The following is a 57,671-nucleotide window of genomic DNA, read 5'->3' as shown; positions in this document are numbered from 1 at the left end:
AAAATTACGGATAGCAAAATTTAAATCTAACTACAATGTGAAGGTGCGCAATGGCAGACTGGAATGGCGAATACATAAGTCCATACGCTGAACATGGAAAGAAAAGCGAACAAGTAAAAAAAATTACCGTTTCAATTCCATTAAAAGTATTGAAGGTCTTAACTGATGAGCGTACTCGCCGTCAGATCAATAACCTACGCCATGCTACAAACAGTGAGCTACTTTGCGAGGCATTTTTGCATGCTTACACAGGTCAGCCGCTACCAACGGATGAAGATTTAAGAAAAGATCGTCCAGATGATATTCCAACGGAAGCCAAGCAATTGATGACCGCGATGGGCATCGAGTTTGAAGCTTTTGATGACTAATCTTGTTCTTGTTGGAGCGAGCACCATTCCAACCAGAAAGAAAAAAACCGCAGTTTAACTGCGGTTTTTTGTTTTTAGTGAAAAAGATTTGAGAATCGAGATCATCACCTTTAGCCTTTCTCGCTTCTCGCTTCTCGCTTCTCGCTTCTCGCTTCTCGCTTCTCGCTTCTCGCTTCTCGCTTCTCGCTTCTCGCTTCTCGCTTCTCGCTTCTCGCTTCTCGCTTCTCGCTTCTCGCTTCTCGCTTCTCGCTTCTCGCTTCTCTAGCCCATATACCCTTCAGGCATCTCAATACGCGCGACACCCGAATCAACCGCCGCTTGAGCAACCGCTTTAGCCACGCGAGGCAGTAGGCGAGGGTCCATTGGTTTTGGAATGATGTAGCTTGAACTAAATTCCAAAGATTCGACACCCGCCGCTTTAAGTACTTCAACCGGTACAGGTTCTTTCGCGAGTTGGCGAATTGCCTCTACCGCGGCCAATTTCATTTCATCATTAATTTCACTGGCGCGTACATCTAAGGCACCGCGGAAAATAAATGGGAAACACAGTACGTTATTGACTTGGTTCGGGTAGTCACTACGGCCCGTACCCATGATTAAATCATCACGCACTTGATGCGCCAGTTCCGGTTTAATTTCCGGGTCAGGGTTAGAGCAGGCAAAGACGATTGGCTTATCCGCCATCAGTTTTAGCGCTTCAGGCGGGAGCAGGTTGGGGCCTGATACGCCAAGGAACAGATCGGCGCCTTCAATCACATCTTCTAACGTACGTTTATCAGTGTTATTGGCAAACAGCTTTTTATATTCGTTCAAATCATCACGACGAGTGTGGATCACGCCTTTACGATCCAACATGTAGATTTTTTCGCGCATCGCACCACATTTGATCAGTAGCTCCATACACGCAACCGCAGCCGCGCCAGCGCCCAAACAAACGATGGTCGCATCTTCGAGCTTTTTGCCTTGCAGTTCAACAGCGTTCAACATGCCTGCTGCGGTAACAATTGCCGTACCGTGCTGGTCATCATGGAAGACGGGTACATCACAACGTTCAATCAACTGCTTTTCAATTTCAAAACAGTCTGGCGCTTTAATGTCTTCTAGGTTGATGCCACCAAAGGTATCGGCGATGTTTGCTACCGTATCAACAAACTCTTCAATCGTGCGGTGTTTGACTTCAATATCAATCGAATCTAAGCCAGCAAAGCGTTTGAAGAGCAGCGCTTTACCTTCCATAACAGGCTTTGATGCCAAAGGACCAAGATTACCTAAACCAAGAATCGCCGTGCCGTTTGAGATCACCGCGACCATGTTGCCTTTTGCTGTGTACTTATAAACGTTATCTGGATTTTGCGCGATTTCACGCACAGGTTCTGCCACACCAGGGCTATAGGCTAGGGCAAGATCTAAAGCCGTTTCCGCCGGTTTGGTGAGTTCAACTGCAATTTTACCCGCCGTAGGTAGGGCGTGATAATCCAAAGCTTGTTGGCGGAACTGTTCTTCAGCGGTTAACTCTTGGGAATGGTCATCTGACATAAGGCTAGGCTCTCTTTTTTGTATTGATATCAATCAACATAAGTCTTTGCTCATTCTTGCTGATTAAAATCGCTGATAACGTCGTTACAGATTTTGTAATTAGAATAACTAGTTAACTGCAATCCGTGCCTAGTTCTAAGCGATTTTTCTTGCGCAAATTTCTGACTACTTACTTATCCTGATTGATATGATTCTTTCGCACTAATTGTTAAGCAAAAGTTATTCTAGAGGAAGCAAGTCAAGCTGCATAGCGAGGATTGCGATTGATATTGCTATTGTAGGCCGATTGTTAGCTGATAAGACCAGATCGATCACAAAATGCTAAAGAGAGAGTGTGATAAGAGGCAAATGAGAGGCAATAAAAAAGGACGCCTAAGCGTCCTTTTTTCAATTTAGTATCAAAGCAGAAATTACTTCTTGCTTGATAGTGCACCGAAGCGCTTGTTGAAGCGATCAACACGGCCGCCTGTATCTACGATACGTTGCTTACCAGTGTAGAATGGGTGACATTTGTCACATACGTCTAGGTGGATAGACTCTTTAGCTAGAGTTGAGTTGAACTCAAAAGAGTTACCGCAAGAACAAGTAGCGCTTACTGCTTTGTATTCTGGGTGGATACCAGCTTTCATGGGAGAACCTCAAATAGGCCGTGTCGCTATCCGAATCTAAGCCGGACACCACACGTGGTTAATAAAAAAATTTCGCTCTACCGCTTAATGAATAAATCACCGAGCCATAGTGCTAAGGCGCAGTATAGTAATGAATCCTCGATTGAGGATCAACTGATTTACCCAAATAAACGCTACTTTTTTCACCAATGACGAGCAGTTTAACATCCATACTCTTATTTGCCCTGAACGGGTGTGCCTTGGGCTTAAAATAGAATCGCTGCGGGTTTTGCTTTAGACTGTTGAGCGTGTACTTCTAACTCATGCTGCTAAATCTATATGCGCCCAACTATTGCTCGAGTGGCCTTGCCCGTTCCACTGGATAAGCAATTCGATTACTTAATCCCTAGCCACCTATTTCCGATTATTGGTGGGCGTGTTGCTGTGCCATTTGGCCGCCAATCCTTAATTGGTATTGTCACTGAGTTAATCAATCAATCTCAGTTTACTCAAAGCCAACTCAAACCGATTAAACAAGTGCTTGATCAGCAGCCCGTTTGGCCTGAATCGCTTTATCAGCTACTTAAATGGTGCAGTCTGTTTTATCAGCATCCACTGGGCGAAACCTTGGCTAACGCGATGCCGTCTGCACTGCGCAAAGGCAAAGCGGCAGATTTCTCGACGCTGGTGGAATGGCAGTTAACGGAGCAGGGCAAGAATCAGTTGATGCAAGGTCTTGGCCGAGCGGTAAAGCAAGAGCAAGCTATGCGCGCTTTACAATATGGCGCGGTCTCTCATCAGCAACTGCTTGATCAAGACATCAACAGTACAGTCCTGAAAAACCTGCTGGAAAAAGGTTGGGTTGAGTCGATTGAGAAAAAGCCGACCATTCACGCTTGGCCGCGCGAGATTGAAGCACAAGTTGATAAACCAAAATTAAACCAAGAGCAGGCGGTCGCGATCGCCACCGTAAATAGCTCGGATGGTTTTGCTTGTTACCTATTAGAAGGGGTGACGGGATCGGGGAAAACCGAGGTTTATCTCAACCTGATCAAGCCAGTACTCGAAGCGGGTAAACAAGCCTTGGTTTTAGTGCCTGAAATAGGCTTAACACCACAAACTATCAACCGTTTTCGTAAGCGTTTTAATGTGCCTGTTGAAGTTATCCATTCTGGCTTGAATGAAACTGAGCGCCTGAATGCGTGGTTGTCGGCACGTGATAAAGCGGCGGGGATTGTGATTGGTACGCGCTCGGCGCTGCTAACACCGTTTGCCGATCTCGGCATTATTATTGTCGATGAAGAGCATGACTCTTCTTATAAACAGCAAGACAGCCTGCGCTACCATGCGCGCGATGTGGCGGTAATGCGTGCCAACAAAGCGCAGATTCCGATTGTCTTGGGTTCAGCAACGCCGGCATTAGAGACCTTACATAATGCCTTGACGGGTAAGTACCATTATTTGCAATTAACCCAACGTGCTGGCAGTGCGAAACCGACCACCAATAAAGTGCTGGATGTGAAAGGACTGTATTTGGAAAGTGGCTTATCGGCCCCGTTGATTGCAGAGATGCGTAAGCACCTTTCAGCCGGGAATCAGGTGATGTTGTTTCTTAATCGTCGCGGTTTTTCTCCTGCCTTGATGTGTCATGAATGTGGCTGGATTGCAGAGTGTAAACGTTGTGATGCCTACTATACCTATCACCAATACAGCAACGAAATTCGCTGCCATCACTGTGGCTCGCAACAACCGATTATTCATCAGTGTCAGGGTTGTGGCTCGACCAATTTGGTGACGGTTGGGGTAGGGACTGAGCAGCTAGAAGGGCAGCTCAGCCAGCTGTTTCCAGAGTACAAGGCGATTCGCATTGATCGTGATAGCACTCGGCGGAAAGGCAGCTTAGAAAGTGCCTTGAGCGCGATTCGTAAAGGTGAATATCAAATTTTGATTGGTACGCAGATGCTTGCCAAAGGTCACCATTTTCCTGATGTCACTTTGGTCGCATTGCTTGATGTGGATGGTTCACTGTACAGTAGTGACTTTCGTGCATCAGAGCGTTTGGCACAATTGTTTATTCAGGTGGCGGGTCGAGCTGGGCGAGCCAGTAAGCCGGGTGAGGTGATTTTACAAACCCATCATCCTGAGCACACTTTGCTTCAAGCGCTGTTGAATCAAAGCTATGGGCATTTTGCTCAAACCGCATTGCAAGAGCGAAAGATGGCAATGTTACCGCCTTATACCTATTTAACCTTGCTGCGTGCTGAGGCCAATAATAGTCAGGTGGTGGAGTCATTTTTACGCCAGGTCCGCTATACCTTGGAAGCGCATCCATTATTCGATGACACTTGCCAAGTGCTTGGCCCAACCCCTGCGCCTTTGGCCAAGAAAGCGGGTAAATATCGTTGGCAACTGTTATTGCAGACACAAACGCGGCCATTAATGCAGCGACTATTGATGAGTGCCAAACCGGCTATTGAGTTGTTACCTGATAGCAAAAAAGTACGTTGGTCGCTAGATATAGAACCGCAAGATTTAAGCTAGCGTTCAGTTTACAATGTCACGTACGTTGAATGAGAACGTAATTTTGTGACGTAAATCTCTATCTCGGGTTGGGTTTTGTTAAATCTCCCGTAACTTTATAGCGTGAAATAAATAAACTAGTAGCTGACGCTTTACGCACCTTAGTGAATAACAAGGTAATCGATTGCGCATCGTCAGTGAGAAATGATAGATAAGTCAAAGAATGAGTTTAAACTCATCGAGATTTTCATACGGTTTAGGTGGCCAAGGCGCTACCGCCAAAGGAACTAACTAAGAGGGTTACATTTATGGCGACAATGAAGGATGTTGCCCAGCTCGCGGGAGTTTCAACAGCGACGGTATCGAGGGCGCTGATGAATCCTGAAAAAGTCTCTTCTGCCACGCGTAAGCGCGTTGAAGACGCTGTGTTAGAAGCTGGCTATTCCCCAAATTCTTTAGCGCGTAATTTACGCCGCAACGAATCGAAAACGATCATCGCGATCATTCCTGATATCTGCGATCCTTATTACACGGAGATCATTCGTGGTATTGAAGATGCAGCTATGGAGCATGGTTATATTGTTCTGTTAGGTGATAGCGGTCAGCAGAAAAGACGTGAAAATTCCTTTGTGAATTTGGTCTTTACTAAGCAAGCTGACGGCATGCTGCTGCTTGGTACTGACTTACCGTTTGATGTCAGCAAACCTGAGCAGAAAAACCTACCGCCAATGGTCATGGCGTGTGAGTTTGCCCCTGAGCTTGAACTACCAACAGTTCACATCGATAACCTGACCTCTGCGTTTGAAGTGGTCAACTATCTTACTCAGCTTGGTCATAAGCGCATCGCACAAATTTCCGGGCCAGAAACGGCGACTCTGTGTCAATTCCGTCAGCAAGGCTATCAACAAGCATTGCGCCGCGCGGGCATTACCATGAACCCGACTTACAGCACATTTGGTGAGTTCACTTTTGAGGCGGGTGCCAAAGCGGTCAGACAATTACTAGCGCTGCCTGAGCCACCGACGGCGATTTTCTGTCACAACGATGCGATGGCGATTGGTGCAATCCAAGAAGCAAAACGTCTTGGTTTACGGGTACCACAAGATTTATCGGTAGTGGGTTTTGATGACATTCAGTTCGCTCAATATTGCGATCCACCGTTGACCACCATCTCACAGCTTCGTTATGAGATTGGCCGTCAAGCTATGCTGATGATGCTAGAGTTGCTGCGTGGCCATGATGTCCGTGCGGGTTCGCGTCTATTAGAAACGCAATTAGTGGTACGTAAGAGTGCGGCGCCACCAAGAGCTCTCTAATACTGATAATCTCTTTCTTGATTCATTATTTGCTTGAGCTAGAAACGACGCCAATGTGAGCGTCGTTTTTTATTGCTTGTGTTGCTTCTTTCGGGCTTGAGTCAGGCCAATGTTATCTTGTGTCAGAATTTTATTGTTTACTCCACACTAACCAAGGCAATGCATTGTTATCCCAAAGCAATCTATATAACATATCAACAGAGATAATTGATTTGATGTACTACTGTGGCAAATAGAGATTATGTGAAGCGCGGGGCGAGTAAAAAGCCTGCGAAAAAGAAAGCAGCACCCAAGCGCAAACCATGGCGCAGTGGGCTTTTGGCATTGCTCGTAGTGGGTGTTTTTGGCTTTGGTTTGTACTCTTTAAGCCAAGATCCAGAGCCGCCAGCACCGGTAGTACAAGCGCCGGTGAAACCGAAACCGAAGCCAGAAAAAGCCTTGCCGCCGCCACCTGAAGAGCAGTGGGATTACGTTGATAGCTTGCCAAGCCGTGAAGTTGAAGTGAAAGCCAAAGAGCAGGTGATTTCTGATATCCCTTACATCATGCAATGTGGCGCTTACAAAACTGCAGCGCAAGCGGATGCTCGTAAATTGGATATCGCTTTCCAAGGCATTAAAAGTAAGATTCGCAAGAAAGAAGGCAGCTCTTGGTACCGTGTAGTACTCGGTCCATACAAGCTTAAGCGTGATGCCGAGCGAGATAAGCACAAATTGCAACGCGCCAAAATTGAGCCATGCGCAATTTGGAAAGATACCGAGTAGTTAACTCTAGTTATGCTCAAATACTTTGTGTGTTAAACCAGTCGTATCGTGCGGCTGGTTTTTTTATGGCAGGCCATTTAGAAATGCATGCTGTGAAAAATCAGGTCGCTATTTTTATGATAAAATTATTGAATGGTAGTTAAGAGGTTGGTGGTTATTAAATGAAAAACACCAGCTCAGTAGGTCTGAATTAATGTCGAATGTTGAGAAAGTTACATCATCGGTAAAGAGTGATGAGAAAAGTTGGTACCTTGTAAGGTGTAAATCAAAGGAAGAGTTACGTGCCAAGCTAAATTTGACTAATCAATCCATTACAGCATATTACCCGACAGTCGATGTGTTAAAAGAGATTCGTGGAAAAAGACAGCTAAAAGAAGAAGCGTTGTTCCCTGGGTATATTTTTGTACATTTAGATATCACTTCTATCCTAGCCTCAAAAGTCAATAACACGTTTGGCGTGTATGGTTTTGTTAAATTCTCTGGTAGGCCTCAAATAGTACCTGATGAGCTAATTAAGGCATTTGAAACGATAGAAAAACAAACTATCGATTTAACGCTGAAAAGTGGTGATGAGGTGATGATTACAGGTGGTAATTATGAACATATGACAGCAATCTTTTTAGCCGAAGAAAGTGAGCAACGCAGTATATTGTTGATTGAGCTACTCAATCAGAAAGTTCAATTGAGTGTTGATAACATTTACATTGCTCCTACAGTAAAGCCAATAAAAAAATAGTGTTCATACATGCTAGTTCCCTCATAGTTCTAAAGCTTTAATACTCTTGAATTCCCATGTTCTTGTCCGCATATATTGAAAATAACCAATTTTAAATACAAGAGGCCCTACACGTGACTACCATCGTTTCAGTACGTCGAAATAACAAAGTTGTCATCGCGGGTGACGGACAAGTATCGCTAGGCAATACCGTAATGAAAGGCAACGCGCGTAAAGTTCGCCGCTTATATAACGGTAAAGTATTGGCGGGTTTTGCTGGTGGCACGGCAGATGCGTTTACGCTGTTTGAGCGCTTTGAAAGCAAGCTGCAAATGCACCAAGGCCACCTAACCAAAGCGGCGGTAGAGCTGGCGAAAGATTGGCGCAGCGATCGCGCGCTACGTAAGCTTGAAGCGCTGCTAGTGGTTGCCGATGAAACCGCATCCTTGATCATCACCGGTAATGGTGATGTGGTTCAGCCTGAGCACGATCTGATTGCGATTGGTTCTGGCGGTAACTTTGCTCAAGCGGCGGCGATTGCTTTATTAGAAAACACCGATTTAAGTGCGCGTGAAATCGCTGAAAAAGCACTAACGATTGCGGGCGACATCTGTGTCTTCACCAACCATTATCACACTATCGACGAACTAGAAATCCCAGCAGAAAAAATTGCTGAATAATAAAAAGATAGTGAATAAAGAATTTAAGGAATCTGATTATGTCTGAGATGACCCCTCGTGAGATTGTTCATGAACTGAACCGCCATATCATTGGCCAAGATAACGCTAAACGCTCAGTGGCGATTGCACTGCGTAACCGCTGGCGTCGTATGCAGCTTGAAGAGAGCTTGCGCGTAGAAGTATCACCAAAGAATATTTTGATGATTGGCCCAACCGGTGTTGGTAAAACCGAAATCGCCCGTCGTTTAGCAAAGCTTGCCAATGCACCCTTTATCAAAGTGGAAGCGACGAAATTCACCGAAGTGGGTTATGTCGGTAAAGAAGTCGAAACCATTATTCGTGATCTGACCGATGCGGCGATCAAAATGACGCATCAACAAGAGATGGAAAAAGTAAAATTCCGCGCTGAAGAGCAAGCGGAAGAACGCATTCTTGATGCTCTGCTGCCGCCAGCGCGTGACGCTTGGGGTCAAAACGAGCAGCCACAACAAGATGAAGAGCGTCAGTCGAATACTCGTCAAATCTTCCGCAAGAAACTACGTGAAGGTCAGTTAGACGATAAAGAAATTGAGATTGATGTTGCTGCGCCGCAAATGGGCGTTGAGATCATGGCGCCTCCGGGCATGGAAGAGATGACTAACCAGCTGCAAAGCATGTTCTCGAATCTTGCTGGCGACACCAAGAAAAAGCGCAAGATGAAAATCAAAGAAGCAATGAAAGCTTTGGTTGAAGAAGAAGCTGCGAAACTGGTTAACGCAGAAGATCTGAAAGAGCAGGCGATCTTCAACGTTGAAAACAACGGTATCGTCTTCATTGATGAGATCGATAAGATCTGTAAGCGTGGTGAAAGCTCAGGCCCTGATGTGTCTCGTGAAGGTGTTCAGCGCGATCTATTGCCATTGATTGAAGGCAGCACGGTTTCTACTAAGCACGGCATGGTCAAAACCGATCATATCCTATTTATTGCATCGGGCGCATTCCAAGTGGCGAAACCATCGGATTTGATCCCTGAATTGCAAGGTCGTCTACCAATCCGTGTTGAGCTTGAAGCGCTTTCAAGTAATGACTTCAAACGCATTCTTACCGAGCCAAAAGCGTCGCTGACAGAGCAATACATCGCTTTGCTTAAAACCGAAGATGTGAATATTAACTTCACTGAAGATGGCATCACGCAAATCGCAGAAGCGGCATGGACGGTGAATGAAACCACCGAGAACATTGGTGCGCGTCGCCTGCATACGGTGATGGAGCGTCTAATGGATGAAATTTCATTTGAAGCAACAGAGAAGCCAGGCAGCAGCATGACGATTGATGCCGAGTACGTACAAAAACGCCTTGGTGAATTTGTTGAAGATGAAGATCTAAGCCGTTTTATTCTTTAATCGAAAATTGCGGAATAGAAAAAGTCGGCTTCGGTCGGCTTTTTTATTGTCTGCCGTTTGAGGTGAGGGATTTTCAACGGATAAAAAAAGAGGCAGATGCTTGGCATCTACCTCTTGGCTTATGTTTCTAATCGGCACTGTCGCATGACAGTGTTATGGAGAAGAGATTAGATCATAAATACAAAAATTACTGCCAACGCAGAGATTAAACCTGCGAATGCGTAACAGGCGATCTTACCTGCCACACCGGTGTGGAATTTAAGATCGTGCATACCGTGGTGAACACGGTGCATCGCATGCCACATTGGTAGTGCAAGGCTGCCGATAATAAATAGCGCGCCGATGATGCTAGTTGCAAACTCAGAGACACGCTCGTAGCTCAACGCTTCCGCATCAATAATACCAAGTGGAGCAAGAATACCGAGTACCAACACCGTGATAGGCGTAATCATGGCAAACCATGTACCGCCAGCGCCAAATAGGCTCCACCAGATAGGCTCATCAGAGCGGCGTGGTGAATGATCAACTTTGAAATTTGGGGTCATAACATCGCTCCTTAAACAACGATCAGAACAACAAGAGAAATAAACGCAACCGCTGCCCATTGAGCAAGGACGATCAATTTCTTGTCGACTGGTTTGCCTTTGATGCGAATTGGCATCACTTGCGGCATCATGCTGAAGAAGGTTTGCGCGTGCAATAGGCTACCCGCTAGTGCCACGATGTTGATCGCCACTACCAATGGGTTTGCCATGAAGTCTAACCAAGTTTGCCAAGCTTCTGGCCCTTTCACTAGTGAGCCTAAACCAATGGTTAGGAACACAGTAAATAGAATCAAAGGTAGTACCGTTGCTTCACGCATCATGTAGAAGCGGTAGAACGGGCTGCTTTGCCACCACGTACGTTTCATTTCACGAACGTAAGGTTTACGATTACTCATCCTAAGCCTCCTCTTTCACTGGTTTACCATCAGGCTTTAGCATCGCAATCACAAAGTCCATTGATGATTCAATTTTACCTTGGTTTACTGCCGCTGCTGGATCCACGTTTTTCGGACACACTTCAGAGCAGTAACCGACAAAAGTACAACCCCAAGCGCCGTTCTTACCATTGATAAGCGCCATACGCTCAGATTTACCGTTATCACGGCTATCCAAGTTGTAACGGTGTGCCATAGTCAGTGCTGCAGGACCAATAAACTCAGGGTTTAGACCAAACTGAGGACATGCTGCGTAACACAAACCACAGTTGATACAGCCAGCAAATTGCTTGTATTTTGCCATTTGCTCTGGCGTTTGCAGGTTAGTGCCGTCTTCAGGTTTACGGTCGTTACCGATGATGTAAGGTTTGATGGCTTCAAGGCGCTCGATGAACGGCGTCATATCAACGATCAAATCTTTTTCGATAGGGAAGTTTGCTAGTGGTTCGATCTTCACGCCATCTGGGTAATCACGTAGGAAGCATTTACATGCCAGTTTTGGCACGCCATTAACCATGATGCCGCAAGAGCCACAGATTGCCATACGACAAGACCAACGGTAAGAGAGGTCTTTGTCTAGGTGGTCTTTGATGTAGCCTAGTGCATCAAGCACCGACATGGTGTCATCAAAGGGTACTTCAAACGTTTGTAAGCGAGGCTCTTCATCATGCGCTGGGTCATAACGTAGAACGTCTACTTTTTGAATACGATGTGCTGACATTATGCTTGCTCCTCTGCTTTCTTCTCTTCAGCTTGGGCTGCTTCTTCCGCTGCCGCTTTTTCTGCTGCTTCACCGTATAGACGTGCTTTTGGCTGAGACTTAGTAATGGTTACATTGCTGTACTCAATGCTCGGCGCTGCGTCTGGTTGGTAGAAAGCTAAGGTATGCTTAAGGAAGTTAACATCGTCACGCTCTGTGCAGTTGTCATCAAGACGTTGGTGCGCACCGCGAGATTCTTTACGTAGGATCGCTGAGTGAACCATCGCTTCTGCCACTTCAAGGCCGTAACCGATCTCGATGGCGTATAGCAGGTCAGTGTTGAATACCTTGCCTTTGTCTTTAATGCTGATGTTTTTGTAGCGTGCTTTAAGCTCAGTGATCTTTTCAATCGTCGCTTGCATCAAATCTTCTTGGCGGTAGATACCACAACCCGCTTCCATGGAGTGACCCATTTCAGTGCGGATATCGGCCCAGTTTTCGTCGCCGTCTTGCTCAAGCAGTGCTGCAATACGCGCTTCAACCGCTTTTACTTGCTCGGCAATAGACTCGTCATTCCAGCCTTTAAATTCTGCCGCGCGAGCAACCGCTTGTTCACCCGCTACGCGGCCAAAGACCACAAACTCAGCCAGTGAGTTAGAACCTAGACGGTTTGCACCGTGTAGGCCAACAGAAGCACATTCGCCCACAGCGAAGAGACCTTTAATACGCGTTTCACATTGACCGTTAGTCTCAATACCACCCATGGTGTAGTGCACGGTAGGACGAATTGGGATCGGCTCTTTGGCTGGATCAACGTTAACGTAAGCTTTTGCTAGCTCACAGATAAACGGTAGACGCTCTTGTAGGTACTCTTCACCTAGGTGGCGAAGATCAAGGTGTACCACATCACCCAGTGGGTGTTTGATGGTGTTGCCTTTTTGATGTTCGTGCCAGAAGGCTTGAGAAACTTTGTCACGTGGACCCAGTTCCATGTATTTGTTTTTCGGTTGGCCAACCGGAGTTTCTGGGCCCATCCCGTAATCTTGTAGGTAACGGTAGCCGTTTTTATTGACGATGATACCGCCTTCACCACGACAACCTTCAGTCATCAAGATACCAGTACCAGGCAGACCAGTTGGGTGGTATTGAACGAATTCCATATCACGTAGAGGTACGCCGTGACGGTAAGCCATTGCCATGCCGTCGCCAGTTACGATACCGCCATTGGTGTTGCAGTGGTAAACACGACCCGCACCACCGGTAGCAAGTACTACCGATTTCGCTTTAATCGTAACAAGCTCGCCTTCCGCCATGTGGATAGCGATCAGACCTTGCACTTCACCTTCGTCAACCAATAGGTCAACCACAAAGTACTCATCAAAACGTTTGATGTTTTGGTACTTCATTGAAGTCTGGAAAAGGGTGTGAAGCATGTGGAAGCCAGTTTTGTCGGCAGCGAACCAAGTACGCTCAACCTTCATACCACCGAAACGACGAACGTTTACTTCGCCATTTTCTTTACGGCTCCATGGGCAGCCCCACTGTTCCATTTGAATCATTTCGCGAGTTGAATTCGCCACGAAGTATTCAACGACATCCTGTTCACATAGCCAGTCACCACCACCAACGGTATCGTTGAAGTGATTGTCTAGGCTATCTTCTTCCTTGATAACTGCTGCTGAGCCACCTTCAGCGGCAACCGTGTGGGAGCGCATTGGGTAAACTTTAGAAATTAGAGCAACTTCTAAGTCAGGGTTAGCTTCAGCCGCTGCAATAGCAGTACGAAGACCAGCGCCGCCAGCGCCGATGACTGCGATATCTGTGATGATAGTTTGCACAGTTATCCTCCAGTGTGTAAGTGCGGTCAATCCCGCTTGTTATAGTAAGAGAGTGTGTGCAGATGCTTGTTTCAGATAGTGTTATCCATGCCGAAATAGACGTGCTACACATAACTCAAAAGTGTTATAGCCAGTGTAAGAGAGGGCATAGTTGTAAAAATTGATGTATTCCGGATTTTGTTTCGGTAATGCAAAAGAGAGCATAGAAAATGCCGGATATGTGAGAGTAGTCACGACATGGCATTTTTACCGACAAGCCTTGATGTAAATGGTGTTACGGCGGTGTTGAAATTTATTTGTGGCACGTTAGTTGAGGTGTTATTTAACGGCCAAATCTACACCAATTGATTAGGGTTGTTTTTATCGCCAAGTTATCGACAGGCTGAATGAATCGTACTGCAAGCCGTAAGAAGGCTTGCACCCTTGATGAAAAGTGCTATGTTCGCCTCTTCGCGAGATGAGCAGAAAAGAGAAGGCAGAAAAATGAATTGGCAACCAACCGCATCCATCGAGTTACTCAAACAGCGTGCTGAGCTACTCAGCCAGATCCGTCATTTTTTTGCGAAGCGTAATGTGCTGGAAGTAGATACACCGGCAATGAGTCACGCCACGGTGACCGACGTACATCTACAAACCTTTCAAACCCAATTTGTTGGTCCGGGCTATGCCGATGGCAGCAAGCTTTATTTGATGACCAGTCCTGAATTTCACATGAAGCGCCTTTTAGCGGCGGGCAGTGGTTGCATTTATCAAATTAATAAAGCGTTTCGTAACGAAGAGAATGGTCGTTATCACAATCCCGAGTTCACCATGTTGGAATGGTATCGCGTTGGGTTTGAGCACCACCAATTGATGGATGAGATGGATGACTTGCTGCAGTTAGTTATTCGATGCGGCGCCGCACAACGTATGACTTATCAACAAGCCTTCATTAACGTATTGGGTGTGTGTCCTTTGGAAGGTTCGATGACCGAGCTGAAAGTCGCTGCTGATAAGCTAGGTCTGAGTGATATTGCCGAGCCAGAACAAGATCGCGACACGCTGTTGCAGTTGCTGTTCAGTATCGGTGTGGAGGCGAAGATTGGCCAAGACGCGCCTGCCTTTGTCTATGATTTTCCAGCCTCCCAAGCGGCCCTTGCTAAGATCAACCAAAACGATGAGCGTGTTGCCGATCGTTTTGAGGTCTATTTCAAAGGGATTGAGTTGGCGAATGGCTTCCATGAACTTGATAATCCAGCTGAGCAGTTAGCTCGCTTTGAGCAAGACAATGCTAAGCGTCTGGAGATGGGATTAACCGCACAACCGATTGATTATCATTTGATTGAGGCGCTAAAAGCCGGCTTACCAGAGTGCGCTGGCGTAGCGCTGGGCATTGATCGTTTGATTATGTTAGCGCTCGGCCAAGATCATATTGATCAAGTCACGGCGTTTCCATTTCCGATTGCGTAAGTACTCAGGTAAAGAATTGTCACAAGTAATCCCGCAAAGCGTGGTCACGATCGCTGATTCTTTCTGTTCTGGACTCGCCTAGAACAACCAAGCCCGTTATACTCCCAATCTGATTTAAAACTAGGGCTGATAGTCGGCCCTACTATCTATACAAGAGCACAGGATATGCAAGAGTACATCGCGTTTTTCCAAGAAAATATGATCATGTCTGTGGTTTGGGTTGGCCTACTTGTTGCCCTAATCATGAATATCGTTAAAACCTCAACGGCAGCTTACAAAGAGATCAGTGTTGCTGAGACCACTCAGCTGATCAACCGTGAGAATGGTGTGGTGATTGATATTCGTGCGAAAGACGAATTCAAAAAAGGTCATATTACCGAAGCACTTCACATTTTACCTTCGGATATCAAAGCAGGTAACTTCGGTAGCCTTGAAAACAGCAAATCAGACCCAATTATCGTGGTATGTAAAACCGGTCAAACTGCACAAGAGAGTGCAAATCTTCTAGCAAAAGCGGGCTTTGAAAAAGTATACGTGCTGAAGAGTGGTTTGATTGCTTGGAGTGAAGCTAACCTACCGCTAGTACGCGGCAAGAAGTAATCACGGCGAGCGGCGCTGGTGAATTAATCAGCGTTTGGCGAACAGAGATGTGAAGATTGCCACGAATTTGATGGCAAGGTTAGTGTTAGTCGCATCTCTCGGTTAGTCTCAAGCAAACTTTGATATTTAAGGCATAAAGGATTCAATAATGGCTGAAGCAGCACCAACACAAGAAGCACAGAACTTCGCAATTCAACGTATTTTCCTAAAAGACGTTTCTTTTGAAGCGCCTAACTCACCAGATATGTTCCAAAAAGAATGGAACCCGGAAGTGAAGTTAGATCTAGACACGCAAAGCCGTGAGCTAGGTGCTGGTGTTTACGAAGTGATTCTACGTCTTACCGTAACGGTGAAAAACGCAGAAGAGACAGCGTTCCTATGTGAAGTTCAGCAAGGCGGTATTTTCTCTGCTGAAAACATGGAAGCAGGTCAATTGGCACACTGCCTAGGCGCATTCTGTCCAAACGTGCTATTCCCATACGCACGTGAAACGATTTCAAGCCTAGTAGTTAAAGGTACATTCCCTCAACTAAACCTTGCACCAGTGAACTTTGATGCATTGTTTATGAATTACCTACAGCAGCAAGCTCAGCAAGGCGAAGCTCAAGCTGATGCTTAATTAGCGTCTTCTTATCGCGTTAAGATTATCTAAAATGCACAAGGCATCGTATATGCGTTGTGCATTTTTCGTTTATAGCCGAGTGGTTGATACCAAAGTGGTTTAACACGCGTTAAACTATTTGGGTATAGCAACTTGTTTATCAGTCAACAGGCGGAACAATGACAAATTCAAACATCAACAATGCCTATGGCAAAGAGATCGCAATGACCGTTTTGGGCGCAGGCTCTTACGGCACTTCTCTGGCGATTTCTCTGGCTCGTAATGGTGCCAACGTGGTGATTTGGGGGCATGAGCCTGAGCATATGGCTAAGTTGCAAGCAGAGCGTGCAAACCATGAATTTTTACCAGGGGTTGATTTCCCTGAGTCACTGATCGTTGAGTCAGATTTAGAGAAAGCCGTTTCTGCCACGCGTGATTTGCTGGTGGTAGTACCAAGCCATGTATTTGGTATCGTACTCAATAGTGTGAAACCTTTCTTACGTAGTGATTCACGTATTTGCTGGGCAACCAAAGGGCTTGAGCCTGAAACCGGTCGTCTGCTGAAAGATGTCGCTCATGATGCGTTGGGTGAGGGGTACTCTCTGGCAGTCTTATCAGGGCCTACGTTTGCTAAAGAACTGGCAATGGGTCTACCGACGGCAATTTCAGTGGCGTCTCCTGACGCGCAATTTGTGGCTGATTTGCAAGAGAAGATCCACTGTAGCAAGACATTCCGTGTTTATGCCAATAGTGACTTTACCGGTATGCAATTGGGCGGTGCGGTGAAAAACGTGATTGCGATTGGCGCGGGCATGTCGGATGGTATCGGTTTTGGTGCCAATGCTCGTACTGCACTGATCACTCGTGGTCTGGCGGAAATGTGCCGTCTTGGCGCAGCGCTAGGCGCGCAAAAAGAAACCTTTATGGGTATGGCAGGTTTGGGCGATCTTGTCTTAACTTGTACTGATAACCAATCACGTAACCGTCGCTTTGGCCTTGCGCTTGGTGAAGGCAAAGATGTCGATACTGCTCAGGCTGAAATTGGCCAAGTGGTGGAAGGTTATCGCAATACCAAAGAAGTATGGATGTTGGCGCAACGGATGGGCGTAGAAATGCCAATCGTTGACCAAATCTATCAAGTATTGTATCAAGACAAAGATGCACGAGAAGCAGCAAAGGATTTGTTAGCGCGTGACAAAAAAGCAGAAGCATAATTCAGCGGCAGCGAGATGCTGCCCAGAAGGTTACAACATGAAGCATTGCGAAAAAAAGCAGGTATGGCAAACCATCGTTCAAGAAGCAAGGCAGCAATCTGAACAAGAGCCAATGCTGGCCAGTTTCTACCATGCTACGATTATTAAGCATGATAGCCTGTGCGCCGCACTGAGCTATATTTTAGCTAATAAGCTCAATACCGCATCGATGCCGGCAATGGCAGTGCGTGAAGTGGTGGAAGAAGCCTTTGCTTCTGATCCGAGTATTATTGAAGCCGCCGCGTGTGATATTTGCGCCACGGTCAACCGTGACCCGGCGGTCGCAATGTATTCCATCCCATTACTCTACCTTAAAGGCTACCATGCGCTACAAGGTTACCGAGTGGCAAACTGGTTGTGGAAACAAGGGCGCATAGCTTTAGCGACGTACCTACAAAACCAAATTTCAGTCGCTTGCCAAGTGGATATCCACCCAGCAGCCACGATTGGTCGTGGCATCATGCTCGATCACGCAACAGGGATTGTGATTGGTGAAACGGCGGTGGTTGAGAATGACGTTTCCATTCTTCAAGATGTGACTCTCGGTGGTACCGGTAAAGAGTGTGGCGATCGTCACCCTAAGATCCGTCAAGGCGTGATGATTGGCGCGGGTGCGAAAGTATTGGGTAATATCGAAGTGGGCGTAGGGGCGAAGATCGCTTCTTGTTCGGTGGTATTGCAACCCGTGCCTCCCCATACTACGGCAGCAGGTGTTCCGGCTAAGATTGTCGGTCGACCAAAGTCAGATATGCCATCTTTGGATATGGATCAGCAGTTTAACGGTAAGTCGCAAAATTTTGTCGATGGAGACGGTATCTAATATCTGTTTTCATTCAGACAAACCACTAAACGAAAAAGGGTTGGCCAATGCCAACCCTTTTTTATTGAATACCATTAATTGGTAAGCAAATTACGCGATAGTCTCTAATTCAGCGAGTACTTCATCGGCCCAAACGATCCATGCTTGGCGAAGCAATAGGTTGCGACGCAAGGTTAATCGTTCAAGACGTTGTGATTTATCCAGAGCAGCAATGTTTGAGTAGTACGCGTTTTCAATTTCTTGATAGTGCGTGACCAGCTTACGAGATTCATCAACTAACTCAGCTAACTGTGCTTTGAACGGCGCAGAAGGTTGCACTGAACAAGCCATTAATTTTGCTGAGAACTCATCACGCACGGTTGGGTGTGCGGTTGGTTGGTCAAACCATTCGCCTAGCGCAACACGGCCAGCGTCGGTAATCGAGTAAACCTTACGGTCTGGTTTTCCCTCTTGTGGTTCCAATACGCACGTCACAAGTTGGTGTTGGGCCATTTTGTTCAGTTCGCGGTAAACCTGCTGGTGGCTTGCTTTCCAGAAGTAGCCGATCGTCGCAGAAAATTCTTTAGTGATGTCGTATCCAGTAGCATCGCGAGTGCTAAGAACGGTGAGGATTACGTGTGGTAATGACATGTCTTTAATCCAAATGGTCAATAAACTTTAAATCAACTGCCAACATCTTGGTGTGCTTCTTGAGGCACGTGTATTATGTTGATGAGAGCAGCGCCAACATTTCGTTGGCCATGTCACCTTAAAAGCCGTTTTTCACCTAGTTCGATAATTGCTTATCGAGACTGCGATATGTGATTTTTTTGTGCATCGCAGAAGAGCGATATTATATCTAAATAATAAGCATAAAGTGGAATAGATGAGTGAGAACATCTAAAAAACTAACAAAACGCTCAATAAAATACCGAATCAGGGCATTGTTCTGAGTTGGTGGTTTCTTTTGTCTCTATTTTGATATTTTGTTTCACTAGCTTTGGTCTGAGTGTGATGTGTGTCGAGTGGTTGTTTAATTGGCTTCTTGAATGAAATAGAGCCACTCATTGAGTGGCTCTATTGGTTTGGTCGTTTTAACCAGTATTACGCATACCAGCGGCAATGCCGGCAATGGTCACCATCAAGGCTTCTTCTAGCTCTGGTGATGGTTGATCGCTCTGACGCGTTCGGTACAGCAACTCGGCTTGCAGCATGTTGAGTGGCTCTACATAGATATTACGTAAGCGGATCGATTCTTGACCCCATGGATCACTCTGCATCAAGTTCTCGTTGTTCTCTACATTCAGCACCGTTTTGATGTCTTGCTGTAATTGAGAGCGCAGACGATCACCAAGTGGCAGTAATGCCTCGTCAGCCAAGCGTTCATCATAGTAACGTGAAATGCCAATATTACATTTCGAGTAAACCATCTCTAGCATACCTAAGCGAGTAGAGAAGAATGGCCATTCGCGACACATCTCTTCCAATAGCGCTTGGTGGCCTTTATCAATGGAGTATTGAATCGCTTCACCTGCGCCTAACCATGCAGGCAATACCAGACGGTTTTGGCTCCATGAGAAGATCCATGGAATGGCACGTAAACTCTCAACTCCGCCATTCGGATTACGTTTTGCAGGGCGCGAACCTAGTGGCAGTTTACCGAGTTCCAATTCAGGCGTTGCTTGACGGAAGTAAGGCACGAAGTCTGCTTCACCCCGAACGATGTTACGGTAAGCTTCACAGCTGACTTCAGAGAGCACGTTCATCAGATCGCGCCACTCTTGTTTTGGCTCTGGTGGTGGCAGAAGATTCGCTTCCAAAATAGCACTCGCGTACATGTTGAAGCTGTTGACTGCGACTTCAGGAAGACCAAGCTTAAAGCGGATCATCTCACCTTGCTCTGTTACGCGTAGGCCACCTTTCAAGCTTTTTGGTGGCTGAGACAGTAGCGCTGCATGTGCTGGCGCACCGCCACGGCCAATCGTACCGCCACGGCCATGGAACAAGGTCAGTTCAACACCTTCTTCTTCGGTGACTTTAACCAAAGACTCCATCGCATGGTATTGCGCCCAACCTGCGGCCATCACACCAGCATCTTTGGCTGAGTCAGAGTAACCGATCATCACCATTTGATGATTCTGGATAAAGCCACGGTAAAGGTCGATACCCATTAGTTGCTTAATCACCGCTTCTGCGTTGTTCAAATCTTCAAGAGTTTCAAACAAAGGACAGACGTCCATGCGATAAGGGCAGCCAGATTCTTGTAGCAATAAGTGCACGGCCAGTACATCTGATGCTGTACGTGCCATGGAGATGACATAAGCACCAAAAGCATCGCGCGGTTGAGCGGCGATGATTTTACAAGTATCTAGGACTTCTTTCACCGCTTCAGATGGCTGCCAATCACGTGGTAGCAATGGGCGTTTTGAGCTCAACTCTTGGGTTAAGAAAGCAACTTTATCTTGCTCACTCCAATGGTCGTAATCACCAATGCCAAGGTAGCGGGTCAGTTCAGATAACACATCGGAATGGCGCGTACTTTCTTGGCGAATATCGAGGCGAACTAAATGAACACCAAACGCTTTAACACGGCGTAGGGTATCAAGTAGTGAACCATCAGCAATCACGCCCATGCCACATTCGTGTAGTGATTTATAACAAGCCAGCAGTGGCTGCCAGAGTTGTTCAGCACTTTGCAGTGGAGCTTTAACGGCAAGCTTTTGGCCGTTAATTTTTGCATCTAAGATATCTTTGGTATCGTTGAGCAACTGACGTAAATCTTTTAGTACCGCGCGGTATGGTTCGTGCTCGTCATCACCCGCTAACTCACGTACATCGTCGTTGCAGCGAGTCATGGATAGTTCGCTAACTAACTCATTAATATCGTTAAGGTAAAGATCAGCCGATTTCCAGCGTGACAGCAGCATTACTTCACGGGTGATGGTGTGCGTCACAAACGGGTTGCCATCGCGGTCACCGCCCATCCAAGATGAGAAGTGCACAGGACGCGCATCAATCGGTAAGCCTTCACCAAGATGTGATTTTAGGCGTTCGTCCATTTCACGTAGGAAATCAGGTACCGCTTCCCACAGTGAATTTTCTACTACCGCATAACCCCATTTCGCTTCATCAAGTGGGGTTGGGCGTTGTTGGCGAATCACATCTGAATGCCAGCTTTGTGCGATCAACTGCTCAAGGCGACGCTCTGTTTTATGGCGCTCTTTAGCCGACAGATCACTTAATTCGAGTTTAGACAGACATTCGTTGATCTTGACCAACTTGTTGATCATGGTGCGGCGGGTAATTTCAGTTGGGTGCGCAGTCAGCACGAGTTCGATATTGAGATCGCGTACCGCTTGGGCCGTATCTAATTTGCTGATGTCATTTTGGCTGAGTTTTGAGAACAGAGTATTGAGCGCATCCGGCTCACAAACGTGTTCATCACAATGGCGTGAAATCGTATGGTACTGTTCCGCCATGTTGGTTAGATTTAAGAACTGGTTAAATGCGCGAGCAACAGGTGTTAGCTGCTCATTAGGCAGGCTTTTAATTTCTTCAATCAAGCCATCACGGTCTGCTTGGTTGCCTGCACGAGCGGATTTGGAAAGTTTACGAATCGTCTCTACTTTCTCAAGAATTGCCTCTCCATGAGCGTCCTTGATCGTATTGCCGAGCAAGTGGCCTAACATGCTCACATTGCTTCGAAGTGCAGAGTATTTCTCGTTCATTATCGTCCTGCCTTGTAAAAAAATTACATCCATTGTTCCCTGTTAGATAGACAATCTAGCTAAAAATATCGTGTCGAGTCAATTGCCACAGCATAAGTTTGCGAAAATTGTGCAATAGAATGAGAAGAAAGGGTTGAACACAATTTGGTCTAAATTACTGAAAATTTATTACAAATGGTCATTATCCGACAACTATTTGTACGAGTGCTAATTGGCTGACTACACCAGTTTACGAATTATTAACCAGTGGCAATATACCTCTTTCGTCGCTCGAGAAAAGCGGGGAGATCCCCGCCTTTGATATTGAGTTAGGTTATTTTAGTCAAAGCAATATTGATGGATCGCCTTACTCAAAATATTGATGGTCGGGTCAATAAACTCGAAAGCAAGAAACTCATCCGGCTGGTGAGCCTGTTCGATTGAGCCAGGCCCGAGTACCAGTGTTGGGCAAAGTTGGCTTAAAAAAGGTGCTTCAGTGCAGTAGTTAACGGTTTGCGATGGGGTTTGGCATAGCTGTTCCATACCGGCAACGAAAGGATGGCTGTGCTCGCATTCAAATCCCGGCACTGCATCATGCAAAGGTGTCACCTCAATCCGATTTGGCCATTTGGCTTGTACTTCTTTTAGCGCGCCGCGCAACATGTTGTCGAGGCCATCTAAACTGATCCCCGGTAGTGGGCGCACATCATAATGCAGTTCGCAGCAGCCACAGATACGGTTGGCACTGTCGCCACCATGGATATGACCAAGGTTGAGCGTTGGGCTTGGGATAGCAAAGCCTGGGTGGTGATATTCCTTGATGAGCCTGTCGCGCAGTTGCATTAGGGCAAATAGCACTTCATGCATAATTTCAATCGCGTTGACCCCCAGCGCAGGATCAGACGAGTGACCTGATTTACCTGTTACGCGCACTGCATTGGCAACATGCCCTTTGTGGCCGCGAATCGGCACTAAGCTGGTCGGCTCGCCAATAATGCAGTAGTCCGGTTTGAAAGGGGCGTTATCGGTAAAGTGCTTCGCGCCGAGCATGGAGGTTTCTTCATCGCAAGTTGCCAAAATATAGACGGGCTTGGTTTGCTTGCTCCAATCTATTTTCTTGACCGCTTCGATAATAAAGGCGAAGAACCCTTTCATATCCGCGGTGCCTAGACCATAAAAACGGTTATTGGCTTCGGTCAGCGCATGAGGTTCAAAATTCCAGCGACCCTCATCAAAAGGCACGGTATCGCTGTGGCCTGCCAGCAGCAAACCGCCTTCGCCTTGACCTTTCTTAGCGATTAGGTTGAATTTCCCTGCTGCCGCTTCGACCATTTCAACCTCAAAGCCAACATCTTTAAGCCATGTCGCCAATTTTTCGATAACGAGCTGGTTGCCTTCATCCCAACTCGGATCCGAAGAACTGATAGAGGAGGTTGAAATTAGGCCACTGTAGACCTCTTTAAAACTCGGTAATTGCATTTTATCTTCGTTTCCCTGTTGACAGAATCACACTAAGAAGGTAAAAACATATTAAATCATTTTTAATGAATAAAAAATCATTAATGAGCGTTTGAAATAGTTTTTTAGTCACCTTATGGGTGACCAATATTAAAGAAATGGATGTCTTGAAATGCTGAAAACGACCATCATAGGTGCAACAGGTTATACCGGAGCTGAGCTGGCACTGATGGTGTATAAACACCCAGAGCTTACGCTAGCAGGTTTATATGTCTCCGCCAATAGTGCCGATGCAGGAAAACCTATCTCATCACTCCATGGCAAACTGGCGGGTTTGGTTGACGATAAAGTTCAGCCATTAACCGATGTTGCTGAAGTGGCTAAAAACGCGGATGTAATTTTTTTGGCTACCGCACATGAAGTGAGCCATGACCTTGCCCCTGAATTGCTTAAGCATGGTTGTCAGGTATTTGATTTATCCGGTGCCTTTCGTGTTAAGAAACAAGGCTTTTACCCAGAATTCTACGGCTTTGAACATCAACATGAATCCTTGCTCGATGGTGCAGCGTATGGCCTTGCAGAATGGGCGGTCGATGAGATCAAACAAAGCCAACTAATTGCGGTTCCGGGTTGTTACCCAACGGCTTCACAATTGGCGATCAAGCCACTTGTCGATGCCGGTCTTATCGATACCAATCAATGGCCAGTAATCAATGCCACCAGTGGTGCAACGGGTGCCGGTCGTAAAGCGACGCTTAACAACAGTTTTTGCGAAGTGAGCTTGCAAGCTTACGGCGTATTCTCTCACCGTCATCAACCGGAAATTTCATCACACCTTGGTTGTGATGTGATTTTCACGCCGCATCTGGGCAATTTTAAGCGCGGTATTTTTGCCACCATTACCATGAAGCTAAAAGCGGGTGTCAGTGATGAACAAGTGGCACAAGTTTACCAAGCGGCTTATCAAGACAAGTTAGCAGTTCGTTTGGTTGAGGGCGTGCCTAAGTTGCAAAACGTTCAGTTTACTCCTTTTTGTGATATCGGCTGGAAAGTGCAAGGTGAACACATTATCACTTGCGCAGCGATTGATAACTTACTCAAAGGTGCATCGAGTCAAGCGATGCAGTGTTTGAACATCCATTACGGATACCCTGAGTTAACCGCGCTGATTTAATCAGTGCAAGGAATGGTTATGACAGATAACAAGCAAACTCCATTAGTGATTAAACTCGGCGGCGCAGCCTTGTCTTGTACTAAAACGCTTAGCCAACTGTTTGGTGCTATTGCTCACTACCAAGCTCAAGCTCAGCGCCCAATCGTGATTGTTCACGGTGGTGGTTACTTAGTTGATGAGTTGATGGCGAAGCTGCAACTGAAAACAGTCAAGAAGCAGGGTTTACGCGTAACGCCTTACGATCAAATCCCACTGATTGCGGGTGCATTGGCAGGCACGGCGAATAAACAGTTACAAGGGCAAGCGATCAAAGATGGTTTGCAAGCCGTTGGTCTGTGTTTAGCGGATGGCGGTTTGTGCCAAGTCGTTGAACTCGACCCTGAGTTGGGTGCGGTGGGTAAAGCTTCACCGGGTGACTCTGCAGTACTGCAAGCGATTCTTGCTGCTGGTGCATTGCCGATTATTAGCTCTATTGGTTTGACCCAAGATGGCCAGCTGATGAATGTCAATGCAGACCAAGCGGCAGTGGCCGTCGCGGGGGCATTAGATGCAGAGTTGGTGTTGCTCTCCGATGTGAGTGGCGTGTTAGATGGAAAAGGGCATTTGCTATCGAGTTTGGATGAGCAAACCGCCAATAAACTAATTGAAGGCCAAGTGATTACCGATGGCATGATCGTCAAAGTGAAAGCGGCGCTTGAAGCAGCCAATGATCTTGGACGACCTATCGAAGTCGCCACTTGGCGTTACCCAGAAAAATTAGCCGAGCTTTTTGCTGGCAAAAGTATCGGCACACAATTTTTGCCGCAGTCATAAATAACAAGGATTAATGCTTAAGCACAGGATGCCGCTTAGGCTTGGAGAGTTGAACATGAGTAAAGTAAACGTAAATAAAGTAGTGGTTGCCTATTCAGGTGGTCTGGATACCTCAGTGATCATCCCATGGCTAAAAGAGAACTATGACTGTGAAGTGGTCGCTTTTGTGGCTGATGTTGGTCAAGGCTTCTACGAGCTTGAAGGGATTGAAGCAAAAGCGATCGCGTCAGGTGCTTCAGAATGTTACGTGGTTGACCTAAAAGAAGAGATGGTTGCTGACTACATCTTCCCAACCCTGAAAACCGGTGCTTGCTACGAAGGCAAATACCTCCTAGGTACGTCAATGGCACGTCCAATCATTGCCAAAGCACAGGTTGAAATTGCACGTAAAGTTGGCGCAGACGCTTTGTGCCACGGTTGTACCGGTAAAGGTAACGACCAAATCCGTTTTGAAGGCGCCTTTGCCGCTCTTGCTCCGGATCTAGCGGTCATTGCTCCTTGGCGTGAGTGGGATCTGGTGAGCCGTGAAGAGTGTCTTGATTACCTTGAAGCGCGTAACATCCCTTGTTCTGCTTCAATCACTAAAATTTATTCACGTGATGCGAACGCATGGCACCTTTCAACGGAAGGTGGCGTACTAGAAGATACATGGAACGCAACCAATGCTGATTGTTGGGCTTGGACAACCGATCCTGAGCAAGCGCCAAACGAAGCGGAATATGTATCACTGAAGATTGAAAAAGGTGAAGTGGTTGCGGTTGATGGTGAAGCGATGACGCCATACAACGCGCTAGTTTACCTAAACGATAAAGGTGCAAAACACGGTGTTGGTCGTATTGATATCGTAGAAAACCGTCTAGTGGGCATGAAGTCTCGTGGCTGTTATGAAACTCCGGGTGGCACTATCATCATGGAAGCACTGCGTGCGGTTGAGCAGCTCGTACTGGATAAAACCTCGTTTGAGTTCCGTGAAGAATTGGGTGTAAAAGCATCACATCTTGTATACGATGGTCGTTGGTTCACACCACTTTGTAAGTCGATTCTCGCCGCAGCAGAAGAGCTAGCACAGGATGTTAACGGTGAAGTTGTGGTGAAACTTTATAAAGGCCAAGCGGTTGTTACGCAAAAACGTTCAGACAACAGCCTGTACAACGAAGAGTTTGCAACCTTTGGCGCTGATGAAGTTTACGACCAAAGTCATGCTGGCGGCTTTATCCGTCTGTACTCACTATCAAGCAGAATCAGAGCGCTAAACGCCGCGAAAAAATAGTGAGAGGTTACCAATCTGACGAGTAAATTTATTATCCGTCAGATTGTCATAAGCTCGGCGGAGTCCGAGCAGCCAAATTTGGATCTAGCCATCTTTTTGGTTAGATCCTTTGATTATTCAGGAGAGATGCAATGGCACTATGGGGCGGTAGATTTACCCAAGCAGCAGATACCCGTTTTAAAGATTTCAATGATTCCCTTCGTTTCGATTACCGCTTAGCGGTGCAAGATATTGTCGGCTCTATTGCATGGTCAAAAGCATTGGTGACGGTTAATGTCCTTTCCCAACAAGAGCAACAGCAGTTAGAGCTTGCTCTAACCGAACTAAAAGCCAGTGTTGAAGATAATCCAAAACAAATTTTAACCTCGGATGCAGAAGATATTCACTCATGGGTTGAGCAGCAACTGATTGCCAAAGTGGGTGATTTGGGTAAAAAACTGCATACCGGCCGTTCACGTAACGATCAGGTCGCGACCGATTTGAAATTGTGGTGTCGTGAACAAGCAGAAGTACTGCTCAGTGCACTAGAGCAGCTGCAACAGCAAATGGTTAAGGTAGCGCAGGCGCACCAAAGCACCGTATTACCGGGCTATACTCATCTACAACGCGCTCAGCCGGTGACGTTTGCGCATTGGTGTTTGGCGTATGTAGAAATGTTTGAGCGTGACCATTCACGCCTTAAAGATGCGGCTGAACGTTTAAATACTTGCCCACTGGGCTCAGGCGCACTTGCCGGTACGGCTTACCCAATGGATCGTGAGCACATCGCACACAACCTTGGTTTTAGCCGCGCGACACGTAACTCGTTAGATTCCGTTTCTGATCGTGACCATGTATTAGAACTGATGTCGGTGGCGTCGATTTCAATGTTGCACCTTTCTCGTTTGGCTGAAGACATGATCTTCTACAACTCAGGTGAAGCGAATTTCATTGAATTAGCTGATACGGTGACATCGGGTTCATCGTTGATGCCGCAAAAGAAAAACCCAGACGCGCTAGAATTGATTCGCGGCAAAACGGGTCGTGTGTATGGTTCGCTGGCAGGCATGATGATGACAGTTAAAGCCTTGCCATTGGCCTATAACAAAGACATGCAAGAAGACAAGGAAGGGCTATTTGATGCGCTTGATACTTGGTTTGATTGTATCGTGATGGCGGCACTGTGTTTTGACGGTATTAAAGTCAACGCAGAACGCACATTGGAAGCGGCGCAACAAGGCTATGCCAACGCAACAGAACTGGCCGATTACCTGGTTGCCAAAGGCATTCCATTCCGTGAAGCGCACCATATTGTTGGCGTTGCAGTGGTAGGGGCGATTGAAAAAGGCAGTGCATTGGAGGAGTTATCTTTGGCTGAGCTAAAAGCATTCTCTCCAGTGATCGAAGAAGATGTCTATGCCATTCTGACCATTGAGTCTTGTTTAGCGAAGCGTAATGCGCTCGGCGGCGTCGCTCCTGAGCAGGTCGCTTTTGCCGTAGAGCAAGCGCAGGCGCGTTTAAAGTAATACCATTCGCCTGAATGGCTACTGACAAGGTACTAATGGCTTGCGTAAGCTTATGATTTTATTTTGATTGAAAGAAAGATCAAAAAAGATCGAGAAAAAATTGAACCATCAGGAAAAAGCCCGGTCTATATGAATACCACTGCTTTTTCTTAGATGAATCTAAGAGAGCCCCGAAGTCTAGTATTGATTTCGGGGCTTTTTTCTTTCCCCCTGCCTAATTGAAGCCACAACGTCGTTAACCTGCATTCGAAAACCTCATCACATAGTCGATCTATGTTCAGAGGCTTTTCTCACTTGATTGCCTAGCTGTGATTCCAATTAGTTTGGGGGGAATTTTTGAGTATTAAATAGAAGCTGCTGCCTAATTGAAGCCACAGCGTCGTTAACCTGCTAACCCTTAGCTCAATTGATAATTTAATGCCTTGTCATCACAGACTATTTTCTTTTGGTCGATCGCAAAGGAATCACCACCCAGCGCATCCAAAAATGCAGTATCAGTAAGCCACTAAAGCTCGCTATCGCGCCTAACAAGGCGATAGATTCGATGCTTTTCGGCGTATCTCTAAATGCTAGCCACCAGATTGCGCTAGCGATGATCGACAGCCCTGTTAATTGGTAAACACAGCGCATGCAGCGGCCAATTTTTTTCCAAAACCAGTTTTGTTGGCAGTATGAGCAAGCCATAGAGGTTGAGCGCCTACGAAATCAAAAGGGGAGGGCGCTATTGTAGTCCTAACTGGTCACTTTTGACTAATTACAGCTTATGCAATGCAGTGATGATCAAAAATGAAAAGTAATCTTGGTGATAAATTCGTAGCACGTCATTGGTGTACCTTTACTGCTGTAAAAATAATCAAAACAAGCTTTGCTCGCAAATCAGCGAGACAAGGTGAGGAGAAGTAAAGTGACGACAGAATTAAAAGCCGCCTTAGTGATGGGTTCAATCTGGTTTGTGATTGGTGCAACGGCCATCGTGACTGTTAGCTTGCATGCCATGCATTAATGCTCGCGCATTGATATTAGATAAAACAAAGCCTCGCAATTGCGAGGCTTTTTTTATTCCCGATGTTTTGTTCCCGATGTTTTGTGGCGAGAAGGCGTTATGATTAACAGCCAGGGCCGCAATCTAGGCAGTGCTTGATCATCTCAGGACCTAGATTTAGTTTTGCGTTTAGGTCACGTAGTGCAGTACGAACCCCTTCTTCAATCACTGGATGGTAGAAAGGCATATCGAGCATTTCTGATACCGTCATTTTGTTCTGGTGCGCCCATGCTAATAGGTGCGCTAAGTGCTCAGCATTTGGTCCCATCATCTCGGCACCAAGGAAGCGACCTGTACCTTGCTCACCATAAACATGCAGTAAGCCTTTGTTACGTAGCATAACGCGTGAACGACCTTGGTTCTCAAATGAGACTTCACCAATAGCGAAACAACCACAAGTGCCTAGGCGAGCTTCGATTTGCTTACGCGTTTCACCGACCATCGCAATTTGCGGGTCAGAGAAAACCGCTGAAATCACTGAGCGGCGCAGACCTGCTCGCATATCAGGGAAGCGACCAGCATTGTCACCAGCAATTCGCGCTTGGTCAGCCGCTTCATGCAATAGCGGAATCTGGTTACTTGCATCACCTGCAATAAAGATGCTTTTCACAGATGTTTGCAGTGTGTAGTAATCCGCCGTTGGCACGCCACGCTCATCTAACTCAAGCGAGGTCTTTTCAATATCCAGCTTATCGACATTTGGACGACGACCCGTTGCCGCCAACACATAATCAACCACGAAGGTTTCGAGCTCTCCAGCATGATTGATAAATTGAATTTCAACCTTGTCTGCTTCGCTTTCATTGGTTGCCGCAATGCGTTTCATACTTTCTACTTGCACGTTTGGATCAAGATAGAATTCTTCTTGGAACGCTTTGGTTGCGTAAGCCATCACTTCTGGATCCGTCAGCGGACCGACTTGACCACCAAGGCCAAAGACTTTCACTTTTACGCCTAAGCGGTGCAGCGCTTGGCCCAGTTCAAGACCGATCACGCCCGGGCCAAATACTGCCACTGATTCTGGTAGATCATCCCAATCAAATACGTCATCGTTAATCACAAGGCGATCACCAAGTTCATTCCAAACCGCAGGGTAAGCAGGGCGAGAGCCTGTCGCAATCACAATGCGATCTGCTTTAATGATGGTGTGGTCATCAACCATGAGCGTGTTGTTATCGATAAATTTAGCAAAGCCTGCCACTTTATCTTGTGCTGGGATCTCATCCACCCCTTCAAGCACAAAACCAACAAAGCGGTCACGTTCGCGTTTAACTCGATCCATTACTTCACGACCATTGATGATGATTTCGCCTTGAGGATGAATACCAAAGCCCGGCGCTTTTTCGATCTGGTGAACACTTTCAGCTGCCGCAATCAGCAGCTTTGATGGCATGCAACCCACACGTGCGCAAGTTGTGCCGTAAGGGCCACCTTCAATCATGACCACGCTATCAGTATGTGCTTTCGCTGCACGATAAGCACCAAGACCAGCCGTACCACCGCCGATAACGGCAACATCAACAGTTAATTGTTTCATAATGGATTCTCGCATTTAGTTCTCTACCGATAGTTGAACCGATTAGAGAGAAATTTATTTCGTTAATCTATTTCATTAAATCTAGATAAATAGAGACCCTTCGATAAGGATTGCTACTTATCTAGATTGGAATTCAGGTTTGTTGGGAGTAAATCCCAGACCATTGAGGTCTGGGATAATGATAGGCCAATCATCGCGGGTGATGACTTGCCTATCAGACTAAGAGATTAGCCTAGGTATGTTTCTAGCTCTTCGCTACCACCGATGTGTTTACCACCGATGAAGACTTGAGGAACCGTCGTGCGGCCAGAAATAGCACGTAGACTTACTGTTGTAGCGTCTTTACCTAGTACCACTTCTTCATAGTTCAGACCTTTATCAATCAGGTTCTGTTTCGCTTTCATACAGAAAGGACAGCCAGGTTTAGTAAATACCGTGATTGACTCTTGCTCTTTGTGCTCAGGTGCAATGTAGTTCAACATTGTGTCAGCATCAGAAACTTTGAACGGGTCGCCTGGTACGTCTTCTTCGATAAACATTTTTTCTACCACGCCGTTTTTAACCAGCATGCTGTAGCGCCATGAACGTTTACCAAAACCTAGGTCGTTTTTATCAACTAGCATACCCATGCCGTCTGTGAAATCACCATTACCATCTGGGATGAAGGTGATGTTTTCCGCTTCTTGGTCTGCTTTCCATGCGTTCATTACAAACGTGTCGTTTACTGATACACATAGAATGTCATCTACGCCATTCTCTTTGAATACAGAGTAAAGCTCGTTGTAACGAGGTAAGTGGCTTGAAGAACACGTTGGTGTAAATGCACCTGGTAAGCTAAATACGATTACCGTTTTGTTTTTGAATAGTTCGTCAGTAGTTACGTTAACCCATGCATCACCTTGGCGAGTTGGGAAAGTAACTTGTGGTACCGCTTGACCTTCTTTAGATGCAAACATAATTGTTTCCTTAATAATTGGATAATTCGGTTCAGAGCTTAATCTTTTTTGCCGCTCTGTTTCGTTTTGTTGAGCCCATTATTATAAAAAACCTTTGATAGCTCTAATCGTTTGATGCTATGGTTTTGATAGTTAATTCCTATTAAATCTATTTGTACGGGATTTAGATAATGAATATTCGTGATTTTGAGTACCTTGTTGCATTGGCTCAACATAAGCATTTCCGCAAAGCCGCCGAGGCTTGCTATGTGAGCCAGCCTACCTTGAGCGGGCAAATTCGTAAGCTAGAAGACGAGTTAGGTACGACTCTACTAGAGCGTAGCAGTCGTCGAGTACTGTTCACCGATGCCGGATTGCAGTTGGTCGAGCAAGCCAAAAAAATTCTCAGCGAGATAAAATTATTTCGTGATATGGCCAGCGATCAAAGTGGTGCAATGACTGGCCCAATGCACATTGGTTTTATTCCTACCGTTGGGCCGTATATTCTGCCGCGTATCGTGCCAACCTTAAAAGAGCAGTTTCCAGAATTGGAACTTTACCTGCATGAAGCGCAAACACAGCAGTTGGTGCGTCAGTTAGAAGAAGGTAAGTTGGATTGTTTGGTATTGGCTTCGGTTGCAGAGACGGCGCAATTCAAAGAGATTGAAGTGTACAGTGAGCCACTGAGTGTGGCGGTGCCTTGTGATCACGAATGGGCACAACTTGATGAAATCGATATGCTAGAGCTCAATGGTCGCACGGTTTTGGCTTTGGGTGATGGCCACTGCCTACGCGATCAAGCATTGGGTTTTTGCTTTGCCGCAGGGGCAAAAGATGACGAACGCTTCAAAGCGACCAGTCTAGAAACCCTGCGTAATATGGTGGCCGCAGGTGGCGGTATTACGTTGCTGCCACAATTAGCGACACCGAAAGAAAAACAGAAAGATGGCGTCTGCTACGTGCGTGCAGTCAATCCCGAGCCGACGCGCAGTATTGTAGTGGCTTACCGTGCAGGTTCGCCATTTAAAGCGCGCTTTGAGCAATTGGCGGCGACGATTAAAGAAAAACTGTGCCTATAGCATCTTATGAGTAGATAAAAAAAGGCTGACGAAATATCGTCAGCCTTTTTGTTTATCGCTACTTAGCCAGTGAAATGCAGCTTAGAATAACCCTTCACTTTCATCACTGGTGTAGATGGTGTCGGTGAGTTCTTCGGAGACATACTCAGTCGGCTGGTGGCCTTCGCGGAAGTATTCAAACATTGAACTGCCATCAAATTTGTTGGTGAGTAGGCCTGAGTCACGGTCGATACGAATACGGACAATCCCTTCTGGAATGGCTTTTTCTTTCTCAGGGGAGAGAGAAAGCGCTGTACGCATAAAGTCAATCCACGCAGGTTGTGCTGTTTTCGCACCCGCTTCAGCACCAGTGATCTGGTCTTTGCCTAGATTCGCATTGCGAGTGGTGCGGCCTAACTTGCGGCTATGATCATCAAAACCAACCCAAGCGACAGCAACCACACCCGGGCCATAACCGTTGTACCATGCATCTTTTGAATCGTTTGTGGTACCGGTTTTGCCGCCAATGTCGCGACGTTCCAATTTTTGACCACGCCAACCAGTCCCGTTCCAGCCTGTGCCTTCGCGCCAGTTACCGCCACCCCAAATATTGCTGTACATCATTTCACGCACTAAGAATGCCGACTGTTCAGAGATCACTTGTGGTGCATATTGTGGCTCTTGCGCCACCGCCTCACCGTTAGCATCTAGCTCAGTTTCCAGCGCAATATCTTGCTCATTGAAATCATTCGCCGTTGGGTTGATTTCAGGACAATCTTGCTGACAAATCTGTTTTGGTGTTGCTTGGTACTCGATATCACCGTATGGGCCAGCAATATGATCAATGTAGAAAGGTTCTACGTAGTAACCACCATTGGCAAATACCGAGTAGCCTTGTGCCATCTTCATCGGTGTTAAGCTACCAGCACCCAATGCAATGGTTTCAGAACGTGGTACTTCATTAATATCAAAACCAAAACGAGTGAGGTATTGGCGTGTTTCGTCTAAGCCCACTTCACGTAAGACACGAACGGCCATAACGTTTTTCGACTGTGCGAGACCAACACGTAAACGAGTAGGGCCCACGTAAGTTGGTGGTGAGTTCTTTGGACGCCACGCGGTGCCTTGGCTCTTATCCCACTGGTTGATCGGCGCGTCATTGATCAGGGTTGCTAGAGTTAGACCCTTATCAATTGCTGCAGAGTAGATGAATGGTTTGATACTTGAACCAACCTGACGGACAGACATGGTTGCACGGTTAAATTTGTTGTGGACGAAGTTAAAGCCACCCACCAACGAAAGTACCGCACCATCTTCAGGGTTCATGGCAATAAACGCGGTGTTTGCATTTGGCACTTGGCTTAGTTGCCAATGGTAAACCACATCGCCTTTTTCTTGCTGAGTTTCGATTTCACGTACCCAGATTTGCTCGCCTGCGGCCAGAATATCGCTGGCTTTATTCGGCGCAGCACCTTGGCGTTCGTCAGTTCGGAATTGACGCGCCCACTTTAAACCATCCCAAGTTAGAGTGGTTTCGCCTTCACGTTTGATCACGACAGTCGCTGTTTTGCCTTCCACCTTAGTGACAACTGCCGGGATCAGTTCACCGTAGGTAGGAACGTTTTTCAGCGTTTTCTCGATCTCTGCCAGTGACATTGGCGTTGCATCTGGTTTCCACAACACTTTTTCTGCACCGCGATAGCCATGACGCTCATCGTAGGAGAATAAGTTGTTGATTGCGGCGGTATTAGCGGCATTTTGTAGCTTTGAATTGACGGTGGTATAAACGTTCATACCCGAGGTGTAAGCCTCTTCACCGTAGCGTTCAACCATCCATGCACGTGCAAGCTCGGCCACATATGGCGCGCTTAACTCAATTTCCGCACCATGGTAGCGCGATAGAATCGTTTCTGAGCGTGCCTGGTCGTACTCTTCTTGAGTGATGTATTTCTCTTCCAACATGCGCATCAGAACCACGTTACGACGGTTGGTTGCACGTTCAACGGAATAAATAGGGTTCATGGTTGATGGTGCTTTTGGCATGCCCGCTAATGTCGCAATCTCACTTAGAGTCAGATCTTTAAGATCTTTACCGAAATAGACACGAGCAGCAGCGCCAAAGCCGTATGAACGGTGACCTAAGAAGATCTTATTGACATACAGCTCCATGATCTCTTGCTTAGTCAGCAATTGCTCAATGTGAATCGCAATAAAGATCTCTTTAATCTTACGCATGATTTTCTTCTCGTTAGACAAGAAGAAGTTACGTGCGAGCTGCTGAGTAATGGTACTCGCACCTTGCTTGGCAGAGCCTGACATCATAACCACGATAGCGGCACGCGTGATACCAATTGGGTCAATACCAGGATGGTCGTAGAAACGGCTATCTTCGGTCGCGATAAGAGCTTCCACCAAGTGAGGTGGGATCTCATCATATTTGACTGGGATACGACGCTTTTCACCAAACTGAGAAATCAGTTTGCCGTCTTGACTGTACACTTGCATTGGCGTTTGCAGTTTCACGTCTCGTAAAGTCGCTACATCTGGTAGCTCTGGCTTCACGTAAAGGTAGAAACCGAAAATTGTTCCCACTCCAAGAATCATGCAAACCAATGTGAAAATGAGCAATCGCTTTATGAACTTCACCGGATATTCCCTGATTGATTGGGCTAACTAGACCCGCGCCTAGTAACCTTAGCTAACAATTTAGCCTGCGTTTATTTTGTGCTCCAAGTGTCGGTGCATATGCTGTTTACGCACATTGAACCGACACTTGGAGCACAGCGAAATGAGTTTTTCATCTATCACTGGCATTGATATCGGTCACTACAGCATTAAAGCCGTCGTTCTCAAGCCAGTAAAAGGCACTCTCACGCTCTCGGCTTATCGAGAGTTGACAGTGGAGCAGAGTATTGTCTCCGATAACCACCTATTAAGTTATCAGGAAATTGTAAATAAACTAAAACAACTAAGGAAGTCTTTACCGTTTTTTAGTCATAAAGTTGCATTGTCGCTACCTGACAATGCGGTCATTACCAAGCAGGTGCATATCGATAAAGGCTTATCTCCTCAAGAAAGGGATTATGCCATCATCGAGGCTTTTTCTCACCAGTCACCTTTGGAGCTCGATGAGCTCTCTCTCGACTATTGCCAATTAAACGCTGAAAAAGAATCCCATCCTTCGCACTTGATACAAGTGTATGCGACAAAAAAAGAACTGGTTGAGAACCGTCAGCGTATCTGCCGTAAGGCGGGCTTACGGCCAGTGTTATTTGAGGTACATGCGCACAGCTTAGTAAGGTTATGGCAAGCGGCATCACAACGAACTCAACGAGATCATTGGTTACTGATCGATGTCGGCCACACTCATTGCATTATGGTGATGGATCTTGTCGAGCCATTACCATTGACCAAAATACTGCCGATCGGTACTGCAACGGGTGCTGAATTTTTTGAGCAATTTATCGAGCGTATTGAGCGTCATTTACCCTTGATTGGCGCGATGAGCGCCGTCAATTTGGCAGGGATTTGGCTCACGGGGGGAGGCGCAAATAAACAAGGGCTAGCAGAGTCGCTGTCGCATCGATTGAATCTTGCGTGTGAATTGCTCGACCCTTTGAGCTTATTTTCTGCAGATCAAGAGCCAGTAGAAACGCTACCAATGTCATCGGCGCTAACCGTGCCAGGCTACTGTTTTTCTGCTGCGGTTGGTTTAGCACTCCTTGGCCGAGATTGGCAGGAGAAAAACCATGCTTGCTAGTATTAATTTGTTGCCGTGGCGAGAGCAGCGCCGCCGCGATCACGCTCAGCGCTTTTTCATTCTATTGGCGCTTAGTGTGCTGGTCAGTGGCTTGATTCAATATTCGTTGAGTTGGTCTCTCACCGATCAACAAACCGAGCAGCAACGGCGTTTGGATTTATTACAGCGCTACAGTCAGCAATTGGATGCCCGTTTAAGCCAATGGCAGACGCTTGAGCAGCGACATGAAATGATTCTTGGCCGGTTGAGCGTTATTGAATCACTGCAAGTGCAGCGCAGTAAAATGACTCAGTTGATGAATGTGTTACCGCCGTTGATTCCCGAAGAGGTCTATGTTGATCACGCTTCTATTTCTGGGCAGCAAGTGGTGATGAGCGGCATCAGTGAAACCACCTCACATTTGGCCACCATGCTTAACCGCTTAGAGCAGGCCATTGGACTGAGTGAGGTGGAAATGCATTCGATCGTGCATGACAAGCGACGTTTCGGCCAAAAATTTCAGACCTTTCATGTCTCTTTTTCTTTTACTCCGCAACTTGATACACCATCGCAACGCAGTAGCAATATGCTTAACGAGGGCAAGTATGATTGATTATCGCGAATTGGATATTGAAGAGTTGCTTCAATGGCCGCTCTCGGTGCAACTGTTATTGCTGCTGACGCTGATCGCCGCACTTCAAGTGGGCGGTTATTGGTGGTCTATTAAAGGTGAGATGTTGCAACTGACACAGCTTAAACAGCAAGAGCAGAACAGATTAAAAAACATCCAGAGCAAAGTGAGCCAATTAGCGAACAAGCCTCATTTATTGCCTCAGTTCGATGAGGTGTCACAGCGCTATGCCGAGCTGACTCACCAGTTTGTGCAAGAGAACGAATTAGCCACGATGTTGGCGGCAGTCAATGAGCAAGGTTTGCAAAACAATCTCACATTCAGTCGTATTGATTGGGGCAAACAAGAGTCTCAGGCCTTCTATGTTCGCTTGCCTCTTGAGTTTGAACTTACCGGGCGGTATCACGATATTGGCCGTTTTTCACAGGCAATCGCGGCGTTATCTCCGATGATTAATGTCGTCGATGTGAGTTGGCAACGGGTCAGTCCAACTAGCCAAAAGTTGCATTTGCGAGCGCGTGCTTTTAGCTACCAATTGAAGTCGCCGGTGAATGATGAAAACTAACCTCTGGCGAATAGCGGTGATCAGCACTCTGTTATTAGTGGGTTGCCGAGCGCATCAAGCCTCTTTAGAACATTTACGCGAACCGATTCAATCACCACCACCTGATGTTGATGGCGAAGCTTGGAAAGTGAAATCCCTCAATCTGCCAAAGACCCATATTGAAGAGTCGCTTGTCGTCTATCTCGCCTATTCATCACGCGATCCATTTAGTTTGCCTCCCATCGCTTTGTTGGCCGAATCACCCTTGTCGTTAAAAGCGTGTTGGCAGCCGAAAGCAACAACGATTCAGCATGAGTTGCAGCGTTATCCTCTGGAACAATTGCATCTCAAAGGCATGATCAGTCGTGATGCTCAACACACCGCCCTGTTGCAAACCCCGAATGGTAAAGTTATCGCCGTCGCCGAAGGGCAGCCTGTGGGTGTCAACTATGGTCGCGTGATGAGAGTCTCCGCCACACAGATTGAAATCAACGAAAGCTTGCCCGATGGATTGGGCTGTTGGAAGCGGCGTGAGGTCAAACTGGTGTTACAGCAACCCAGCTTAGATATTGAGAAGAGTAAATGATTCAAGGATGGAAGGTGACTAATCAAAAGATGATGAGGTGCTTACAGGTTATCTGCGTTGTTATCGTTGCCCTGCTCACGGCGCAGCCCCAAGCTTGGTCGATGAGTAATCAACTGCTTTCGGTTGATTTTCGTTTGGATGACACGAACCGCGGCAAAGTGATGTTGCAGCTTAGCAGCGATCAACTCGCGTTGGATATTCAGGAGGAGTCACAAGGTTTGGTGATAGAGCTGTTTGATACCTCGGTTGATGATGCGCTTTTATCACGCTTTGATGTGGCTGACTTCGGCAACAATGTTCAAACCATGGAGGTGTTTCGCTTGGACGACCGCGTGCGGGTGCACATTCAAATTGAGGGCCGCTTTGCTTATCAGCATACTCTTGATGGCGGTCTGTTAGAGTTAGTGGTCACCGAGGCTGAAAGCGAGGAAAAACACGACCTGAGTATGCTGGGCAAAGCCTCTGCCAATAAGATCGCGATTAATTTTCAAGACATTTCGGTGCGCAATGTCTTGCAGTTGATTGCTGAATATAATGATTTTAATTTAGTCGTGTCAGATGCGGTGACTGGCAATCTCACCTTGCGACTGGATGATGTGCCGTGGCCACAAGTGCTAGACATTATCTTGCAAGTTAAAGGGTTAGATAAACGAATCGAAGGTAATGTCGTTCTGGTGGCACCAAAAGCAGAATTCGATCTGCGTGAGCAGCAACGATTAGAGAATGCCCGTATGGCAGAGCAATTAAGCGAGTTGCATTCTGACATCATTGCCGTCAATTTTGCTAATGCCAGTGACATTGCAGAGATGATTGGCGGCGGTGGCGCCATCAGTATGCTGTCTGATCGCGGTTCGATTACCGTTGATGAGCGCACCAATGCGTTACTCATTCGCGATTTGCCAAGCCATATTGAGATGGTTCGCAGCGTGGTGAGTTCGCTTGATGTCCCAGTTAAGCAAGTACAGATAGAAGCGCGCATTGTCACGGTAAACCAAGGCAGTTTGGATGAGCTTGGGGTGCGTTGGAGCTTAAATTCAACCACCGGCAACCTTGGCGCTACGCTAGAGGGCAATCTCAATCAGCGAGACTCGGATGGTCTGTTATCGCCAGGGGATAACATTGATGACTTTCTCAATGTTAATTTAGCCGCCACCGCGGGTCATTCATCCAGTCTTGCGTTCCAAGTGGCTAAGTTAGGCTCCTCAACCTTGTTGGATTTAGAACTGTCGGCACTGCAAAGTGAATCGAAAGCAGAGGTCATTTCTAGCCCACGCTTGATCACCACCAATAAAAAACCAGCCTATATTGAGCAGGGCACGGATATTCCTTTCCTTGAATCCACCTCAAGTGGTGCCAGCAGTGTTTCATTTAAAAAAGCGGTGTTGAGTTTAAAAGTCACACCACAAATTACGCCTGATAACCGATTGATTCTTGATTTGAGCGTGACCCAAGATCGACCGGGCGAAGTGGTCAAAGTAGGTACGGGAGAGGCGGTGTCGATTAATACTCAACGTATTGGTACACAAGTATTAGTTGATAACGGGGAGACCATCGTGCTGGGCGGGATATATCAACACAGTGTGACCGATACTGTCGATAAAGTTCCTCTGCTTGGTGACATCCCATATTTAGGCGCGCTGTTTCGTCGTAGCTACCAACGAATGGGCAAAAGTGAGCTGCTGATTTTCGTCACTCCCAAAGTTGTTATGCAGTAATTGGAAAAATAAATTTGCATTAGATCCTCCTTACCCTGATAATTTCGGGTCTTATCACGAATTATCGGTGAGGAATCGGTGCCACAAGCATCTTCAATGTCAGGAACTTCCTGGCCCTTCTTGTGGCGATGTCATTGAATTAACGTTGTAAATTACTGCTAAACATGGCTGAGAAACGCAATATTTTCCTTGTTGGCCCGATGGGCGCCGGCAAAAGTACAATTGGTAGACACCTTGCTCAACAACTTCATATGGAGTTTGTTGATTCAGATACTGTTATTGAAGAACGCACTGGTGCCGATATCGCATGGGTATTCGACGTAGAAGGCGAAGCTGGCTTCCGCGATCGTGAAGAGAAAGTGATTAACGACCTAACCGAAGAGCAAGGCATCGTACTTGCAACAGGTGGTGGTTCGATCATGAGTAAAGAAAACCGTAACCGTCTTTCTGCTCGCGGTATCGTTGTTTACCTAGAAACAACTATTGAAAAACAACTTGCACGTACAAACCGTGACAAGAAACGTCCTCTGCTACAGACTGACAGCCCTCGTGAGGTGCTAGAAGCATTAGCTGGTGAACGTAACCCACTATACGATGAAATTGCGGATTACACTGTACGTACGGATGATCAAAGTGCAAAAGTGGTAGCCAATCAGATCGTAAAAATGCTAGAAGAGAGTTAAGAACCACTTAACTCAAATTGGAGCATACCCATGGAACGGATTACGGTCAGCTTAGATGAACGTAGCTATCCAATCTCAATTGGTGCCGGATTATTCAATGATCCGGCCCACCTTTCTTTTCTTTCTTGCGTAAATAGTTCGGCAAAACAAAAAGTCGTGGTGATCAGTAATGTCACGGTAGCCCCTCTATACGCAAAAAAAATCCTCTCTTTGCTTGAACTGCAAGGTTGCCAAGTTTCTCTACTTGAACTGCCTGACGGTGAGCAATACAAAACTCTCGATACATTCAACACCGTAATGAGCTATCTGCTGGAAGGGAATTACAGCCGAGATGTGGTGATCGTAGCTTTAGGTGGTGGTGTGATTGGTGACTTAGTCGGTTTTGCGGCTTCATGTTACCAACGAGGCGTGGATTTTATTCAAATTCCAACCACCTTACTTTCTCAGGTTGATTCGTCAGTCGGTGGCAAAACAGCAGTGAATCACCCGTTGGGTAAGAACATGATTGGTGCCTTTTACCAACCAAAAGCGGTGGTGATTGATACTGATTGTTTACGCACATTACCAGAACGTGAATTTGCCGCCGGTATGGCAGAAGTCATCAAGTACGGCATCATTTATGATGGCGAATTTTTTGCTTGGCTAGAGAGCAACCTCGACAAATTGTACGCCTTAGATGAGCAAGCTTTAAGCTATGCGATCGCTCGTTGTTGCCAAATTAAAGCCGAAGTTGTCGCGCAAGATGAGAAAGAATCTGGAATTCGTGCGTTGCTGAATCTAGGTCATACTTTTGGTCATGCGATTGAAGCTGAACTGGGGTATGGTAATTGGTTACATGGTGAAGCGGTATCGTCTGGCACTGTGATGGCGGCGAAAACGGCGCAATTGCAAGGGCTGATCAGCCAAGAGCAGTTAGAGCGCATTATCGCTCTATTACAACAAGCCAAATTACCGGTGCACACTCCAGAAAGTATGTCGTTTGACGATTTTATCAAGCATATGATGCGCGATAAAAAAGTGCTCGCTGGTGAGCTTCGTCTGGTATTGCCAACCAGTGTTGGCAGTGCCGAGGTTGTCAAAGGCGTTCCGGAAACCATCATTGAGCAAGCCATCGATTTTGGTCGTGGTATTTAATGACGATATAAAGTGAGGCGATAGGCGAAATGACGAACGAGTTAAATCGCCTCTCGTGTGACTGAGTAATATCGATCTAACGGTTTAGGTAGGGTATGAGTTTTACACATCAATCCAGAATTCTGGAACTCGATAGCCAAATTGAGTTATTGGAGCGTTTGCAATTGCTGACGCATTTTAACTCTAATTTTGTCTGTGTTTCTGGCGTAAGTGGCGCTGGTAAAACATGGTTAGCTCAGCGCTATCTCGAAGCCTGGGCTGATGATAAAAACCAAGCGTTATTGATGTGTCACCCCAATCAAAATGATGAACAGCATCGAACGACGATACTGACGCAAGTTTTGTCTGAACCGTTATTTAATCCCGCTGATAACTTAGCGGAAAGTTTTAGTCGTTGCATGGCGCACGAGCCGTGTGATGTCGTGATTGTCGTTGATAACGCCCATCTACTCAGTGAGACATTGGTCTCGGAGTTGTGGCTACTGGCATTGCAAGCACAGCACCAGAGTCGTTGGACTCTTAATATCATCCTCTTTGCAGAGCCAAAGCGATTGGATAGCGTGTTAACTCGTCTGAGTCGTGGCCAAGAATTTCAGCCGGTTGATTTAGACATCGAGCCGCTCACTTCACAAGAAGCGGGGCGGTTTTTTGAACAGTTGGTGGTTCGATTTGTCGAAGATGACATGGAAAGACGCGTGCGTAATGCATATCGCACTGCTGCTCGTCGTCCGGGCGTGATTATGGCATTAGGGGAACAGAAAGTGGAAAAACGGATTATTGTTCGCTCAATTGTGGGCTCACCATTTAATATCGCTTTAGTGGTGTTGGTGTTATTAGCGCTGATTTCTGGCGGCTATTGGTGGATGATGAGTCAGCCAACCCCAGGTGAAACAGCAGAGAAAATCACCAGTCAACTTGAACAAACGGTGATTCCAACCATTAATCAACCGGATGCAACAGTGAGTGATGCCGATGAAAGTATCGCCGTGGATAACCGCGATGAAACGGAGTCTGAGCTGAGCGTTGATCCTGCCTTTTCTGGCGCCGAAGATGATTCAGCGGCCTTACCTCCGGAAGTGGTCGACATGCCACAAAGCGTTGGTGTGATTGAAGATAACTCTCAGCGCGTTGTGATCACCTCTGAAGTCGTCGATGCGCTGATAGAGAGTGAATCTGAGCAAGTGGACACCAGCAATATTGAACAAGTGGTCGATGACTCGCGTGTGGAAGTGCCCGTGGTGAGCGAAGCACCCGCGAAGATCAGTTTCTCTTTCGCTAAAGATGAATTAAACAGCTTTTCTCCGCGTAGCTATACTTTGCAATTGGCCGCGGTGAATAACTTAGCGGAAGCGCAAAATTTTCTGAATCGTTACGATCTGGATGACAAAGTGTATGTCTACCCAGCGCTACGTAGCGGCGTTGAGTGGTATATTATTACTTATGATAATTTCCCAACCATCCAACTAGCGCGTGATGCGGTAGTACAATTGCCTGAAGCACTACAAAAACTGAGTCCTTGGGCGAAATCGCTCAATCAAGTTCAGCGTGAAATCGCTCGTACTAACTAGTTCGAGATAGGCTGAGTCGCTTTCTGCTCACTCAGCCGAATTGAGTACGCCAATCGCTTTGGGTATGGCGTGAAATATGTTACATTCCGCACCCTTAATTTGTGGTTGATAAATAGAGCAGTCAATGAAAAAGCAGCGTGCCTTCCTTAAATGGGCTGGTGGAAAATACGGATTAGTTGAAGACATTCAGCGTCATCTGCCTGAAGCACGCAAGTTGGTAGAACCGTTTGTTGGTGCAGGTTCGGTTTTTCTCAATACCGACTATGATCAATATCTGCTCGCGGACATCAATCCTGATTTGATTAATCTCTACAATCTTCTCAAAGAAAGCCCAGAAGATTATATCAGCGAAGCGAAACGTTGGTTTATTGCCGAAAACAACCGCAAAGAATTTTACTTAGATGTACGCGCACAGTTTAACCAAACTGATGACGTGATGTATCGCTCACTCGCTTTTCTCTATATGAACCGTTTTGGTTTTAATGGCTTATGCCGTTACAACAAAAAAGGCGGCTTCAACGTGCCATTTGGTTCGTACAAAAAACCTTACTTCCCAGAAAAAGAGTTGGAATTTTTCGCAGAGAAAGCGAAGAAAGCGACTTTTGTTTGTGAAGGCTACCAAGAGACTTTTAAACGCGCGCGTAAAGGCAGCGTGGTTTATTGTGATCCTCCTTATGCGCCACTTTCAACCACGGCAAACTTTACCTCGTATGCAGGCAATGGTTTTTCGTTAGACGATCAAGCTGCGCTGGCCAATGTTGCTGAAACGGCGGCAAAACAACGCGGTATTCCGGTTCTCATTTCTAACCATGATACGACCTTAACTCGTCGTCTCTATCATGGAGCTGAATTGAATGTGGTGAAGGTTAAACGCACCATCAGCCGCAATGGTGCCGGTCGCAATAAAGTCGATGAGCTGCTCGCTTTATTCCGTGCTGAGAACCCTTGTGAAACCGAAACCGGTCGCAACGGCGAATAAGCCCAAGTACACATTTCTGTTAATACCTCTATCATCTGCCTGATCGCTTCGGTAGAATTGCGCCAAATTTACGCAATGATGCTAATTATTATAGAGGTCAGGTATGAAAGATTTCCTTATCGCTCCGTCGATTCTGTCTGCAGATTTTGCTCGTCTTGGTGAAGACGTAGAGAAAGTTCTCGCCGCCGGTGCTGATGTTGTGCACTTCGATGTTATGGACAACCACTATGTGCCAAACCTGACTTTTGGCGCGCCTGTGTGTAAAGCCCTGCGTGACTACGGTATTACTGCCCCAATCGATGTACACCTAATGGTGAAACCGGTTGATAGCATCGTACCTGACTTTGCTAAAGCTGGCGCGAGCATGATTACCTTCCATATTGAAGCTTCAGATCACGTTGATCGTACCCTACAACTGATCAAAGAACACGGCTGTAAAGCCGGTGTGGTTCTCAATCCAGCAACGCCACTGGCACACCTTGAATACATCATGGATAAGGTGGATATGATCTTATTGATGTCAGTAAATCCGGGCTTCGGTGGTCAATCATTCATTCCAAATACCTTGGATAAATTACGCGCTGTGCGCAAAATGATTGACGAATCAGGTCGCGATATTCGTCTAGAAATCGACGGTGGCGTGAAGGTGGATAATATCCGCGAAATCGCAGAAGCCGGCGCAGATATGTTTGTGGCAGGTTCGGCTATTTTCAGCCAGCCAGACTACAAGCAAGTGATTGATGAAATGCGCGCAGAACTCGCTAAAGCGAAATAAGTAAGCTGAGTAGTAGGATAGAGCATTGAAAGAGTTAAAACTGATCGCCTTTGATCTTGATGGTACATTGCTTGATAGCGTGCCAGATCTCGCCGTTGCTGCTGATCAAGCGGTACAAGCACTGGGTTTTTCTGCCGTAAGCGAAGAGCAAGTTCGCGACTACGTTGGCAATGGCGCAGACATCTTAATTGGTCGTGCATTAAGCCAAAGCTTGACGATTAACCCTGAGCTAAGTCCTGAACTCTTAGCACAAGGGCGTGTGTTGTTTGATGACTTCTATGATAAGAGTGGTCATAAGCTCAGTCACCTTTACCCAGCAGTAAAAGAGACTTTAGCTACGTTACAACAAGCGGGCTTTATCTTGGCGCTAGTCACCAATAAGCCATCGAAGTTTGTCCCTGATGTGTTGGCTAAGCACGACATCGCCAAATACTTCACGGATGTATTAGGTGGTGATGCATTCCCTGAGCGTAAGCCAAATCCAGTCGCATTAAACTGGTTGCTAGAGAAGCATGGCTGTACACCAAGTGAGATGTTGATGGTTGGCGATTCGAAAAATGACATCTTAGCGGCGAAAAACGCCGGTTGTCATTCGTTTGGTCTGACTTATGGCTACAATCACGGTGAAGCTATTTCAGTCTCAGAGCCAGATTTTGTCGCGGATAACATCGCAGAATTACTCGAAGTGATCGCTGTTTCTGCCTAAGCGCAACAAAAGATCTTTCAAAATACTTATCAATGAGTACACTGAGAAAACCGTCCAGCTAAAGGCTGGACGGTTTTTTCTATTTTATTAAATTAAGAATTCAAAGGAATCCATCCATGAGCAAGCCCATCGTATTGAGTGGCGTTCAACCATCAGGTGAACTAAGTATCGGTAATTACTTGGGTGCTCTACGTCAATGGCAACAGATGCAAGATGATTACGATTGCCAATACTGCGTGGTTGACCTGCATGCGATTACGGTTCGTCAAGACCCGAAAGCACTGCACGAAGCAACCCTAGACGCATTAGCAATCTGTCTTGCCGTTGGTGTTGATCCACAGAAGAGCACGCTATTTGTTCAGTCACATGTACCAGAGCATGCTCAACTTGGTTGGCTTCTTAACTGCTACACCCAAATGGGCGAATTGAGCCGTATGACTCAGTTTAAAGATAAGTCAGCACGCTACGCGAACGATGTGAATGCGGGCCTATTTGGTTACCCAGTGCTCATGGCTGCCGATATTTTGTTGTACGGCGCGCATCAAGTGCCTGTGGGCAATGACCAGAAGCAGCACTTAGAATTGGCTCGCGATATCGCGACGCGTTTCAACAATATCTACAGCCCAGAAGCGCCAATCTTCCAAGTGCCAGAGCCGTACATTCCACAAGTGAATGCGCGTGTAATGAGCTTGCAAGATGCGACGAAGAAGATGTCTAAATCAGATGATAACCGTAAAAACGTTATTACTCTGCTTGAAGAGCCTAAGTCGATCATTAAGAAGATCAACAAAGCGCAAACGGATGCTGAAACGCCACCGCGTATTGCCAGCGATTGGGAAAACAAAGCGGGTATCTCAAATCTAATGAGTCTGTACTCGGCAGCAACGGGTATGAGCTTTGCTGAGATTGAAGCGAAGTACCAAGGCGTAGAAATGTACGGCCCATTTAAGAAAGATGTAGGCGAAGCTTTAGTGACAATGCTTGAGCCTATTCAAGCAGAATACCACCGTATTCGTGCTGACCGTGCTTATATGGATCAAGTGATGAAGCAGGGTGCGGAAAAAGCCTCAGCTCGCGCAGCCGTGACATTGAAGAAAGTTTATGAAGCGGTAGGTTTTGTTACTCGCCCATAAGCTGGTCAATTAAGTCAGTCTATTCATGAATATTTAAGGCCAGCGCAATGCTGGCCTTAAATATGATCCATATCAGTCGTCTATCGGCAGACGATAAGTTTTACTTTGCCTTTGTGGCGCACTATTGCACAATACGCCTCCAATAAGTGGAGAGCTGTATTTCTGTCATGTTGCTGATCATCGATAATTACGATTCGTTTACCTACAACCTATACCAATATTTTTGCGAACTTGGCGCAGAAGTGCAGGTAGTGCGAAACGATAAAATTGATTTGGCTGGCATTGAAGCTTTGCAACCCACCCATCTGGTGATATCTCCTGGCCCATGTACACCCAATGAAGCGGGCATCTCATTAGCTGCGATAGAACACTTTGCCGGTAAGCTGCCGATTTTAGGGGTTTGTCTTGGACATCAAGCGATTGCTCAGGTATTTGGCGCTGAAGTGGTTCGAGCACGACAAGTGATGCACGGTAAAACCTCACCGATTCGCCATACTGGTCGTAGTGTCTTTCAAGGACTGAATAATCCGCTAACGGTCACGCGATACCATTCATTAGTCGTCAAAGCTGACTCACTAGCGGATTGTTTTGAATTGACGGCTTGGACTGAGAATGAAGATGGCAGCATGGATGAAATCATGGGCTATCAACATAAAACCTTGCCGATTGATGCGGTGCAATTTCACCCAGAATCCATCAAAACGGAGCAAGGCCACCAGTTGTTGGCAAACTTCCTCGCTCGCTAATCACTAAGTAAATTATGGCTACTTTGTTGCTGTCCGAGATGCGGTTAAAGGCAGAGGTGGATCACCTTTCTTAACATTGTTGTCGTTATCGCCGTTATCTAATTAATCTGCAAAACTATTCGTTATGTCGCTGTTATGTCGTTATTGTGTTGCGGTATTTTGCGCCATCACTTAGTCGCCTCGTGAAGCTGTTCCACCTTGCATTACTTCTATTCTGTTACTCCTCTCGACTGAGATTAAACTTCTGCTTATAGCAAGCATAATAATAAATCGCTTCTCTCTTTCGCCATTGTGGTGCATAAATAGTCATCTATAGTGATGCGGCTTAATCTGTATTGAATTTAAAAAGCATAAACCACTATTGAAAAGGTTAATTAAATGTAAATACAATGCCGTGTTAGTCAATGTGCAATATAAATTCTGGTTTCTATACTTATTAGTAGATGTGATATGCCTAACTGACATTGGCTGCGGTATTAAGAGGGAATGTGCGATGACGGAAGAAATGCAAGTACAACGCGGTTTATTTGATGAGGTGATGGTGCCTTGCTATAGCCCGATGGAGATGGTTCCAGTAAAAGGCGAGGGCGCGCGCGTTTGGGATCAGCAAGGTAATGAATATATCGACTTTGCAGGCGGGATCGCGGTGAGTTGTTTGGGGCACTGCCATCCGGCAATGGTGAAAGCATTAACCGAGCAAGGGCAGAAAATATGGCACCTTAGCAATGTGATGACCAATGAGCCAGCTTTGCGCTTAGCAAAAAAACTGACCGATCTGTGCTTCGCCGATAAAGTCTTTTTTGCCAACTCGGGCGCGGAAGCGAATGAAGCGGCTTTAAAATTGGCTCGCCGTTATTCTGCTGATGTGTATGGTGCCGAAAAATCAGAGATCATTGCTTTTAAACAGGGTTTTCATGGTCGCACCTTCTTTACTGTAACTGTCGGTGGGCAGGAAGCCTATTCCGATGGCTTTGGCCCAAAACCTGGCGACATTACTCACCTTCCATTCAATGATGTTGAAGCGCTACGTCAGCATGTTTCGTCGCGTACCTGTGCGATTATGATGGAACCTTTACAAGGTGAAGGCGGCATCATTGAACCGAGTGAGGAGTTTATTCAAGCGGTTCGTGAAGTCTGTCAGCAGCACAACGCACTATTGATTTTCGATGAAGTGCAAACGGGCAACGGACGTACCGGCCACTTTTATGCATATCAAGGCTTAGGCATTACGCCAGATATTTTAAGTACCGCTAAATCACTCGGCGGTGGCTTTCCTATCGGTGCGATGTTGACCACCACTAAACTGGCCGAGCACCTAAAAGTGGGTACCCATGGCTCAACTTATGGGGGGAACCCTCTTGCTTGTGCAGTAGCAGAAGCGGTCGTGGATGTGGTTAGCCAGCCGGAAACCCTAGCGGGCGTGGCGGAGCGTGAAGCGCTATTTCGTCAAGGATTGGCTAAGATTAATGATAAGTATCCAATATTTAGCGAAATCCGTGGTAAAGGGTTACTACTCGGTGCTGCGCTCAATGAACAGTGGCAAGGGCGTGCGCGTGATGTGCTCGTGGCTGCGGGAGAACAAGGCTTGATGGTGTTGGTTGCAGGGCCAAACGTGGTGCGTTTTACCCCATCATTGGTGATTAGCCACCAAGATATTGCTCAAGGATTAGAAAAACTGGAGAAAGCGATCGCTTCACTAGTTCAATAATATCGCAAGAGGTGAGGTTAGCCATCCGGTTAACCTCCCAAGCATCAGGAGGGAGTATCGATGCTGGTTGTTCGTCCTATCGCTATGTCAGATTATGATGCGCTGCATACCTGTGCAGTGGAATCCGGTCACGGTTTCACATCACTTCCGGTCAATGAAGAATTGTTGACCAACCGAATTACCCACTCTGAATACAGCTTTTCCAAACCGAATGTAAGTGAACCGGGCGATGAAGGCTACCTGATGGTCGGCTTTGATAGTGCTAGCGGTGAAGTTGCTGGTTGTACAGGGATTGAAGCGGCGATCGGTTGGGATGTACCATTCTACTCTTACCACATCAGCACCATCGTTCACTCCTCGCCGAAGCTCGGGGTCAACAATGTGGTGAAGTTGCTGACCTTTGGTAATAACTACACTGGCTGTAGTGAAATCTGCACCTTATTTTTGCGACCTAAATTTCGTGGTGGCAATAATGGTCGATTGATGTCGAAATGTCGTTTTCTGATGATGGCTGAACATCCCCATCGCTTCTCTAAAACAGTCTTTGCCGAAATGCGTGGTGTTTCCGATGAAGAGGGCAATTCCCCTTTTTGGCAATGGCTGCAAGAACACTTCTTTTCGATTGATTTTACCTTAGCCGATTACTTAACAGGTATTGGTAAGAAAGGCTTTATTGCCGACCTAATGCCAAAACTCCCCATCTACGTCAACTTACTGAGTAAAGAAGCGCAAGCGGTGATCGGCCAAGTGCATGACAACACCAAGCCTGCTTTACGCTTACTAGAAAAGGAAGGGTTTACCTGCCGTAACTATGTCGACATCTTTGATGGTGGCCCTAGCGTGGAATGTGATCGTGAAAATATTGAATCGGTACGTCACTCATTTCGCGGCAAAGTGCATATTGATCAGCACGCCAGTGCACAAGATTTTTTGATCAGTAATACCTCATTTGAACAATTTCGCGCGGTCGCAGTGAAAGCCGCGTTTGATCAAGCAACAGATACGGTGATTATCTCCAGTGATGTCGCCAATGCCTTGCAAGTACAGCAGGGCGATAACGTGCGTTTGCTTCCCCTATAAAGCTACAGACTCTAAGGAATTGGTTATGTCACATTGGATTGCAGGACAATGGATCGCCGGACAGGGTGAACCGATGAGTTCAATTAGCCCTTATAACGGCGAGCTGATTTGGCAAAGTGATAGCGCCACTGTCGCTCAGGTTGATGCGGCGGTAAGCGCCGCAAGAGAGGCGTTTTTATCATGGAGGAAGACGCCTTTTAGTGAGCGCGAGAGGCTGGTATTACGCTTTGCCGAGTTAGTGAAACATCATTCCGAGTCGATTGCAGAAATGATTTCGCTGGAAACTGGTAAGCCATTATGGGAAACCCGAACAGAAGCGGCGGCCGTTGCGGGCAAAATCGCTATTTCGATTCGTGCTTACCATGAGCGAACTGGCGAGAAGAAACGTGAAGCCGCAGGGAATCAAATCGTACTGCGCCACCAACCACTTGGCGTGATGGCCGTTTTTGGCCCATATAACTTTCCGGCCCACTTACCAAATGGTCATATCGTCCCAGCGTTACTCGCTGGTAATACGGTGGTGTTTAAGCCTTCTGAGCAAACTCCGGCGACGGGGGAGTTTATGATCAAACTATGGCAAAAAGCAGGACTGCCAGATGGAGTGATTAATCTTATTCAAGGCGCGAAAGAGACCGGAGTGGCGTTAGCCCAATCTAAAGGTATTGATGGCTTGTTGTTTACCGGGAGTGCGAATACGGGTCATCTGCTCCATCGTCAATTTGCCGGACAACCGGACAAGATGTTGGCATTGGAAATGGGCGGTAATAACCCGATGGTCATCTCACCTCACTATGGTGATGTGGATGCGGCCGTGTATACCATTATTCAATCGGCCTTTATTAGTGCTGGTCAGCGCTGTACTTGTGCGCGTCGACTTTACCTTCCTAGTGGTGAAAATGGTGATGTGTTGCTGAATAAGTTACTCAGCGCGACGAAAAAGATCGTCATGGATGAGCCATTTGCCGAACCCGCCCCTTTTATGGGCTCACAGATATCTTTAGCCGCCGCGCAGGCTATTTTGGCGGCTCAAGCTAACTTGCAGTCATTGGGTGGGGTGAGTTTAGTCGAAGCCACCGCAGGTGATGCTGCGTTCGTCTCACCGGGTATTATTGATGTCAGCGAGATTACATCGCTACCTGATGAAGAATACTTTGGACCACTCCTGCAAGTGATCCGTTATCAAACCTTAGAGCAAGCGGTGGAGCTTGCAAATGATAGCCGCTTTGGTCTATCAGCAGGATTGGTGACAACCCAAGAGAGTGAGTGGGCCTATTTTGTGGAACATATTCGCGCTGGCATCGTTAATCGTAATCGACCGCTAACCGGCGCGAGCGGTGATGCACCATTTGGCGGGCCAGGAGCGTCGGGAAATTTACGGCCAAGCGCTTACTACGCAGCTGATTATTGTGCTTATCCGATGGCCTCGGTGGAAGGGGATAAAACCGAACTTCCCGCGACCTTGAGCCCGGGCTTATCACTGTAATTAACCGACCATCGAAAAGGCCAGAGAAAATGCTCCACTGGCCTTTTCTTTTACTACACTAATAATCCTTACCAAGAATACCGAGACAAAAATAATTCCAAGGAGGCGCTATGACGCCAGATCGACTGTTTGAATCATTATGGAATGATTATATTGAACGCTTATGCCCGTCAGCTGGAAACGTCCACAAACTATTGCAACGCAATGAGCCATTGATTAACGACCATATTGCTCTGCGTACATTTAGCCTTTCCCCTGTTGCGTTGAATGTTTTGGCGAAACCTTTTATTGAGCTGGGTTATCAAGAAGCGGGGGATTACTTGTTTGAAAGTAAAAAATTGCTGGCAAAACATTATGAGCATCCTGACGTCACTCAACCTAAGGTATTCATTAGCCAACTTAAAGTGGAAGAATGTTCTGAGCAGTTGCAACAGATTGTGCAAAAACTGGTTGAACAGGTGAATCCAAATGAGATGCAAGGTGAGGCCTTTCTATATGCAGGTCGACCTTGGCAACTGAGCCATAACGATTATTTATTATTAGCCGAAGAGAGTGAATATGCGGCTTGGTTGGCGGCTCATGGTTATGGCGCGAATCATTTCACAGTCAGTGTCAATCAACTTGAGCAGTTTGATGAGGTTCAACAGGTGAATGATCATCTGTCGTCCGTGGGGTTTGTCATTAACCAAGCGGGTGGGGAAGTCAAAGGTTCACCTGAAGTACTGCTAGAGCAATCATCAACCATGGCCGATAAAGTACAGGTCGAATTTGATGATGGCGTGGTGTTGCTGCCTGGTGGTTTTTATGAGTTTGCCAAGCGTTATCCGATGCCCAATGGTGAGTTATACCGTGGGTTCGTCGCCGCCTCTGCAGATAAGATCTTTGAGAGTACTAACTCGTAAACGAAGGGACTTCGTTTGAGATTGTAGAAATGAGAGTCGAGAGGGATGGCGTGTCGGCTCTAAAGTCTCGTTTCTCAACTCTTAGCTCTTGGTTTTTTAGCGCTTTAATATAGAAAAAGCCACCCGAAGGTGGCTTTATAAATTTTGCTTAATTCAATGTGAATTAACGCGTACCGTAAACAACGATAGTCTTACCGTGAGCAGAGATTAGGTTCTGCTCTTCCAGCATCTTCAAGATACGACCAACGGTTTCACGAGAACAGCCAACAATTTGACCGATCTCTTGACGAGTGATCTTGATTTGCATGCCGTCTGGGTGAGTCATTGCATCTGGTTGTTTCGCTAGGTTTAGTAGCGTTTGTGCAATACGGCCAGTTACGTCTAGGAAGGCTAGGTCGCCGACTTTTTGGCTAGTCACTTGTAGACGACGAGCCATCTGTGAAGAAAGACGCATTAGGATATCAGGGTTTACCTGAATCAACTGACGGAATTTTTTGAACGAGATTTCCGCTACTTCACAAGGAGATTTAGCACGAACCCAAGCGGTACGCTCTTGATCTTCTTCAAATAGACCAAGCTCACCGATGAAATCACCTTGGTTTAGGTAAGAAAGGATCATCTCCTTACCTTCTTCATCTTTAATAAGTACGGCAACAGAACCTTTAACAATGTAGTACAAAGTTTCTGCTTTCTCGCCCGCGTGGATTAGCGTGCTTTTTGATGGGTACTTATGAATATGACAGTGTGAAAGGAACCACTCTAATGTTGGATCGGTTTGAGGTTTACCTAGAACCATAATATCTCACTTCCTCTGCAGGGTACGCTTGCTGCTTTCCATAATTTAGCTGGGCCCGAAATCGGGATAACTAGGCTAGGAGCACTTAAATGAGTGCTGCAAGCTATCTTGTGTTTCGGTTTCAAATAGTATCCTTTTTCCGGAACGATTTCTTGATTTTAATCGGGTCCGAGAGACTATTTTCTAAGCAAAAACGTGCACATGATCACGGTATGAAAAGTAATCGTGTTCTAATGCTGATTTTTAGCCAATTTTTCCAGTTTCGATTAATTGCTGAAGAATCGGTCTGACGATTAACTCCATTGCAAAACTCATTTTACCGCCAGGCACAACTAAGGTGTTATGACGCGACATAAACGAGCCATCTATCATTGCTAATAGGTAGGGATAGTCAACGTTTTTAAAACCACGTAGGCGGATTACAACAAAGCTTTCATCTAAGCTTGGAATCCCCTTCGCATCTAGCGGGTTTGAAGTATCAACGGTTGGCACACGTTGGAAGTTGATATGGGTACGTGAAAACTGTGGGGTGATGTAATTGAGGTAATCGTCCATCGAACGCACGATTGAATCCATCACCGCTTCTTTGGAGTGGCCTCTATCGCGAGTATCGCGAACAAATTTTTGAATCCACTCAAGGTTAACGATAGGCACCATGCCAATCAAAAAGTCGACATGCTGGGCGACATTAATATCCCCATCTACCACGCCACCATGCAGCCCTTCGTAGAACAGCACATCACTGTTTTCTGGCAGATCTTGCCAAGGTGTAAATGTGCCAGGCATTTGATTGTAGGGAACCGCTTCGTCGAAGGTGTGTAGATAACGACGGATCTTACCACTGCCATCTTGGCCATATTGGTGGAAGAAGTCGGCTAAGCCTGGAAAGTCATTAGCTTGCGGGCCGAAGTAACTAATATGACGACCTTGTTCGCGTGCTTTACGAATTTCTACATCCATTTCTGGGCGAGTAAAACGATGGAAGCTATCGCCTTCCACCCATGCAGGCTTGATGTCCATCATATTGAACATTTTACGAAAGGCTTCAGAAGTGGTGGTCGTTCCGGCGCCAGAGGAACCGGTGACGGCAATGATCGGATGCTTTGCTGACATGACAAACCTTGTCTAGTGATAACGTTCCTGTGATTACTCGAACTTAACCTTTGTCGATGACAAGCATGTTAAGTTCGAAAAGCATTACAGTTTGGACGCATCAATATAACATGATTTAACCTTTTCGCATCTTCTTCGTGGGAAAGACTCGGTTAGAACTGCGGACTCAGTTCGATTTCGTTATTAGCGGACCATTAGAACTTGTGGCGTAATTGCACATCGACAGTTTCATGCAATTCAGAGAAAACGATGACCGCTTCTCCGCTCTCAAGTTGCTGCTTAACTTGATCAATTTTATCTTGTACTGAGATTTCTATTTCGCCGTAGTCTGTTCCTTCTCGTAAAACAAACTCTCGAAGCAAGCTCTCCAGTGTTTCTGGTGCGATCTGCTGCCAAGGAACAATCATAAATACCTCTTTATTCTATGACCTTGTATCGGTGAGGCTCAATTATGCCGTTTTTAGTGCTTGATAGTAAGCGGGGAGCATCTCTTCCAGCCAAAAGCGGGGTTTGATGACACTGCCAGTGACAAAACCCACGTGTCCGCCTTTTTCAAATAGGCGATAGTGAATATTCTCCGGTAGGACAAAATGCGGAATGACCGCATCGGTCATAAACGGATCATCTTTGGCATGAATGATTTGGGTTGGCAATTTGATTTGCTGTAGGCGATGAATCCCAGAGCAACGCTGATAATAATCATCGGCATCTTGAAACCCGTGCAGCGGTGCGGTGATCAAATCATCAAAATCATACAATTTGGTGACTCGTTTGATTGATTGATAAGTTAGCCCCAGTTCGCCTTTTAACAAGTGGTGCTTACGCAGTGCATTGCGTTTGAGTGAACGCAGCAGGTAGGTCTTATAAACTTTAGAGAAACCTTGTTCGATACGCTCAGAACAGGCTGATAGATCGAGCGGGGCAGACACAATGGAAGCGGCATCCAAGAGCGGATCGTCGGCGTACTGGGCTAAATAGTTGGCCAGCATATTACCGCCAAGAGAAATACCAACCGCGACTTTGACTCGATTAGGGTATTGCTGATTGAGGTGCTCTAAGAAAAAACGCGCGTCTTCGACTTCACCTGAATGATAGGCGCGGGGTAGACGATTGGGCTTACCGCTGCAACCGCGAAAATGCATCATCACCGATAGCCAGCCTTCTTTGGCAAAGGCGTGCATCAGACCATTGGCATAAGGGCTATAGAAGCAGCCTTCAAGTCCATGAAACAACACAAATAGGGGTTTCTCTTGCGCGGCTGGCGTTTGGCTATCTTCACTCCATGCCAGATCGAGGAAGTCACCATCTTGGGTATCAAGGGTTTGCCAAATCGGCTCAAACAACGCTTTTTTACGAATGAAGCGTGGTGCGAGAGTTTGAAGGTGTGGGTTTGAAATCCCACTGGCAGCAGTAAAATGAGTCATAGGCGTCAGTCGCTTTCTCTTGCATCCGAATCAGGTTCAAAAGGGTGTGCAAAGGTGGAGTACAAATGTTCTCCACCCAACTGACGACAGTAACGTAGCGTAAGCGATTGTTCATCCGCATTGTGCAATGAGAGTTGGTTTACGCAATCGACCAAGTCGGCCTGTTGCTGTTTTTCCAACTGCAGCTCAAATTGCAGCGCTTCGCGATAGAGTGTATCGGCCAGTGGCTGCTTGAGTTTGCGTCTTAGCTCCCGAAAGCTATTGAGTAATGCTTCTGAACGACCAAGGCATTCTTCGACCTTGTGCCAGTCCTGCTCTGCAATCGTGACTTGTTGTTCATCAAGCCACTTGAGTAACAATAGCAGGTTCACGTTGCCTTTGAACTGATTCTGTAAATTTAAGCACGCCTGCTTCACTTCACGGACACTGTAGTACTGCAAACTGAATTGCCATAAACGTTCTAGTGTTAGCGAAACGGGTACGTGCTCTCTATTCATCAGCTATTGAACTCCTGTTCCATCTCTTCAAGCTCCTCTTGTAGAGCCATCCATTCCATTTCTGTCTCTTCTAGCTCTGACTTCCCACTGGCTTGTTGGGCGAGTACTTGAGTAAGTTTAGCTTTATTTTCGGCATCATACAGAGAGTTATCACTCAATTGCTCTTCCGCCTGTGCAATCACTTGGCCAAGTTTATCCATTGTTTCTTCTAACTTGGTGAGCTTTTTACGCAGTGGCGCGGTGAGGGTACGAAACTCTGCTTCACGGCGTTTTTGTTCTTTCTTCGCCGCTGCGCTGTTTTGGTTATCTTTTACCGGTTGCTCTGCTTGTGCTTCGCGGCGCTCGACTTTTTGCTGCTCGGTCAGCCACTTGTAATAGTCGCTTAGGTCGCCATCAAACGGAGCGACTTGGCGATCATGCACTAAGTAAAGATCGTCAGTCGTGGCGCGCAGCAGGTAACGGTCGTGCGAAACAATCACCATGGCGCCTTCAAATGTTTGCAGGGCAAAGGTCAGAGCTTGGCGCATATCGAGATCCAAGTGGTTGGTTGGTTCATCGAGTAACAATAGGTTAGGTTTTTGCCATACCAGCAGGGCCAGAACCAGACGCGCTTTTTCACCACCGGAGAATGGGGCGACTTTTTCTAGCGCTTTATCACCTTGGAAGCCGAAGCTACCTAAGTAATCACGCAGCTGTTGCTCAGTGTGCTTAGGTGCAATTTGCATCATGTGCTGCAGAGGTGTTTCCTCTGGATGCAATGTTTCCAATTGATGCTGTGCGAAGTAACCCATTTTCACGCCTTGTGAGTAGGTTAGCTCGCCACCTTGTGGATTCAATTCACCTGAGAGCAATTTGATTAAGGTTGATTTACCAGCGCCGTTACGACCAAGCAAACCAATGCGACTACCCGGCACGAGGTTAAGACGAATCTTTTCTAGGATCAGATTATCGCCATAACCTGCAGAGACTTCATCCATCATCATAATTGGGTTTGGTAGTGCATCAGGTTCACGGAACTCAAAACTAAATGGGTTATCAAATTGTGCTGGCAGCACTTGTTCCATTTTTTCTAAAGCTTTAATACGGCTTTGCGCTTGGCGTGCTTTTGATGCTTTGTAGCGGAA

At 46.4% G+C, this 57,671-nt stretch carries 52 protein-coding genes and 1 pseudogene (1 of these 53 running past the window's edge); 34 read left to right on the top strand and 19 right to left on the bottom strand.

The window, feature by feature from the left end; translation table 11 throughout:
* Nucleotides 1-50 precede the first annotated feature (50 nt).
* The gene (gene metJ / locus RH86_RS12435) at nt 51-368 is read left to right on the top strand and encodes a met regulon transcriptional regulator MetJ (protein WP_005593642.1); all 318 of its coding nucleotides are present in this window, start codon (nt 51-53) and stop codon (nt 366-368) included.
* 261 nt (nt 369-629) lie between these two features.
* Here metJ and RH86_RS12430 read toward each other — a convergent pair whose 3' ends face one another.
* Nucleotides 630-1,904: a malic enzyme-like NAD(P)-binding protein gene (locus tag RH86_RS12430; protein ID WP_009386422.1), complete on the bottom strand. Its 1,275-nt coding sequence runs from the start codon at nt 1,902-1,904 to the stop codon at nt 630-632.
* A gap of 410 nt (nt 1,905-2,314) precedes the next feature.
* Nucleotides 2,315-2,533, bottom strand: coding sequence for a 50S ribosomal protein L31 (rpmE, locus tag RH86_RS12425; protein WP_005593644.1), 219 nt, complete (start codon nt 2,531-2,533; stop codon nt 2,315-2,317).
* 318 nt (nt 2,534-2,851) lie between these two features.
* Here rpmE and priA point away from each other — a divergent pair, with 318 nt between their 5' ends.
* From priA to hslU, 6 genes are all read left to right on the top strand, one after another.
* Nucleotides 2,852-5,053: a primosomal protein N' gene (priA, locus tag RH86_RS12420; protein WP_009386421.1), complete on the top strand. Its 2,202-nt coding sequence runs from the start codon at nt 2,852-2,854 to the stop codon at nt 5,051-5,053.
* A gap of 239 nt (nt 5,054-5,292) precedes the next feature.
* Nucleotides 5,293-6,348 (top strand): DNA-binding transcriptional regulator CytR, encoded by a 1,056-nt coding sequence (gene cytR, locus RH86_RS12415; RefSeq protein WP_263053190.1) that lies wholly within the window; start codon nt 5,293-5,295, stop codon nt 6,346-6,348.
* A 225-nt stretch (nt 6,349-6,573) separates the two neighbouring features.
* A complete protein-coding gene (locus tag RH86_RS12410) occupies nt 6,574-7,110 on the top strand; it encodes an SPOR domain-containing protein (protein WP_038219645.1) in 537 nt (178 codons plus the stop codon).
* 193 nt (nt 7,111-7,303) lie between these two features.
* Nucleotides 7,304-7,846, top strand: coding sequence for a transcription/translation regulatory transformer protein RfaH (gene rfaH, locus RH86_RS12405; RefSeq protein WP_009386418.1), 543 nt, complete (start codon nt 7,304-7,306; stop codon nt 7,844-7,846).
* Between the two features lie 113 nt (nt 7,847-7,959).
* Entirely contained in the window at nt 7,960-8,505 is a 546-nt protein-coding gene (gene hslV, locus RH86_RS12400) for an ATP-dependent protease subunit HslV (RefSeq protein WP_009386417.1), read from the top strand.
* Nucleotides 8,506-8,543: 38 nt separating this feature from the next.
* Nucleotides 8,544-9,887, top strand: coding sequence for an HslU--HslV peptidase ATPase subunit (gene hslU, locus RH86_RS12395; RefSeq protein WP_005593653.1), 1,344 nt, complete (start codon nt 8,544-8,546; stop codon nt 9,885-9,887).
* A gap of 167 nt (nt 9,888-10,054) precedes the next feature.
* Here the strand turns inward: hslU and frdD are convergent, their stop codons facing one another.
* The 4 genes from frdD to frdA are packed head-to-tail and all read right to left on the bottom strand — an operon-like array spanning nt 10,055 to nt 13,404.
* Nucleotides 10,055-10,432: a fumarate reductase subunit FrdD gene (gene frdD / locus RH86_RS12390; RefSeq protein WP_005593654.1), complete on the bottom strand. Its 378-nt coding sequence runs from the start codon at nt 10,430-10,432 to the stop codon at nt 10,055-10,057.
* A gap of 11 nt (nt 10,433-10,443) precedes the next feature.
* Nucleotides 10,444-10,827 carry a fumarate reductase subunit FrdC gene (frdC, locus tag RH86_RS12385; protein ID WP_005593655.1) on the bottom strand — a complete coding sequence of 128 codons (384 nt, stop codon included), beginning with the start codon at nt 10,825-10,827 and terminating at the stop codon, nt 10,444-10,446.
* A 1-nt stretch (nt 10,828) separates the two neighbouring features.
* Nucleotides 10,829-11,587 (bottom strand): succinate dehydrogenase/fumarate reductase iron-sulfur subunit, encoded by a 759-nt coding sequence (locus RH86_RS12380; RefSeq protein WP_005593656.1) that lies wholly within the window; start codon nt 11,585-11,587, stop codon nt 10,829-10,831.
* Nucleotides 11,587-13,404, bottom strand: coding sequence for a fumarate reductase (quinol) flavoprotein subunit (gene frdA, locus RH86_RS12375; protein WP_005593657.1), 1,818 nt, complete (start codon nt 13,402-13,404; stop codon nt 11,587-11,589). The genes RH86_RS12380 and frdA overlap by 1 nt, the downstream gene beginning before the upstream one ends.
* A 483-nt stretch (nt 13,405-13,887) precedes the next feature.
* Between frdA and epmA the strand changes: the two genes are divergently transcribed.
* The 5 genes from epmA to cysE all read left to right on the top strand — a co-directional run bounded on the left by epmA (nt 13,888) and on the right by cysE (nt 18,127).
* Entirely contained in the window at nt 13,888-14,853 is a 966-nt protein-coding gene (gene epmA / locus RH86_RS12370) for an elongation factor P--(R)-beta-lysine ligase (RefSeq protein ID WP_411572009.1), read from the top strand.
* A 165-nt stretch (nt 14,854-15,018) separates the two neighbouring features.
* Nucleotides 15,019-15,453 (top strand): rhodanese-like domain-containing protein, encoded by a 435-nt coding sequence (locus RH86_RS12365; protein WP_005593663.1) that lies wholly within the window; start codon nt 15,019-15,021, stop codon nt 15,451-15,453.
* 148 nt (nt 15,454-15,601) lie between these two features.
* A complete protein-coding gene (secB, locus tag RH86_RS12360; protein WP_005593665.1) occupies nt 15,602-16,072 on the top strand; it encodes a protein-export chaperone SecB in 471 nt (156 codons plus the stop codon).
* 161 nt (nt 16,073-16,233) lie between these two features.
* On the top strand, nt 16,234-17,268 hold the full coding sequence (gpsA, locus tag RH86_RS12355; RefSeq protein ID WP_009386415.1) for an NAD(P)H-dependent glycerol-3-phosphate dehydrogenase: 1,035 nt from the start codon (nt 16,234-16,236) through the stop codon (nt 17,266-17,268).
* Between the two features lie 37 nt (nt 17,269-17,305).
* Nucleotides 17,306-18,127: a serine O-acetyltransferase gene (gene cysE, locus RH86_RS12350; protein WP_005593669.1), complete on the top strand. Its 822-nt coding sequence runs from the start codon at nt 17,306-17,308 to the stop codon at nt 18,125-18,127.
* A 90-nt stretch (nt 18,128-18,217) separates the two neighbouring features.
* On the opposite strand, the gene RH86_RS12345 is transcribed toward cysE, so the two are convergent.
* The 3 genes from RH86_RS12345 to argE all read right to left on the bottom strand — a co-directional run bounded on the left by RH86_RS12345 (nt 18,218) and on the right by argE (nt 23,292).
* Nucleotides 18,218-18,757 (bottom strand): PadR family transcriptional regulator, encoded by a 540-nt coding sequence (locus RH86_RS12345; RefSeq protein WP_009386414.1) that lies wholly within the window; start codon nt 18,755-18,757, stop codon nt 18,218-18,220.
* Between the two features lie 443 nt (nt 18,758-19,200).
* On the bottom strand, nt 19,201-21,834 hold the full coding sequence (gene ppc, locus RH86_RS12340; RefSeq protein WP_009386413.1) for a phosphoenolpyruvate carboxylase: 2,634 nt from the start codon (nt 21,832-21,834) through the stop codon (nt 19,201-19,203).
* Nucleotides 21,835-22,152: 318 nt separating this feature from the next.
* Complete coding sequence (gene argE, locus RH86_RS12335) at nt 22,153-23,292, bottom strand: acetylornithine deacetylase (protein WP_005593673.1); 1,140 nt, start codon at nt 23,290-23,292, stop codon at nt 22,153-22,155.
* Nucleotides 23,293-23,443: 151 nt separating this feature from the next.
* Between argE and argC the strand changes: the two genes are divergently transcribed.
* The 4 genes and pseudogenes from argC to argH form a co-directional block, all read left to right on the top strand.
* Nucleotides 23,444-24,445 carry an N-acetyl-gamma-glutamyl-phosphate reductase gene (gene argC / locus RH86_RS12330; protein WP_009386412.1) on the top strand — a complete coding sequence of 334 codons (1,002 nt, stop codon included), beginning with the start codon at nt 23,444-23,446 and terminating at the stop codon, nt 24,443-24,445.
* An 18-nt stretch (nt 24,446-24,463) separates the two neighbouring features.
* Nucleotides 24,464-25,258 carry an acetylglutamate kinase gene (gene argB, locus RH86_RS12325; RefSeq protein ID WP_009386411.1) on the top strand — a complete coding sequence of 265 codons (795 nt, stop codon included), beginning with the start codon at nt 24,464-24,466 and terminating at the stop codon, nt 25,256-25,258.
* Nucleotides 25,259-25,313: 55 nt separating this feature from the next.
* Nucleotides 25,314-26,528 (top strand): argininosuccinate synthase, encoded by a 1,215-nt coding sequence (locus RH86_RS12320; protein ID WP_009386410.1) that lies wholly within the window; start codon nt 25,314-25,316, stop codon nt 26,526-26,528.
* Nucleotides 26,529-26,659: 131 nt separating this feature from the next.
* Nucleotides 26,660-28,027 (top strand): annotated as a pseudogene (gene argH, locus RH86_RS12315) (argininosuccinate lyase); the annotation flags it as partial.
* A gap of 441 nt (nt 28,028-28,468) precedes the next feature.
* Here the strand turns inward: argH and RH86_RS12310 are convergent.
* The 3 genes from RH86_RS12310 to RH86_RS12300 form a co-directional block, all read right to left on the bottom strand.
* Nucleotides 28,469-28,717 (bottom strand): DUF3624 domain-containing protein, encoded by a 249-nt coding sequence (locus RH86_RS12310; protein WP_009386408.1) that lies wholly within the window; start codon nt 28,715-28,717, stop codon nt 28,469-28,471.
* Between the two features lie 422 nt (nt 28,718-29,139).
* Nucleotides 29,140-30,612, bottom strand: a complete 1,473-nt coding sequence (locus tag RH86_RS12305; RefSeq protein WP_009386407.1) for a dihydrolipoyl dehydrogenase — start codon at nt 30,610-30,612, stop codon at nt 29,140-29,142.
* Nucleotides 30,613-30,839: 227 nt separating this feature from the next.
* Nucleotides 30,840-31,568, bottom strand: coding sequence for a redoxin family protein (locus tag RH86_RS12300; RefSeq protein ID WP_005595733.1), 729 nt, complete (start codon nt 31,566-31,568; stop codon nt 30,840-30,842).
* Nucleotides 31,569-31,738: 170 nt separating this feature from the next.
* Between RH86_RS12300 and oxyR the strand changes: the two genes are divergently transcribed.
* Nucleotides 31,739-32,626 (top strand): DNA-binding transcriptional regulator OxyR, encoded by an 888-nt coding sequence (oxyR, locus tag RH86_RS12295; RefSeq protein WP_005595730.1) that lies wholly within the window; start codon nt 31,739-31,741, stop codon nt 32,624-32,626.
* A gap of 81 nt (nt 32,627-32,707) precedes the next feature.
* Here the strand turns inward: oxyR and RH86_RS12290 are convergent, their stop codons facing one another.
* On the bottom strand, nt 32,708-35,251 hold the full coding sequence (locus RH86_RS12290; RefSeq protein ID WP_038219642.1) for a penicillin-binding protein 1A: 2,544 nt from the start codon (nt 35,249-35,251) through the stop codon (nt 32,708-32,710).
* A 142-nt stretch (nt 35,252-35,393) separates the two neighbouring features.
* Here RH86_RS12290 and pilM point away from each other — a divergent pair, with 142 nt between their 5' ends.
* From pilM to RH86_RS12205, 17 genes are all read left to right on the top strand, one after another.
* On the top strand, nt 35,394-36,365 hold the full coding sequence (gene pilM / locus RH86_RS12285) for a type IV pilus biogenesis protein PilM (RefSeq protein WP_009386405.1): 972 nt from the start codon (nt 35,394-35,396) through the stop codon (nt 36,363-36,365).
* Nucleotides 36,355-36,957 (top strand): PilN domain-containing protein, encoded by a 603-nt coding sequence (locus tag RH86_RS12280; RefSeq protein WP_009386404.1) that lies wholly within the window; start codon nt 36,355-36,357, stop codon nt 36,955-36,957. Before pilM ends, RH86_RS12280 begins: the two co-directional genes overlap by 11 nt.
* Nucleotides 36,950-37,540, top strand: a complete 591-nt coding sequence (locus tag RH86_RS12275; RefSeq protein WP_009386403.1) for a type 4a pilus biogenesis protein PilO — start codon at nt 36,950-36,952, stop codon at nt 37,538-37,540. Before RH86_RS12280 ends, RH86_RS12275 begins: the two co-directional genes overlap by 8 nt.
* Nucleotides 37,527-38,105 carry a pilus assembly protein PilP gene (locus RH86_RS12270; RefSeq protein WP_009386402.1) on the top strand — a complete coding sequence of 193 codons (579 nt, stop codon included), beginning with the start codon at nt 37,527-37,529 and terminating at the stop codon, nt 38,103-38,105. The genes RH86_RS12275 and RH86_RS12270 overlap by 14 nt, the downstream gene beginning before the upstream one ends.
* A gap of 29 nt (nt 38,106-38,134) precedes the next feature.
* Nucleotides 38,135-39,820 carry a type IV pilus secretin PilQ gene (locus RH86_RS12265; RefSeq protein ID WP_038219656.1) on the top strand — a complete coding sequence of 562 codons (1,686 nt, stop codon included), beginning with the start codon at nt 38,135-38,137 and terminating at the stop codon, nt 39,818-39,820.
* Between the two features lie 164 nt (nt 39,821-39,984).
* Entirely contained in the window at nt 39,985-40,503 is a 519-nt protein-coding gene (gene aroK, locus RH86_RS12260; RefSeq protein ID WP_005597180.1) for a shikimate kinase AroK, read from the top strand.
* Nucleotides 40,504-40,533: 30 nt separating this feature from the next.
* Nucleotides 40,534-41,637: a 3-dehydroquinate synthase gene (aroB, locus tag RH86_RS12255; RefSeq protein WP_009386400.1), complete on the top strand. Its 1,104-nt coding sequence runs from the start codon at nt 40,534-40,536 to the stop codon at nt 41,635-41,637.
* A gap of 95 nt (nt 41,638-41,732) precedes the next feature.
* Nucleotides 41,733-43,205, top strand: coding sequence for an SPOR domain-containing protein (locus RH86_RS12250; RefSeq protein ID WP_009386399.1), 1,473 nt, complete (start codon nt 41,733-41,735; stop codon nt 43,203-43,205).
* A gap of 124 nt (nt 43,206-43,329) precedes the next feature.
* Complete coding sequence (locus RH86_RS12245) at nt 43,330-44,184, top strand: Dam family site-specific DNA-(adenine-N6)-methyltransferase (RefSeq protein WP_009386398.1); 855 nt, start codon at nt 43,330-43,332, stop codon at nt 44,182-44,184.
* A 103-nt stretch (nt 44,185-44,287) separates the two neighbouring features.
* The gene (rpe, locus tag RH86_RS12240; protein ID WP_009386397.1) at nt 44,288-44,959 is read left to right on the top strand and encodes a ribulose-phosphate 3-epimerase; all 672 of its coding nucleotides are present in this window, start codon (nt 44,288-44,290) and stop codon (nt 44,957-44,959) included.
* A 25-nt stretch (nt 44,960-44,984) separates the two neighbouring features.
* Nucleotides 44,985-45,665 carry a phosphoglycolate phosphatase gene (locus RH86_RS12235; protein ID WP_009386396.1) on the top strand — a complete coding sequence of 227 codons (681 nt, stop codon included), beginning with the start codon at nt 44,985-44,987 and terminating at the stop codon, nt 45,663-45,665.
* Between the two features lie 116 nt (nt 45,666-45,781).
* Nucleotides 45,782-46,798, top strand: a complete 1,017-nt coding sequence (gene trpS, locus RH86_RS12230; protein ID WP_005597165.1) for a tryptophan--tRNA ligase — start codon at nt 45,782-45,784, stop codon at nt 46,796-46,798.
* Between the two features lie 167 nt (nt 46,799-46,965).
* Nucleotides 46,966-47,544 (top strand): aminodeoxychorismate/anthranilate synthase component II, encoded by a 579-nt coding sequence (locus tag RH86_RS12225; protein WP_009386395.1) that lies wholly within the window; start codon nt 46,966-46,968, stop codon nt 47,542-47,544.
* A gap of 493 nt (nt 47,545-48,037) precedes the next feature.
* On the top strand, nt 48,038-49,252 hold the full coding sequence (locus RH86_RS12220) for an aspartate aminotransferase family protein (protein WP_009386394.1): 1,215 nt from the start codon (nt 48,038-48,040) through the stop codon (nt 49,250-49,252).
* 60 nt (nt 49,253-49,312) lie between these two features.
* Complete coding sequence (gene astA, locus RH86_RS12215) at nt 49,313-50,332, top strand: arginine N-succinyltransferase (protein WP_009386393.1); 1,020 nt, start codon at nt 49,313-49,315, stop codon at nt 50,330-50,332.
* A 25-nt stretch (nt 50,333-50,357) separates the two neighbouring features.
* The gene (astD, locus tag RH86_RS12210; RefSeq protein WP_009386392.1) at nt 50,358-51,815 is read left to right on the top strand and encodes a succinylglutamate-semialdehyde dehydrogenase; all 1,458 of its coding nucleotides are present in this window, start codon (nt 50,358-50,360) and stop codon (nt 51,813-51,815) included.
* Nucleotides 51,816-51,925: 110 nt separating this feature from the next.
* Nucleotides 51,926-52,717 (top strand): DUF1338 domain-containing protein, encoded by a 792-nt coding sequence (locus RH86_RS12205; protein WP_009386391.1) that lies wholly within the window; start codon nt 51,926-51,928, stop codon nt 52,715-52,717.
* A gap of 163 nt (nt 52,718-52,880) precedes the next feature.
* Here RH86_RS12205 and crp read toward each other — a convergent pair whose 3' ends face one another.
* From crp to RH86_RS12175, 6 genes are all read right to left on the bottom strand, one after another.
* A complete protein-coding gene (crp, locus tag RH86_RS12200; RefSeq protein WP_005597159.1) occupies nt 52,881-53,513 on the bottom strand; it encodes a cAMP-activated global transcriptional regulator CRP in 633 nt (210 codons plus the stop codon).
* Nucleotides 53,514-53,756: 243 nt separating this feature from the next.
* Nucleotides 53,757-54,626, bottom strand: a complete 870-nt coding sequence (locus RH86_RS12195; protein ID WP_005597158.1) for a phosphoribulokinase — start codon at nt 54,624-54,626, stop codon at nt 53,757-53,759.
* Between the two features lie 194 nt (nt 54,627-54,820).
* Nucleotides 54,821-55,033, bottom strand: a complete 213-nt coding sequence (locus tag RH86_RS12190; RefSeq protein ID WP_009386390.1) for a YheU family protein — start codon at nt 55,031-55,033, stop codon at nt 54,821-54,823.
* Between the two features lie 42 nt (nt 55,034-55,075).
* Nucleotides 55,076-56,050, bottom strand: coding sequence for a hydrolase (locus RH86_RS12185; RefSeq protein WP_009386389.1), 975 nt, complete (start codon nt 56,048-56,050; stop codon nt 55,076-55,078).
* Nucleotides 56,051-56,055: 5 nt separating this feature from the next.
* The gene (locus tag RH86_RS12180) at nt 56,056-56,547 is read right to left on the bottom strand and encodes a TIGR02444 family protein (RefSeq protein WP_009386388.1); all 492 of its coding nucleotides are present in this window, start codon (nt 56,545-56,547) and stop codon (nt 56,056-56,058) included.
* Nucleotides 56,547-57,671: the 3' portion of an ABC transporter ATP-binding protein gene (locus tag RH86_RS12175; RefSeq protein ID WP_009386387.1), read on the bottom strand. The gene runs 795 nt beyond the window's last position; 1,125 of the gene's 1,920 nt are visible here — the last part of the coding sequence; its start codon lies off the right edge, out of view — the gene reads right to left on this strand; its stop codon occupies nt 56,547-56,549. The genes RH86_RS12180 and RH86_RS12175 overlap by 1 nt, the downstream gene beginning before the upstream one ends.

This window comes from Vibrio sp. N418, assembly GCF_000222565.1.
Taxonomy (GTDB): domain Bacteria; phylum Pseudomonadota; class Gammaproteobacteria; order Enterobacterales; family Vibrionaceae; genus Vibrio; species Vibrio scophthalmi.
This window is presented reverse-complemented; position numbering and strand designations above follow the sequence as displayed.

Coding starts and splice junctions, on each gene's coding strand:
- metJ (WP_005593642.1), top strand. CDS start 51: ATGGCAGACTGGAATGGCGAATACATAAGTCCATACGCTGAACATGGA.
- RH86_RS12430 (WP_009386422.1), bottom strand. CDS start 1,904: ATGTCAGATGACCATTCCCAAGAGTTAACCGCTGAAGAACAGTTCCGC.
- rpmE (WP_005593644.1), bottom strand. CDS start 2,533: ATGAAAGCTGGTATCCACCCAGAATACAAAGCAGTAAGCGCTACTTGT.
- priA (WP_009386421.1), top strand. CDS start 2,852: ATGCGCCCAACTATTGCTCGAGTGGCCTTGCCCGTTCCACTGGATAAG.
- rfaH (WP_009386418.1), top strand. CDS start 7,304: ATGTCGAATGTTGAGAAAGTTACATCATCGGTAAAGAGTGATGAGAAA.
- hslU (WP_005593653.1), top strand. CDS start 8,544: ATGTCTGAGATGACCCCTCGTGAGATTGTTCATGAACTGAACCGCCAT.
- frdD (WP_005593654.1), bottom strand. CDS start 10,432: ATGACCCCAAATTTCAAAGTTGATCATTCACCACGCCGCTCTGATGAG.
- frdC (WP_005593655.1), bottom strand. CDS start 10,827: ATGAGTAATCGTAAACCTTACGTTCGTGAAATGAAACGTACGTGGTGG.
- RH86_RS12380 (WP_005593656.1), bottom strand. CDS start 11,587: ATGTCAGCACATCGTATTCAAAAAGTAGACGTTCTACGTTATGACCCA.
- epmA (WP_411572009.1), top strand. CDS start 13,888: ATGAATTGGCAACCAACCGCATCCATCGAGTTACTCAAACAGCGTGCT.
- RH86_RS12365 (WP_005593663.1), top strand. CDS start 15,019: ATGCAAGAGTACATCGCGTTTTTCCAAGAAAATATGATCATGTCTGTG.
- secB (WP_005593665.1), top strand. CDS start 15,602: ATGGCTGAAGCAGCACCAACACAAGAAGCACAGAACTTCGCAATTCAA.
- gpsA (WP_009386415.1), top strand. CDS start 16,234: ATGACAAATTCAAACATCAACAATGCCTATGGCAAAGAGATCGCAATG.
- cysE (WP_005593669.1), top strand. CDS start 17,306: ATGAAGCATTGCGAAAAAAAGCAGGTATGGCAAACCATCGTTCAAGAA.
- RH86_RS12345 (WP_009386414.1), bottom strand. CDS start 18,757: ATGTCATTACCACACGTAATCCTCACCGTTCTTAGCACTCGCGATGCT.
- ppc (WP_009386413.1), bottom strand. CDS start 21,834: ATGAACGAGAAATACTCTGCACTTCGAAGCAATGTGAGCATGTTAGGC.
- argE (WP_005593673.1), bottom strand. CDS start 23,292: ATGCAATTACCGAGTTTTAAAGAGGTCTACAGTGGCCTAATTTCAACC.
- argC (WP_009386412.1), top strand. CDS start 23,444: ATGCTGAAAACGACCATCATAGGTGCAACAGGTTATACCGGAGCTGAG.
- argB (WP_009386411.1), top strand. CDS start 24,464: ATGACAGATAACAAGCAAACTCCATTAGTGATTAAACTCGGCGGCGCA.
- RH86_RS12320 (WP_009386410.1), top strand. CDS start 25,314: ATGAGTAAAGTAAACGTAAATAAAGTAGTGGTTGCCTATTCAGGTGGT.
- RH86_RS12310 (WP_009386408.1), bottom strand. CDS start 28,717: ATGGCTTGCTCATACTGCCAACAAAACTGGTTTTGGAAAAAAATTGGC.
- RH86_RS12305 (WP_009386407.1), bottom strand. CDS start 30,612: ATGAAACAATTAACTGTTGATGTTGCCGTTATCGGCGGTGGTACGGCT.
- RH86_RS12300 (WP_005595733.1), bottom strand. CDS start 31,568: ATGTTTGCATCTAAAGAAGGTCAAGCGGTACCACAAGTTACTTTCCCA.
- oxyR (WP_005595730.1), top strand. CDS start 31,739: ATGAATATTCGTGATTTTGAGTACCTTGTTGCATTGGCTCAACATAAG.
- pilM (WP_009386405.1), top strand. CDS start 35,394: ATGAGTTTTTCATCTATCACTGGCATTGATATCGGTCACTACAGCATT.
- RH86_RS12280 (WP_009386404.1), top strand. CDS start 36,355: ATGCTTGCTAGTATTAATTTGTTGCCGTGGCGAGAGCAGCGCCGCCGC.
- RH86_RS12275 (WP_009386403.1), top strand. CDS start 36,950: ATGATTGATTATCGCGAATTGGATATTGAAGAGTTGCTTCAATGGCCG.
- RH86_RS12270 (WP_009386402.1), top strand. CDS start 37,527: ATGATGAAAACTAACCTCTGGCGAATAGCGGTGATCAGCACTCTGTTA.
- RH86_RS12265 (WP_038219656.1), top strand. CDS start 38,135: ATGATGAGGTGCTTACAGGTTATCTGCGTTGTTATCGTTGCCCTGCTC.
- aroK (WP_005597180.1), top strand. CDS start 39,985: ATGGCTGAGAAACGCAATATTTTCCTTGTTGGCCCGATGGGCGCCGGC.
- aroB (WP_009386400.1), top strand. CDS start 40,534: ATGGAACGGATTACGGTCAGCTTAGATGAACGTAGCTATCCAATCTCA.
- RH86_RS12250 (WP_009386399.1), top strand. CDS start 41,733: ATGAGTTTTACACATCAATCCAGAATTCTGGAACTCGATAGCCAAATT.
- RH86_RS12245 (WP_009386398.1), top strand. CDS start 43,330: ATGAAAAAGCAGCGTGCCTTCCTTAAATGGGCTGGTGGAAAATACGGA.
- rpe (WP_009386397.1), top strand. CDS start 44,288: ATGAAAGATTTCCTTATCGCTCCGTCGATTCTGTCTGCAGATTTTGCT.
- trpS (WP_005597165.1), top strand. CDS start 45,782: ATGAGCAAGCCCATCGTATTGAGTGGCGTTCAACCATCAGGTGAACTA.
- RH86_RS12225 (WP_009386395.1), top strand. CDS start 46,966: ATGTTGCTGATCATCGATAATTACGATTCGTTTACCTACAACCTATAC.
- RH86_RS12220 (WP_009386394.1), top strand. CDS start 48,038: ATGACGGAAGAAATGCAAGTACAACGCGGTTTATTTGATGAGGTGATG.
- astA (WP_009386393.1), top strand. CDS start 49,313: ATGCTGGTTGTTCGTCCTATCGCTATGTCAGATTATGATGCGCTGCAT.
- astD (WP_009386392.1), top strand. CDS start 50,358: ATGTCACATTGGATTGCAGGACAATGGATCGCCGGACAGGGTGAACCG.
- RH86_RS12205 (WP_009386391.1), top strand. CDS start 51,926: ATGACGCCAGATCGACTGTTTGAATCATTATGGAATGATTATATTGAA.
- crp (WP_005597159.1), bottom strand. CDS start 53,513: ATGGTTCTAGGTAAACCTCAAACCGATCCAACATTAGAGTGGTTCCTT.
- RH86_RS12195 (WP_005597158.1), bottom strand. CDS start 54,626: ATGTCAGCAAAGCATCCGATCATTGCCGTCACCGGTTCCTCTGGCGCC.
- RH86_RS12190 (WP_009386390.1), bottom strand. CDS start 55,033: ATGATTGTTCCTTGGCAGCAGATCGCACCAGAAACACTGGAGAGCTTG.
- RH86_RS12185 (WP_009386389.1), bottom strand. CDS start 56,050: ATGACTCATTTTACTGCTGCCAGTGGGATTTCAAACCCACACCTTCAA.
- RH86_RS12180 (WP_009386388.1), bottom strand. CDS start 56,547: ATGAATAGAGAGCACGTACCCGTTTCGCTAACACTAGAACGTTTATGG.